At 65.2% G+C, this 57293-nt stretch carries 49 protein-coding genes and 1 tRNA gene (2 of these 50 running past the window's edge); 22 read left to right on the forward strand and 28 right to left on the reverse strand.

The features are described from left to right. The 3 genes in view from D619_RS0107295 to D619_RS0107305 are tightly spaced (at most 31 nt apart) and all read left to right on the forward strand, a layout consistent with a single transcriptional unit that may run on beyond the window. A protein-coding gene (locus D619_RS0107295) for a cytochrome b (protein WP_017667921.1) crosses the window boundary here: on the forward strand, positions 1-84 show its end. 450 nt of this gene lie to the left of the window's left edge; the window shows 84 of its 534 coding nt (coding positions 451-534); its start codon lies beyond the left edge, outside the window; its stop codon occupies positions 82-84. Positions 85-115: 31 nt separating this feature from the next. Further along, on the forward strand, positions 116-802 hold the full coding sequence (gene ung / locus D619_RS0107300) for a uracil-DNA glycosylase (RefSeq protein WP_017667922.1): 687 nt from the start codon (positions 116-118) through the stop codon (positions 800-802). A gap of 28 nt (positions 803-830) precedes the next feature. After that, positions 831-1682, forward strand: coding sequence for an alpha/beta fold hydrolase (locus D619_RS0107305; RefSeq protein WP_026090813.1), 852 nt, complete (start codon positions 831-833; stop codon positions 1680-1682). 18 nt (positions 1683-1700) lie between these two features. Here the strand turns inward: D619_RS0107305 and D619_RS0107310 are convergent. Then, positions 1701-1776: transfer RNA gene (locus D619_RS0107310), tRNA-Thr, on the reverse strand. A gap of 124 nt (positions 1777-1900) precedes the next feature. On the opposite strand from D619_RS0107310, the gene D619_RS0107315 reads away from it, so the two are divergent. From D619_RS0107315 to D619_RS16000, 6 genes are all read left to right on the forward strand, one after another. Next, complete coding sequence (locus tag D619_RS0107315) at positions 1901-2569, forward strand: hypothetical protein (protein WP_020480420.1); 669 nt, start codon at positions 1901-1903, stop codon at positions 2567-2569. Positions 2570-2643: 74 nt separating this feature from the next. Next, positions 2644-7404, forward strand: a complete 4761-nt coding sequence (locus tag D619_RS0107320; protein WP_017667925.1) for an NAD-glutamate dehydrogenase — start codon at positions 2644-2646, stop codon at positions 7402-7404. Positions 7405-7502: 98 nt separating this feature from the next. Further along, positions 7503-7790: an Asp-tRNA(Asn)/Glu-tRNA(Gln) amidotransferase subunit GatC gene (gatC, locus tag D619_RS0107325; protein ID WP_017667926.1), complete on the forward strand. Its 288-nt coding sequence runs from the start codon at positions 7503-7505 to the stop codon at positions 7788-7790. Next, the gene (gene gatA, locus D619_RS0107330) at positions 7790-9244 is read left to right on the forward strand and encodes an Asp-tRNA(Asn)/Glu-tRNA(Gln) amidotransferase subunit GatA (protein ID WP_017667927.1); all 1455 of its coding nucleotides are present in this window, start codon (positions 7790-7792) and stop codon (positions 9242-9244) included. The genes gatC and gatA overlap by 1 nt, the downstream gene beginning before the upstream one ends. Then, the gene (locus D619_RS15995; RefSeq protein WP_017667928.1) at positions 9244-9642 is read left to right on the forward strand and encodes a GtrA family protein; all 399 of its coding nucleotides are present in this window, start codon (positions 9244-9246) and stop codon (positions 9640-9642) included. The genes gatA and D619_RS15995 overlap by 1 nt, the downstream gene beginning before the upstream one ends. 17 nt (positions 9643-9659) lie before the next feature. Next, positions 9660-10721 carry a glycosyltransferase family 2 protein gene (locus tag D619_RS16000; RefSeq protein ID WP_081587085.1) on the forward strand — a complete coding sequence of 354 codons (1062 nt, stop codon included), beginning with the start codon at positions 9660-9662 and terminating at the stop codon, positions 10719-10721. Here D619_RS16000 and D619_RS17605 read toward each other — a convergent pair. After that, positions 10612-11358, reverse strand: coding sequence for a class I SAM-dependent methyltransferase (locus D619_RS17605; RefSeq protein ID WP_081587086.1), 747 nt, complete (start codon positions 11356-11358; stop codon positions 10612-10614). The genes D619_RS16000 and D619_RS17605 overlap by 110 nt on opposite strands. Positions 11359-11363: 5 nt before the next feature. After that, positions 11364-12890 (reverse strand): hypothetical protein, encoded by a 1527-nt coding sequence (locus D619_RS0107345; RefSeq protein WP_193743269.1) that lies wholly within the window; start codon positions 12888-12890, stop codon positions 11364-11366. A 291-nt stretch (positions 12891-13181) separates the two neighbouring features. On the opposite strand from D619_RS0107345, the gene gatB reads away from it, so the two are divergent. Together gatB and D619_RS16005 are read left to right on the forward strand one after the other, a co-directional pair. After that, a complete protein-coding gene (gatB, locus tag D619_RS0107350; RefSeq protein ID WP_017667931.1) occupies positions 13182-14678 on the forward strand; it encodes an Asp-tRNA(Asn)/Glu-tRNA(Gln) amidotransferase subunit GatB in 1497 nt (498 codons plus the stop codon). Positions 14679-14922: 244 nt separating this feature from the next. After that, entirely contained in the window at positions 14923-15465 is a 543-nt protein-coding gene (locus D619_RS16005; RefSeq protein WP_017667932.1) for a cell wall hydrolase, read from the forward strand. Here D619_RS16005 and D619_RS0107360 read toward each other — a convergent pair. The 9 genes from D619_RS0107360 to D619_RS0107400 form a co-directional block, all read right to left on the reverse strand. Next, positions 15456-15770, reverse strand: a complete 315-nt coding sequence (locus D619_RS0107360; protein WP_017667933.1) for a hypothetical protein — start codon at positions 15768-15770, stop codon at positions 15456-15458. The two genes, D619_RS16005 and D619_RS0107360, sit on opposite strands and share 10 nt — an antisense overlap. A 9-nt stretch (positions 15771-15779) precedes the next feature. Then, on the reverse strand, positions 15780-17192 hold the full coding sequence (locus D619_RS0107365) for an MBOAT family protein (RefSeq protein WP_017667934.1): 1413 nt from the start codon (positions 17190-17192) through the stop codon (positions 15780-15782). Then, on the reverse strand, positions 17192-18517 hold the full coding sequence (locus D619_RS0107370) for a GDSL-type esterase/lipase family protein (protein ID WP_017667935.1): 1326 nt from the start codon (positions 18515-18517) through the stop codon (positions 17192-17194). The genes D619_RS0107365 and D619_RS0107370 overlap by 1 nt, the downstream gene beginning before the upstream one ends. Further along, positions 18517-19656, reverse strand: a complete 1140-nt coding sequence (locus D619_RS16010; protein ID WP_081587088.1) for a GDSL-type esterase/lipase family protein — start codon at positions 19654-19656, stop codon at positions 18517-18519. The genes D619_RS0107370 and D619_RS16010 overlap by 1 nt, the downstream gene beginning before the upstream one ends. Positions 19657-19701: 45 nt before the next feature. Further along, complete coding sequence (locus D619_RS0107380; RefSeq protein WP_017667937.1) at positions 19702-20787, reverse strand: AI-2E family transporter; 1086 nt, start codon at positions 20785-20787, stop codon at positions 19702-19704. A 66-nt stretch (positions 20788-20853) separates the two neighbouring features. Beyond that, entirely contained in the window at positions 20854-22101 is a 1248-nt protein-coding gene (gene ccmI / locus D619_RS0107385; protein WP_017667938.1) for a c-type cytochrome biogenesis protein CcmI, read from the reverse strand. Between the two features lie 7 nt (positions 22102-22108). Beyond that, positions 22109-22552: a cytochrome c-type biogenesis protein gene (locus tag D619_RS0107390; RefSeq protein WP_243442616.1), complete on the reverse strand. Its 444-nt coding sequence runs from the start codon at positions 22550-22552 to the stop codon at positions 22109-22111. Positions 22553-22563: 11 nt separating this feature from the next. Further along, complete coding sequence (locus tag D619_RS0107395; protein ID WP_017667940.1) at positions 22564-23097, reverse strand: DsbE family thiol:disulfide interchange protein; 534 nt, start codon at positions 23095-23097, stop codon at positions 22564-22566. 9 nt (positions 23098-23106) lie between these two features. Next, positions 23107-25092, reverse strand: a complete 1986-nt coding sequence (locus D619_RS0107400) for a heme lyase CcmF/NrfE family subunit (protein ID WP_033373208.1) — start codon at positions 25090-25092, stop codon at positions 23107-23109. Positions 25093-25256: 164 nt separating this feature from the next. Here D619_RS0107400 and D619_RS0107405 point away from each other — a divergent pair, with 164 nt between their 5' ends. From D619_RS0107405 to D619_RS0107420, 4 genes are all read left to right on the forward strand, one after another. Beyond that, positions 25257-27788 carry a cyclic nucleotide-binding domain-containing protein gene (locus D619_RS0107405; protein WP_026090818.1) on the forward strand — a complete coding sequence of 844 codons (2532 nt, stop codon included), beginning with the start codon at positions 25257-25259 and terminating at the stop codon, positions 27786-27788. Continuing rightward, a complete protein-coding gene (locus D619_RS0107410; RefSeq protein ID WP_017667943.1) occupies positions 27788-28693 on the forward strand; it encodes a hypothetical protein in 906 nt (301 codons plus the stop codon). Before D619_RS0107405 ends, D619_RS0107410 begins: the two co-directional genes overlap by 1 nt. A 13-nt stretch (positions 28694-28706) precedes the next feature. Next, complete coding sequence (locus D619_RS0107415) at positions 28707-30638, forward strand: cytochrome c3 family protein (RefSeq protein WP_017667944.1); 1932 nt, start codon at positions 28707-28709, stop codon at positions 30636-30638. A gap of 124 nt (positions 30639-30762) precedes the next feature. Further along, the gene (locus D619_RS0107420) at positions 30763-31617 is read left to right on the forward strand and encodes a phosphodiesterase (protein WP_017667945.1); all 855 of its coding nucleotides are present in this window, start codon (positions 30763-30765) and stop codon (positions 31615-31617) included. Between the two features lie 24 nt (positions 31618-31641). Here D619_RS0107420 and D619_RS16015 read toward each other — a convergent pair whose 3' ends face one another. Next, positions 31642-32037, reverse strand: a complete 396-nt coding sequence (locus tag D619_RS16015; RefSeq protein ID WP_017667946.1) for a hypothetical protein — start codon at positions 32035-32037, stop codon at positions 31642-31644. Between the two features lie 84 nt (positions 32038-32121). Beyond that, positions 32122-33243, reverse strand: a complete 1122-nt coding sequence (gene dnaN, locus D619_RS0107430) for a DNA polymerase III subunit beta (RefSeq protein WP_017667947.1) — start codon at positions 33241-33243, stop codon at positions 32122-32124. 100 nt (positions 33244-33343) lie between these two features. Between dnaN and D619_RS0107435 the strand changes: the two genes are divergently transcribed. Continuing rightward, positions 33344-33970, forward strand: coding sequence for a histidine phosphatase family protein (locus tag D619_RS0107435; RefSeq protein ID WP_017667948.1), 627 nt, complete (start codon positions 33344-33346; stop codon positions 33968-33970). Positions 33971-34288: 318 nt separating this feature from the next. Beyond that, entirely contained in the window at positions 34289-35470 is a 1182-nt protein-coding gene (locus D619_RS0107440) for an acetyl-CoA C-acyltransferase (RefSeq protein ID WP_017667949.1), read from the forward strand. Between the two features lie 956 nt (positions 35471-36426). Here the strand turns inward: D619_RS0107440 and D619_RS0107445 are convergent. Then, complete coding sequence (locus D619_RS0107445; RefSeq protein ID WP_017667950.1) at positions 36427-37662, reverse strand: dipeptidase; 1236 nt, start codon at positions 37660-37662, stop codon at positions 36427-36429. Positions 37663-37767: 105 nt separating this feature from the next. On the opposite strand from D619_RS0107445, the gene D619_RS0107450 reads away from it, so the two are divergent. From D619_RS0107450 to D619_RS0107460, 3 genes are all read left to right on the forward strand, one after another. Beyond that, positions 37768-38910 carry an acyl-CoA dehydrogenase family protein gene (locus D619_RS0107450; protein WP_017667951.1) on the forward strand — a complete coding sequence of 381 codons (1143 nt, stop codon included), beginning with the start codon at positions 37768-37770 and terminating at the stop codon, positions 38908-38910. Between the two features lie 66 nt (positions 38911-38976). Continuing rightward, complete coding sequence (locus D619_RS0107455) at positions 38977-39303, forward strand: hypothetical protein (protein WP_017667952.1); 327 nt, start codon at positions 38977-38979, stop codon at positions 39301-39303. Positions 39304-39396: 93 nt separating this feature from the next. Beyond that, positions 39397-40494 carry a fatty acid desaturase gene (locus tag D619_RS0107460; RefSeq protein WP_017667953.1) on the forward strand — a complete coding sequence of 366 codons (1098 nt, stop codon included), beginning with the start codon at positions 39397-39399 and terminating at the stop codon, positions 40492-40494. A gap of 152 nt (positions 40495-40646) precedes the next feature. On the opposite strand, the gene D619_RS0107465 is transcribed toward D619_RS0107460, so the two are convergent. The 11 genes from D619_RS0107465 to D619_RS0107515 all read right to left on the reverse strand — a co-directional run bounded on the left by D619_RS0107465 (position 40647) and on the right by D619_RS0107515 (position 52460). Continuing rightward, positions 40647-42377: an NAD(P)/FAD-dependent oxidoreductase gene (locus D619_RS0107465; protein WP_017667954.1), complete on the reverse strand. Its 1731-nt coding sequence runs from the start codon at positions 42375-42377 to the stop codon at positions 40647-40649. Between the two features lie 185 nt (positions 42378-42562). Next, positions 42563-43684: a photosynthetic reaction center cytochrome PufC gene (pufC, locus tag D619_RS0107470; RefSeq protein ID WP_017667955.1), complete on the reverse strand. Its 1122-nt coding sequence runs from the start codon at positions 43682-43684 to the stop codon at positions 42563-42565. Next, positions 43681-44652: a photosynthetic reaction center subunit M gene (gene pufM, locus D619_RS0107475; protein ID WP_017667956.1), complete on the reverse strand. Its 972-nt coding sequence runs from the start codon at positions 44650-44652 to the stop codon at positions 43681-43683. The genes pufC and pufM overlap by 4 nt, the downstream gene beginning before the upstream one ends. A 15-nt stretch (positions 44653-44667) precedes the next feature. Then, positions 44668-45492, reverse strand: a complete 825-nt coding sequence (pufL, locus tag D619_RS0107480; RefSeq protein WP_017667957.1) for a photosynthetic reaction center subunit L — start codon at positions 45490-45492, stop codon at positions 44668-44670. A 137-nt stretch (positions 45493-45629) separates the two neighbouring features. Further along, the gene (gene pufA, locus D619_RS0107485) at positions 45630-45809 is read right to left on the reverse strand and encodes a light-harvesting antenna LH1, alpha subunit (protein WP_017667958.1); all 180 of its coding nucleotides are present in this window, start codon (positions 45807-45809) and stop codon (positions 45630-45632) included. Between the two features lie 12 nt (positions 45810-45821). Next, a complete protein-coding gene (gene pufB / locus D619_RS17610) occupies positions 45822-46052 on the reverse strand; it encodes a light-harvesting antenna LH1, beta subunit (RefSeq protein WP_017667959.1) in 231 nt (76 codons plus the stop codon). A gap of 187 nt (positions 46053-46239) precedes the next feature. Beyond that, positions 46240-47688 carry a chlorophyllide a reductase subunit Z gene (gene bchZ, locus D619_RS0107495; protein ID WP_017667960.1) on the reverse strand — a complete coding sequence of 483 codons (1449 nt, stop codon included), beginning with the start codon at positions 47686-47688 and terminating at the stop codon, positions 46240-46242. 4 nt (positions 47689-47692) lie between these two features. Next, a complete protein-coding gene (gene bchY, locus D619_RS0107500; protein ID WP_017667961.1) occupies positions 47693-49192 on the reverse strand; it encodes a chlorophyllide a reductase subunit Y in 1500 nt (499 codons plus the stop codon). Next, positions 49185-50180, reverse strand: a complete 996-nt coding sequence (locus tag D619_RS0107505; RefSeq protein ID WP_017667962.1) for a chlorophyllide a reductase iron protein subunit X — start codon at positions 50178-50180, stop codon at positions 49185-49187. The genes bchY and D619_RS0107505 overlap by 8 nt, the downstream gene beginning before the upstream one ends. Next, positions 50177-51109, reverse strand: coding sequence for a chlorophyll synthesis pathway protein BchC (gene bchC, locus D619_RS0107510; protein ID WP_017667963.1), 933 nt, complete (start codon positions 51107-51109; stop codon positions 50177-50179). Before bchC ends, D619_RS0107505 begins: the two co-directional genes overlap by 4 nt. Before the next feature lie 178 nt (positions 51110-51287). Continuing rightward, on the reverse strand, positions 51288-52460 hold the full coding sequence (locus tag D619_RS0107515) for a methyltransferase (protein WP_017667964.1): 1173 nt from the start codon (positions 52458-52460) through the stop codon (positions 51288-51290). Positions 52461-52558: 98 nt separating this feature from the next. Between D619_RS0107515 and crtD the strand changes: the two genes are divergently transcribed. Together crtD and D619_RS0107525 are read left to right on the forward strand one after the other, a co-directional pair. Further along, the gene (gene crtD / locus D619_RS0107520; RefSeq protein ID WP_017667965.1) at positions 52559-54133 is read left to right on the forward strand and encodes a 1-hydroxycarotenoid 3,4-desaturase CrtD; all 1575 of its coding nucleotides are present in this window, start codon (positions 52559-52561) and stop codon (positions 54131-54133) included. Between the two features lie 122 nt (positions 54134-54255). Next, entirely contained in the window at positions 54256-54966 is a 711-nt protein-coding gene (locus tag D619_RS0107525; RefSeq protein WP_017667966.1) for a hypothetical protein, read from the forward strand. A 1321-nt stretch (positions 54967-56287) separates the two neighbouring features. Here the strand turns inward: D619_RS0107525 and D619_RS17230 are convergent. Both D619_RS17230 and D619_RS18420 read right to left on the reverse strand, forming a co-directional pair. Then, on the reverse strand, positions 56288-56647 hold the full coding sequence (locus D619_RS17230; protein ID WP_017667967.1) for a helix-turn-helix transcriptional regulator: 360 nt from the start codon (positions 56645-56647) through the stop codon (positions 56288-56290). A gap of 559 nt (positions 56648-57206) precedes the next feature. Further along, positions 57207-57293, reverse strand: the 3' portion of a protein-coding gene (locus D619_RS18420) for a hypothetical protein (RefSeq protein ID WP_017667968.1). The gene runs 45 nt beyond the window's last position; 87 of the gene's 132 nt are visible here — the last part of the coding sequence; the start codon falls outside the window, past its right edge; it ends in the stop codon at positions 57207-57209.

The raw sequence follows: 57293 nt of genomic DNA on the forward strand, positions 1-57293 counted from the left end.
CATATTGTTGGCATCATCAAGCATCTGGTGATGGATCGCGACAATCTGATGCCGCGCATGGGTGTGGGCCGCCCGGACGCTTGACGCTGCCGGCCCGTCGCCGCCACACAGGCGCATGGCCGATACGATCAAGCTGCACGATAGCTGGCGCACACCCTTGGCTGGCGCCTTCGCCGCGCCGTCGATGGCGGCGCTGAAAAGCTTCCTGCTGGCCGAAAAGGCCGCCGGCAAGGCGATCTATCCCAGGGGCAGCGAGTGGTTTCGCGCGCTCGATCTGACGCCGCTCGATCGCGTGCGCGTGGTGATATTGGGGCAGGACCCGTATCATGGCCCCGGCCAGGCGCATGGCCTCGCATTTTCGGTGCGCCCCGGCGTGCGGGTGCCGCCCAGCCTGGTCAACATCTACAAGGAACTGCAATCCGATCTCGGCATCCCGCCGGCGCGGCACGGCTTCCTGGAACATTGGGCGCGTCAGGGCGTGTTGCTGCTCAACAACAGCCTCACCGTGGAACAGGGCCTCGCCGCCAGCCACAAGGGTCGCGGCTGGGAGCCGTTCACCGATGCCGTGATCCAGCTGGTCGCCAACCGTGATCGCCCCTGCGCTTTCCTGCTGTGGGGCAGCCACGCCCAGAAAAAGGCCGACTTTGTCGACAGCCGGCGCCATCTGGTGCTGAAAGCCCCGCACCCCTCACCGCTGTCGGCGCACAATGGCTTTTTCGGCTGCCGGCATTTTTCGCGCACCAATACGTGGCTGGAACAGCAGGGCCTGCCAGCCATCGACTGGGCGCTGCCGCCGGTCTAGGTTCAGGACGCCTTGAAGGGGAAAAACGATGCGAAACCTTGCTCTTGCCCTGCTGCTGATGGCGGCGCCCGTGGCGGCCAATCCGCTGTTCACCGATCCGCCCGCCACCGCCACACCGCGCGCCCGCATGGAGGTGCTGCACATCCCGTCGGGCGGGGTGGAGATCAACGGCGTTGCTTATCTCGCCGCTGGGCCGGGGCCTCACCCCACCATCGTCATCTGCCATGGTTGGCCGGGGAACGAGAAGAATCTCGATCTCGCCCAGGCGCTGCGCCGGGCCGGGTGGAACGCCATCACCTTCAATTATCGCGGCGCCTGGGGCAGCCCCGGCAATTTCCGTTTTGGCCAGAATCCCGAAGACGCCAAGGCCGTGCTGGCCCTGCTGCGCCGGCCGGACATGGCAGCCAGACTGGGCATCGACACCAGCCGCATCGTGCTGGCCGGGCACAGCATGGGCGGCTGGGTGACGGGGATGGTGGCATCCGAAGACCAGGGCCTGGCCGGCGCCATCCTGATCTCGGCAGCCAACATGGGCGCGCTTGCGCCGTTGCTGGGCGACAAGCTGGAAGCACAGGCCGCCGGCAACAGCGAGGCCCTGGCCGGCACGTCGCCCGCCATCCAGGCCAGCGAACTGCGGGCGCAGGCCAGCGCCTTTGATCTGCGGCCCCGCGCGGCAGGCCTGGCGCGGCAGCCGCTGCTGGTGCTGACATCCGACGACGGCCTGAAGCCCGCCACCGATCCGCTCGTGGCCGCCGCCCGTGCCGCCGGCGGCACGGTGACAGAAATCCATGCCGCTACCGATCACAGCTGGTCAGATGCGCGGCTGCAGTTGGCGTCCCATGTCCACGACTGGCTGAAATCGCTGCCCGCGCGGCGTTGAGCAATCGCAGGGGAGAGGTGGTGCCGCTTACGTGACTCGAACACGTGACCCCCGCATTACGAATGCGGTGCTCTACCGGCTGAGCTAAAGCGGCATCTCGGTGAGGCGGCGCATTTATCAGGGGGTGGGTTGGCTGGCAAGGGGCAAGGCAAGCCACGCCATCAGGCGCACCGGGGCCGACATGTTCAATGCGGCCGCAGCCGAGCCGTTATCGGGGCATGAGCCACGCAACCCCCGGCACTGTTCACCCGCTTCGCGGCGCCCGTTTGCGGGATGAAGGCGACAAGGCGCCGGCCGTCGGGCGCCCGGGGCCGCTGCGCGAAGACCAGGTGCCGCGCAGCGTCGTGGTGGAACGGCGGTTGACCAACCGGGCCCTGGTCGCCTGGCAGAACGCGCCCGACAACGGCATTGCGGCGGCCCTGTCGCCCTTTTTCGATCACAGCATCGTGGTGCGCGATCCCGCCGGCCGCGCCATCATCGAAAGCGTGGGCGGGCCGGTTTCGGCACGCTTTGGCCTGGTGGCAGGGCTGGAACTGCTGCGCGATCCCGGGCTTTCCGAAGAGCTGGTCGCCGCCGGCGAACTGGTGGCGCTGCAGCCGATGCCGATCCCCTTCGAAGCCAGCGTGAACGATCCGATGGGCGCCCAGATGCTGGTGCGCGGGCTGGCCCTACCGCTGCCGGAAGCCGGCGATCCCGCCGCGCTGGTGCAGATCGTGCTGAGCTGGCGCGAAGTCCTGTCGAAAAGCGCCGCGCGCCGCCTGCGTGCCGAACTGGCCAATGCCTTTGCCGATGTGCAGCGGCTGCCGCCGCTAGCCGAACCATTTCCGCGCCGATCCCGCGTGGGCGCTGCGCTTGATGTGTTCGATATCACAAAGAATAAAGAGTGAGCGTCGAATCACACTTTTCTTTCCGGACAGCGCGGCGCATAAGCTGCGGCAAAAATGTCGCGGGAGCGATCGACGTGTCTGATTTGACCAAGCTTGGCGCCAAGGCTGCGTCTGCAATTTCCGCTGAAACCCTGGCACAGGCACTGGCCGGTTGCCTGTTTGCCCGCGCCCTGCCCGGCGAAATCGAAGGGCTGGACGACGCGGCGCGCGCCGGCGTGGCCGGCTTCATGACCGAGGCGGCGTTCCAGCGCCAGGCCGATCAGCCGGTGGTCCATATCGATCCGCTGGCCGACGATGGCTCACGCCGCTTGCGCCTTGCCATCATCGGGGAAGATCGGCCGTTCCTGGTCGATTCAACTGCTGCAGCCGTCACCGCCGCCAATGTCGATATCCACCGCCTGCTGCACCCCATCATTGATGTGCGCCGCGATGCCGATGGGACATTGCTGGAAGTGATCGGCCTTGGCAGCAACGGTGCGCCACTGCCCGGCCATACCCGTGAATCCATGATCTACATGGAAATCGAGCAGGTCGGCCCCAAGACCCGCGCCGCGCTCGAAGCCAGCCTGACCCAGGTGCTGGCCGATGTGCGCGCTGCCGTGACCGATTGGAAGGCCATGCTGGCACTGCTGCGCGAACGCATCCGCGCCCTTTCTGACAATCCGCCGCCGCTGGCGCCGCATCGCACCGCTGAAGCCATGGCGTTCCTGGAATGGCTGGCGGCCGACAATTTCACCCTGCTGGGCGCCCGCCACTACCAGATTGACGGGGATCTGGATGATCCGGCGCTGGAGGTGACCAGCGACCACGGCCTCGGCCTGCTGGCCGATCCCGATTATCCGGTATGGAGCGGCACGCGTGGCCCGGCGGATACGCCGCGCGCCTTGAAGGCGCTGCTGGCCAGCCCGGAACCGCTGCTGATCACCCGCGCCGGTGCGGTGGTGACGGTGCATCGCCGCGTCAACGGCGATCTGATTGCGGTGAAGGGCTTTGACCGGCAGGGCCGGGTGGTTTCGGAAACCCGATTCCTCGGCATGTATACATCGGCGGCGCTCAACACCTCGCCGCGCCAGGTGCCGCTGCTGCGCCGCAAGGTGGGCGAGATCATCGATGCGCTCGGCTTTGGCGAAGGCGGCCATTCGGCCAAGGCGCTGGTGCATGTGCTGGAAAGCTTTCCGCGCATGGAATTGTTCGAGGCCAGCCCGGACCAATTGAAGACCATGGCGCTGGGCTTGTTGTCGCTGCTCGATCGGCCGCGGCCCAAGTTGTTTGCCCGGCCCGATCCGTTTGGCCGCTTCGTGTCGGCGCTCGTCTATGTGCCGCGCGATGTTTACACCAGCCGCCTGCGCGAAGCTGCCGGCCAGATGCTGGCCCAGGAACTGAAGGGCAGCATCGCCCGCTATGAAGTGGAACTGCGCGAAGAGGGCCTGGCCCGCGTGCATTATGTGGTGGATGTCGCCGACGCCGCCAGTTTTACCGCCGATCAGGCCGCCGCGCTCGATCGCCGCCTGCGCCAGCTGGTGCGCGGCTGGGAAGAGGATCTGGAGGCCGCGCTGGCCGAACTGACCACCCCCACCCGCGCCGCGCGGTTGGCCCGCAGCCATGGCCGCGCCTTCTCGGCCAGCTATCGTGCCCAGCACCAACCCGCCGAAGCCGCCGCCGATATCATGGCACTGGTCGATCTTTCGGACGAAAGCCAACGCAGCGTGCGCCTGCTTGCCAGCGATGTACCGGGGCAGGTGCGCCTGAAAATCTATCGCCTGGGCCGCATCATCCCGCTTTCGGAAGCGGTGCCGGTGCTGGAGAATTTCGGCCTGCGCGTGATCGAGGAATATCCGTTCGATCTGGCCGACGGCCAATTGGGCTGGGTGCATGATTTCCTGGCCGAAGTGCCCGATGCCACGCTGCTGGCCGATCTGCCCGGCCTGGCCAGCCGCGTCGCCCCGGCGCTGACCGATGTGCTCACCGGTGCGCAGGAAAATGATGGCTTCAACGCGCTGATCCTTGCCTGTGGGCTGGACGCTGGCGAAACGGCACTGCTGCGCGCCTGGTTCCGCTATCTGCGCCAGACCGGTGTCACCTATGGCGTGATGACGGTGGTGGATGCACTCAAGCGTTATCCGGAGATCACGCGCGATCTGGTGGCGCTGTTTGCGGCGCGTTTCGGCCCGGATACGACCGACCGCGCTGCAGCACAGGCCGCGGTGTTGGCACGCATCGAAGCTGGCCTTGCCGAAGTGGCCAGCATCGATGATGACCGCATCCTGCGCCTGATCCGTGCCGCCATGCTGGCCACGCTGCGCACCAATTTCTATGTGCCGGGTGGGCCGGAGGCGATGGCCTTCAAGATCGACAGCGCGAAGATGCCGGGCTTGCCGGCGCCGATCCCCTATCGCGAAATCTGGGTCTATTCCCCGCGCGTGGAGGGCATCCACCTGCGCGGCGGGCCGATTGCGCGTGGCGGCCTGCGCTGGTCTGACCGGCGCGACGATTTCCGCACCGAGGTTCTGGGGCTGGTGAAGGCGCAGAAGGTGAAGAACACGGTGATCGTGCCCACCGGCGCAAAAGGCGGCTTCTATCCCAAGCAATTGCCGCCGGCGTCCAACCGGGATGCCTGGCTGGCCGAAGGCACCGAGGCCTATCGCATCTATATCCGGGCGCTGCTGTCGATCACCGACAATCTGGATGTGGCCGGCACCGTGCTGCCGCCCGATGGCGTGGTGTGTCACGATGCGCCCGATCCCTACCTCGTGGTCGCGGCCGACAAGGGCACCGCCACCTTCTCTGACACCGCCAACGCCATTGCCGAAGATCATGGCTTCTGGCTGGGCGATGCCTTCGCGTCTGGCGGCGGCAATGGCTATGACCACAAGGCCATGGCCATCACCGCCAAGGGCGCGTGGATTTCGGTGCAGCGCCATTTCCGCGAGCTGGGCACCGACGTTCAGAGCGAGACGATCCGCGTGGCCGGCGTTGGCGACATGTCGGGCGACGTGTTCGGCAACGGGTTGCTGCTCTCACCGGCCGTCGCGCTGGTGGCGGCGTTTGACCATCGCCACATCTTCCTTGATCCCACCCCCAATATTCCGGCGGCCTTTGCCGAGCGCCAGCGCCTGTTCGCGCTGCCACGATCGAGCTGGGACGATTATGACAAGGCACTGATTTCCGAAGGCGGCGGTGTGTTCGCGCGCAGCCTGAAATCCATCCCGCTGAGCCCGCAGGTGCAGGCCATGCTGGGCGTCAGCGTCGACGCGATGGCGCCCGGTGAACTGCTCAGCGCCATCCTGAAGATGCAGGTCGATCTGATCTGGTTCGGTGGCATTGGCACCTATGTGAAGGCATCGAGTGAAAGCCATGCCGACGCCGGCGACCGCGCCAATGATGCCATCCGCATCGACGCGCGCGACCTGAAGGCGCGGGCCATCGGCGAGGGCGCCAACCTGGGCCTCACGCAAGCGGCGCGCATCGAATTCTCGCGGATCGGTGGCCGCATCAACACCGATTTCATCGACAACAGCGCCGGGGTCGATTGCTCCGACCACGAGGTCAACATCAAGATCGCGCTGAATGGGGAAGTCGCCGCCGGCACGCTCAGCCGGCCCGACCGTGACACGCTATTGAAGGCGATGACCGACGATGTCGCCGAACTGGTGCTGCGCGACAACCGCCTGCAAACCCAGGCCATCAGCCTGGCCGAAACCGGCGGTGCGGCGGCCGTGCCGGTGTTCCAGCGCCTCATCCAGACCCTGGAAGGCCGGGTTGGCCTTGATCGGCGCGTGGAAGGCCTGCCGGGCGACGATATTCTGGGCCAGCGCGCCATGGCCGGCGAAGGCCTCACCCGGCCGGAACTGGCCGTGGTGATGGCCTATGCCAAGATGGCCGCCTATGACGTGCTGGTGACCAGCGAGGTGGTCGATGATCCGCTGCTGGAAGCCGATCTGATCGCGGCCTTCCCCACGGCCATGCAGGTGAAGCACCGCGATGCCATCCTGCACCACCGCCTGCGCCGCGAACTGGTGGCGACCAAGCTGGCCAACGAGCTGATCAACCGCGCCGGCCTGTCGGCGCCGTTCGAACTGGCCGAGGAACTGGGGGCCGGGATCGCCGATATCGCCCGCGCCTTCATCGCCGCGCGCCAGCTGTTCGGCTTCGCCGGCCTGTGGCACACGATCGACACGGCAGCGGTGCCGGCCACCGCCGCCAATGCGCTGCACCGTGCCACACAGGGCGTGCTGCGCGCCCAGATGGCTGATCTGGTCCGGCTGGGCGGCGGCCGCAGCGCGACTGCCCTGGTGGCGGCGATCGCTCCCGGTCTGAAGGCGCTGGGCAACAACATCGAGAAACTGGTGAAGGCCGAAGTGCGCGGCCAGCTTGACCGTTCCGCAACCGAACTGGCGGCAGCCGGCGCGCCGGCTGATCTGGCGCGCACCATCGTCCATGTCGAAGCGCTGGACGGTGCTGTGGGGATTGCCCTGCTGGCGGCCGAACGCCGGCTGGACGTGGCGGCCACCGCCCGCGCCTACACGATGCTGGGCGAAACCGCCGGGCTCGACTGGGCGCGCGGTGCGGCCGCAGCAATGAACCCGTCCGACCCGTGGGAACGGCTGCTGACCGCGGCGCTGGTGCGCGATTTCGAACAGATCCGGCTCGATCTGCTGCGCCATGTCGTGCCGGAAGCCAGCAACCCGGTGCAGGTGCTCGCACTGTGGCTGGAAGCGCATGCCGCCCGGGTGGCGCGCATCGCCGCTTCCATCGCCCGCGCCCGCGACAGCGGCACGGTGAGTGCCGCGATGCTGGCGCATATTGCCGGGCAGGCGCGCGCGGCGTTGACTTGATGGTGTGGGCCAGCAGCAACGCGGCGTTGACGTGACAAGCAGTCCGCGCCGCGATCGCCCCCTTGTTGCAAACCGCCTCGCCTGCTAGCGGCAAGCCCATGTCTGTCGATAGCCAAACCGTACGCAAGATCGCGCGCCTGGCGCGGATCGCCGTGACCGATGATGAAGTGCCGGGGCTGGTCGAACAGCTCAACGGCATATTGGGCTGGGTGGAACAGCTGGGCGAGGTCGATACCAAGGGTGTCGAACCCATGGCCAGTGTCATGCCCGGGTCCTTGCGCTGGCGCGCTGACGAAGTGACCGATGGCGGTATCCAGGACAAGGTGCTGGCCAATGCGCCGGACGCCGCCAGCGGTTTCTTCGCCGTGCCCAAGGTGATCGAATGATGAGCGCGCTGACCGATCTTTCGCTGGCGCAGATGAAGGCCGGGCTGGCGGCGAAGCAGTTTTCCGCCGTCGAACTGGCGCAGGCGCATCTCGATGCGATGGCGGCCAACCGGCATTTGAACGCCTATATCGTCGAAACGCCGGAACTGGCGCTGCGCCAAGCCAAGGCCGTCGACGACGGCAGCCGCACCGGGCCGCTGGCCGGCATCCCGCTGGGCATCAAGGATCTGTTTGCCGTTGAAGGCGTGCAGACCACGGCTGGCTCCAACATCCTGAAGGGTTTCGTGCCGCGCTATGAATCCAGCGTGACGGCCAATCTGCTGCGCGATGGCGCGGTGTTCCTCGGCAAGCTCAACATGGACGAATTCGCCATGGGCTCGTCGAACGAGACCAGCGCCTATGGCCGGGTCATCAGCCCGTGGAAGGCCAAGGGCAGCGACGCCGAACTGGTGCCAGGCGGTTCGTCGGGTGGTTCGGCGGCGGCGGTTTCGGCGCGGCTGTGTGCTGGCGCCACCGGCACCGATACCGGTGGCTCGATCCGTCAGCCCGCCGCGTTCGTTGGCATCGCCGGCATCAAGCCGACCTATGGCAGAGCCAGCCGCTGGGGCACGATCGCCTTTGCGTCGTCACTGGATCAGGCCGGCCCGATGGCGCGAACCGTCACCGATTGTGCGCTGATGCTCACCTCCATGTGCGGCTTCGACCCCAAGGATTCGACCAGCCTTGATATCGCGGTGCCGGATTGGGCGGCTGGCCTCACTGGCTCCATGAAGGGCAAGCGCGTCGGCATTCCGGCCGAATATCGGCTTGACGGCATGGACGCGGAAATCGCGGCGCTGTGGGATCAGGGCATCGCATGGCTGAAAGCCGAAGGCGCGGAGATCGTCTCGGTCTCGCTGCCGCACACGAAATACGCCCTGCCCACCTACTATATCGTCGCCCCGGCCGAAGCCTCGTCCAACCTCGCCCGCTATGATGGTGTGCGTTACGGCAACCGCGTCACGCCGAAGGGCGGCAATGTGCACGACATGTATGCCGCCACCCGCGCCGCCGGCTTCGGCAAGGAAGTGAAGCGCCGCATCATGATCGGCACCTATGTGCTGTCGGCCGGCTTCTATGATGCCTATTACACCCAGGCCCAGAAGGTGCGGGCGCTGATCGCGCGCGATTTCGCGCAGGCCTTCGAACAATGCGACGTGCTGCTGACGCCAACGGCGCCCAGCCCGGCCTTTGCCTTTGGCGCCAAGGCCGATCCGCTCGCCATGTATCTGAACGACGTCTTCACCGTGCCCGCCAGCCTGGCTGGCCTGCCGGCGATGAGCGTGCCGGCCGGCCTGTCAGCCTCCGGGCTGCCGCTTGGCTTGCAGATCATCGGCCGCCCGCTTGACGAAATGGGCGTGCTCGATGCCGGGCTGGCCATCGAACGGGCGGCGGGCTTCACCGCGCGTCCCTGATGATGGAGCAGCTGGCCACCCGCGCGGGCTTGGCGCAGTTCCTGCGCTTTGGCCTGGTCGGCGTGGCCAATACCGCCACTTCCTACCTTGTCATCTGGCTGCTGCACCTGCCGTTGGGCGTGCCGGCGGCCAGTGCCATTGGCTATGCTGCCGGCGTGGTGCAGAGTTTCCTGCTCAACCGTTTCTGGACTTTCAGCAACACGCGGCCCCGCACTGATGGGCGGCTGGGCGGCGAGGCACTGCGCTTCATTGCCGTCAATCTGGCATGTGGCGGCCTGTTCACGCTGGTCAACAGCCTGGCCGAACCGCACATCGGCCTGTTTCCGGCGACATTGGTCGGGGTTGCAATGGTGACGCCCTTGGGCTTTATCCTCAACAGGTTCATCGTGTTTCGTTGACAGTGGGGGGTGGGGCTTTGGTCGGACTATCGGTAGTCATCCCGTGCTATAATGAGGAAGAATGCCTGCCCGAGCTGCATCGCCGGGTCGCGGCCATCGCCCACCAATGTTTTGGCGATAATCATGAAATCGTGCTGATCAACGATGGTTCGCGCGATCGCACCTGGACGATCATGCAGCAGCTTTCGGCCGGCGATCCCGAACTGGTCTGCCTCAATCTCGCCCGCAACCATGGCCACCAGCTGGCGCTCACCGCCGGGCTGGATCTGTGCCGCGGCGAAAAGATACTGGTGATCGATGCCGATCTTCAGGACCCGCCGGAATTGCTGCCCGACATGCTGGCGACAATGGAGCGCGAGGCAGCCGATGTCGTCTATGGCCTGCGCACCAGCCGCGAGGGGGAGAGCTTTGCCAAAAAGTTCACTGCCGGCCTGTTCTACCGCATCCTCGATCGGCTGACCGACATCAGTATCCCGCTCGACACCGGCGATTTCCGCCTGATGAGCCGGCGTGCCCTGGATGTGCTGATGGCAATGCCGGAACAGGCACGTTTCGTGCGCGGCATGGTGGCGTGGATCGGCTACCGGCAGGTGCCCTTCCCCTATGCCCGCGCCCAGCGCCTGGCTGGGGTGACGCATTATCCCTTCACCAAGATGCTCAGCCTGGCCTTTGATGCCATCACCGGCTTTTCCACCAAGCCACTGCGCTTTGCCTCCCACGCCGGGCTGTGGCTGGTGGGACTGCTGGTACTGGTCGCCATCTACATCCTGGCCAAGTGGTTGAGCGGCGGCACGGTCGAAGGCTGGACCTCGCTCAGCCTGCTGATCATCGGCATTGGCGCGGCACAGATGCTGGTGCTGGGCGTGATCGGCGAATATCTGGGGCGTGTGTATGTCGAGGCCAAGCGCCGGCCGCTGTATATCGTTGCCGATGTGGTGGGCCGCGATCGTCCTGCCGGCCGACTGGGGGTCAGCCCCGCAGCGGTTCTGGCAGCTTCGTCGCCAGTGCCAGCAGGCTCAACCCCGGCGGCAACGGCAGCCGACCAACCAGGTGACGTTCCCAGCCAAACACGGCCGTGAACAGGCCGTTCAACGGTCCGGGCAGGTCATCATCCTGCCGGCCTTCGCGGCCAGTCAGCCGCGACGCCAGCCGCTGCGCCACCGCCAGCGGGAATAACATGCTGTTGAAGCTGGTCAACATCCGCAGCTCAAGGCCTGATCCGGCAAAGGCCGCCCGCAGCGTGGACTTGCTGTATCGACGGATGTGGTGATTGGCGTCGTCGTGGCTGCTCCACATCCACTGGTGCTGCGGCACGGTGACCAGCAGGCTGCCGCCGGGCGTCAGCCGGCCGGCAATGGCGGCCAGCGTCGCGCGGTCTTCCGGCACATGTTCCAGCACGTCGAGCAGGGCAATCAGGTCATAACGTTCCGCCGGCAGGGGCGGCAGATCGGGCAGCCGCGCTGGCAGCACGGCGCGGCCCAACGTCTGGCTGGCCAGCGCGCGGGCATGATCGTCAAGCTCCACCGCGTCCACCGCGCCAAACTGGCCCAGCATGCCCAGATTGTGGCCGGTGCCGCAGCCGATTTCCAGCACATGGGCGGCCGGCGGCAATGGCACGTGGCGCGCAATCACGTCGGCCAATACGCGCCGCCGCGCCACATACCACCAGTGCGATCCGGCGTGTGCCGCCATATGATCATAGATACCGCGTTCCATGGCGCTTACTGCCCCGCTGCCAACTTCAGCAAGCGAAACCGGCCTGCCTGGGCAACCACGGGATAAGGCGTTTCCGGCAGCGGCCGATCCGCCGCCACCTGGCAGAGCAGCACATAGGGATAGCCGGCGCGGGCATAGGCCGCCACCACCAGTTCCGGCCGCTCACGTGATTGCAGACCAGGCGGGCGCAGCGCCAGTTCATCGCGGGCCACTGCCAGACGGCCGCGCAATTCCAGCGGCTGCGCGGTGCGGATGGCAAACAGCGGGGTGGCATGGCCGTGACGCACCAACAGCAGCGGCGGGTACATTTCACAGCGGTTTGGCATGTCTTCATGCGGAGTGGCGCGCACCGGCAGACCAGCAACGACCTGGCCTCGCGGCAAGGCCCGCACCACGGCATCAAAATCGGCCAGATCGGCCGCCGTGCCATGCCATTGCGCGGCCAGCATCAGCAGCCGCGCCGCAACAAGGGTCGCGAGCCCGGGCAGAAGCAGCCCCAGCCGGCCCGGCCCCGGCATGATCCCGGCGACCAGCACCAGCGCCAGGAACAGCGGCATGCGATCCGAAACATAGCCGCTGCCAAACAGCGCCGGTGGCATCAGCAGCACCAGCACGACACCGGCCAGCGCCGGCACGGCCACCAGCGGTGCCAGCTGCAACGCCCGCCGCCGAAAGGCCAGCCCCAGCAACACCAGCAGCAGCAGCGACCAGATGGCATCGGCCGGATAGGACCAGCCTTCGGCCACCCGCACGATGGTTTCCAGCCGCTGGCTTGCAAGTTCGGCCAGCCTGTCCAGCAGCCGCCCCTGCGCCCGCAACCGCGCCAGGCTTTCATCGGCATTGGTCACGCCGCCCGACGCGGTGGCGGTGCGCGACGCCAGGAACAGCAGCGCCGGCACCACCGCCAGCAGCGCGCATTGGCCGAGGCCACTCGCCAGCGTAGCAAGCCGGCGCGGCCGTTGCTGCCACCAATGGCCCAGTTCCAGGCTGGCAATCAGGATCCCGAACAGGCCGAACGCCAGCGCGTGGCAAAAGAAAATGGCCAACGCCAGCACCAGCGCAAAGCCCACCCGCCGCACCGGCCGGTCGCGCTGCGTTTGCCACCAGGCACCGCCCATCAGGCCCAGGCCCAGGCCCAGCAGGAAGCCGGCAAAACCCCAGTTGAAAATCCAGCTGTACAGCAGCGGCAGCGTCAGCAGCAGCGCCGGCCAGCGCGTGTGCCCGGTGATGGCGCGGTTGAGCATGGCGACGCCGGCGAACAACACGGACAGGATGAAGATCGCCAGCAGGTGCGGCAGCAGCCACAACGGCACGATGTGCAAGGCCGCCACCGCAATCACATCCAGCAGGACATTGGGCAGGATGTCCCAGGCCGGCGCATAATTGGCGGCAAACAGCGGATTATCTGTCAGCGTCGCCAGCACCTGGAACCGGCCAACATGATTGTAGAAATCGATCAGCGGCAGCACCGGGGTGACGATCAGCGGCAACAGCCCCACGGCCAGCAACAGCATGGCCGCCGGCCAGCGCACCGCGTCACCCAACCCTGCCGAGGCCGTCGGCAGGCTTGAGGCTGGCGCTGTGACTACTCCACTTTCTGTGCCAGTTTGCACGAAAACCCCTGATCGACTGCTCTGCCGCCCCCCTTCGGTCAGCAGCGCGGTGGTGTTCAGCCTGTTTGGCCCCGTCCGACCACGTGGCGCAAGCGCAATTCGGCTAAAGCCCGCAAGCCGCTTTGTCCATGCGGTTATCGCGCGAGCGGGCCGTGGATACGCCAAGCTGCGGGCTTGCAAAGCCAGACGACGCTGGCCATAGCGTGCACCATGTCTGACGCAGCGAAGTATATCGTCAAGGGCGCCACCGGCGATTGGGAAATCGTGGTCGGCCTGGAAGTCCATGCGCAGGTGACGGCCAGGGCCAAGCTGTTTTCCGGCGCCAGCACCGAATTCGGCGCCGAACCCAATGCACAGGTGAGCCTGGTCGATGCCGCGATGCCGGGCATGCTGCCGGTGATCAATGGCGAATGCGTGCGCCAGGCAGTGCGGACGGGCCTCGCCATCAATGCCCAGATCAACAAATGGTCGCGTTTCGACCGCAAGAATTATTTCTACCCGGATCTGCCGCAGGGTTACCAGATCAGCCAGCTCTATCACCCCATCGTGGGCGAAGGGCATCTCGATATCGCGCTGGATGACGGCACCCGAAAGCGCATCGGCATCGAGCGCATCCACCTGGAGCAGGACGCCGGCAAATCGGTGCACGATCTGCATCCGAGCATGAGCTATGTCGATCTCAATCGCTGTGGCTGCGCCCTGATGGAAATCGTGTCGCGCCCCGATATCCGCTCCCCGGCCGAAGCCGGGGCCTATGTCGCCGGGCTGCGCCAGCTGCTGCGTTATGTCGGCAGCTGCGATGGCAACATGGACGAAGGTTCGATGCGGGCCGATGTGAACGTGTCGGTGCGCAAGGCTGGAGAAGAATTCGGCACCCGCACCGAAACCAAGAACGTCAACAGCGTGCGCTTCATCATGCAGGCCGTGGAGCATGAAGCCCGCCGCCAGGTCGATCTGATCGAAAGCGGCGGCACGGTGATCCAGGAAACCCGGCTGTTCGATCCGGGCACCGGCACCACCCGTTCGATGCGCGGCAAGGAAGACGCGCACGATTATCGCTATTTCCCCGATCCCGATCTGCTGCCTTTGGTGTTCGACGATGCGTTCGTGGAAGACTGCCGCGCCTCCCTGCCCGAACTGCCCGCCGCCAAGCGGGCCCGCTATGAAGCCACACTCGGCCTGTCGCCCTATCTCGCCGCCGTGCTGTCGGCCGAGAAGGAAACCGCCGACTGGTTCGAAACCGCGCTGGCCGCCACGGCTGCGAAAGTCGGCAAGCCCGACACCGAGGTGGCTCTGCGCGTTGCCAATTTCATCTCGACCGATCTGTTCGGCGCCTTGAAGAAATTGGGCAAGGACATCGGCGAGAGCCCGGTGTCACCGGATGCGCTGGCCGAACTTCTGGCCCTGGCGGCCGATGGCACGCTGTCTGGCCCGCTGATGAAGCAGGTGTTCGAAGCCATGCTGGAAACCGGCGAAGGCGCGGCCAGCATCGTTGAATCGCGCGGGCTGAAGCAGGTGTCCGACACCGGCGCCATCGATGCCGCCATCCAGGCCGTGATCGACGCCAATCCCGACAAGGTAGCCGAATATCGCGGCGGCAAGGACAAATTGTTCGGCTTCTTCGTCGGCCAGGTCATGCGCGCCATGGCCGGCAAGGCCGCACCGGGCGTGGTCAATGATCGGCTGAAGGCGTTGCTGGACGGCTGATTCGAGGGCGTCACCGCGCTATTCGGAAACAGGGCCCAATCCGGTTGAGCCATTCAACTGGTCGCCTCCATGGCGCAGCTCGTCGCCGATTACTTGACGAAAGATGAACGGCGCGGTTAGACGCCGAATTCTGCTTCAGGGCAGGATCGCGCCGGCGTTTGCGGCACATCCTGCAGGTCGTGTCTGTCGCGTTGGTGGCCTTTCGTTTTTTGCCGCCAACTGCCGCAGGGGCGCACGTTCGGCAATGAATGTGAAATTCACTCCGCGTCTTCAGATGCAGGCTGCTGCTGCAGCCGTGTTGCTGGCCTCGGGCCTGGCTCTGGGCCATGTCGCCGCCCAGACCCCGGAATCACAGGCAGCGGCTCAGCCTGTTGCCCCCGCCCAGACGGCGCTGGTGGCCGCTGAACCGGAACAGCCCAAACTGAATGAGCGCCATGTCAATTGCATGGCCAAGATTGTCCACCACGAAGCCGGCAATCAACCCCGCGAAGGCAAGATTGCCGTCGCCCATGTGTTGCTGAACCGGGTGAAGAAGGGCTTTGGCGACAATGTCTGCGCCGTCGCAAAGCAGCCCGGCCAGTTTTTCCGCATCGATCGCTATCACCCGGATCGCAAGAGTGACGGCTGGGCCGAAGCGGTGGACGTGGCCCGCGACGTGCTGGCCGGCGAAGCGCGCGACTGGTCGAAAGGCGCGCTCTATTTCCACGCCAATTGGGCCAAGCCGGATCGCTTTTTCCGCAGCCGCACCAAGGTGGCGCGGCTTGATGATCACGATTTCTATCGTTGATCCTTGCGGCTGGCCTGATTGGGCCAGCGCGCTGCCTTCACCCGATCCCATTGCTGCTTGAGCGCCGCACGCGGTTTATCAAGGCCGCGCGCTTCAGTCTGGTCTGCAAGGCCATGGGCAACCGCACTGATGCGCGCCGTGCGGGCGCCGGGTTCCAGCCCATCGGCCCAGGCGGCAAGCGCGTGCGCGTTGATCATGGCCAGCGTGAAGACCGCGATCCCCACCGCCACCGCCATCTGGGCGAGGCCGGGCAAGCCCTGCTCGTCCGCTTCGACATCCACCGGTGAGTCAAACTGGTCAGCCATGCGCAGCCTTCAGAACTGATAGTAGATGAAGGCCGCGACGCCTTCGAAGCGCATCGCGTCGGTGAGGAGCACGGCCAGCCCCGCCGCCAGCCCCAGCGCCGGCGCCGGCCATGCCGCGACGCGCCGGGCCATTGCTGGCAGCAGCGTGGGCGGGGTGAAATGGATGGCCAGACCCAGCGCGATCAGGCCGCAGAGCAGCGGGCTGGCCAGCGCCAGGCCGGGGCGGAAAGCCCAAAGCTGGGTGAAATAGGCCAGCGCCCCTTCCAGCGTGTCGGCGCGGAAGAAGATCCAGCCGGCCACCACGATGTGAAAGATGATCAGGATGGCGATGGGCCTGGGCAGCGCCGGCAAGCCTTCCGGCCGCCATTCGCGCCACAGCCGCTCGATCGCCAGCACGCCGCCATGCAGCGCGCCCCAGATCAGGAAGGTCCATTTGGCGCCGTGCCAGAAACCGCCCAGCAGCATGGTGATCATCAGGTTTCGGCAGATGAACCACACACCACCCCGGTTGCCGCCGAGGCTGATGTAGAGATAGTCGCGCAGCCAGCTCGACAGCGAGATATGCCAACGCCGCCAGAATTCCTGCAAGGATGCCGCACGATAGGGCTGATCGAAATTGCGCGGGAAGCGATAGCCGAGCAGCGCCGCCAACCCCACCGCCATGTCGGAATAGGCCGAAAAATCGCAGTAGATCTGCACGGCATAGCCATAAGCCCCCAGCGCCAGATCAGGGCCGCTGTGGGCGGCGGGATCAAAGAAGGTCTTGTCCACCAGCCCCGTCGCCAGTTCGCTGGCGATCACTGCTTTCTTGAACAGGCCCCAGCAGATCAGGATCAGCGCGGTTGCCACCATGCCGCGCGTCAGCTTCGGCACGGATTGGAACTGCGGCACCAGATGGCTGGCGCGCACGATCGGCCCGGCGACGAGGTGGGGGAAAAAGCTCATCAGCAGCGTGAGGTCGAGGAAGCTTGCCGGCGCCGTCTGGCGGCGGGCGATGTCGATGAGGTAGCTCATGCCCTGGAAGGTGAAGAAACTGATGCCAACCGGCAGGATGATTTCCAACACCGGCAGATCGCGACCCCAGCCGGCGCGGGCAAGGATGGGTGCCAGTTGTTCGAGGAAGAAACCGAAATATTTGAAGGTGCCAAGAATGGCCAGGTTGGCGGCAACGCCGACGCCCAGCCATGGCTGTGCACTGCGATCATCGTCCAGCCGGGTCTGAATGGCGCGGGCACAGCCCCAGTTGATCGCGGCCGAGGCGATAAGCAACGCCACGAAGCGCCAATCCCAGAAGCCGTAGAACACCCAGCTGGCCAGCAGCAGGATGATCTTGCGCCATTCGTTTGACGCCAGCCCGACCGTCCAGACGAGGAGCAGGACGGGCAGGAAGAACAGGCCGAAATCCAGCGTGGGGAACAGCATCAGGGGGCGCTCGCCGCGCGCGCGGCATCCAGATCGGCGAGCAGCAGCCGTGCCACTTCGGCGCCGCCAGCGGCGGAATAATGGATGAAATCCGGGCCCATCAGGCCGGTCTGCATCCAGCGCACGGCGGCGCAGGCGCCGCCCTGCCGCGCCCGCCAATCCCAGAAGGCGATGCCCAGATCCTGCGCCACCCTACGCTGCACATCGCTGGCAGCAGCAAGCGCGGGCGGATTGAACAGCGGCAGCCCGCGCCGCACCGGCCGCGGCATCGGGCCCGACAATGTCACCGGATCAGACGCCAGCGTGCCGCCTTCATCAATCCACAGCGGGATCTCGATCCCGTCCACTGGCAGGCGGCTGGGGGCGGCAAGGATGCTGCGGTTGCAATCAGGCGCTGGCCCGGCCGCGCCGCCCACCACATTGTTGCGCAATTCGGTATTGCGGCTGGCCGCATCAGGCGGGCCGATCATCAGGATCGGCACCGGGCCGGCCATCCGGCGAATACGCGCCACCTGTTCGCGGATCTGGCTCTCCAGCCGCGCGGCATCGAAAAAGGGCGCAAAGCCTTCGTTGGTACCAAAGGCGAGGATGACGAGATCGGCCGGCAGCGCCTGGAACTGGGCCGCCATGGTGGCCTCGTCGGCGCGGCCCAGGAACTGCAATTGACTGCCCGGCACACCCAGATTGGAGACGATCACCCCCTGCGGCCGCTCCAGCCACCAGCCGGTGACGATGGCTTCGCCCGCCAGCAGTTCGAGCCGGGCGCTGCCCGTGGCAACCGGGACGGCGAAGCGCCGGCATTGCGGCCCGTCGGTTTCGGCGGTGAAGTCCACTTCCTGCGTGTCGGCGCCAAGGGTGAGCGACAGGCGCGGGCCGGCGGGGCCAGCGGCGACGCACAGGCCAAAGGCAGTGAAGGCCGAATCGGCGGCCAGCGACAGGGCGGCTCCGGGCGACTGGCTGCTGACCGTATAGCCGGTGATGCCGCGCGGTGGCCAGGCATCGGCCGCATTGCTGCCGAACAGGCCGCGCGCACGCCAGGCGCCAGAAACGGCCACGGCCACACCGCGGGTGCGCACGCCGGCATGCGGCCGGCCGGCCGGCATCAGGCCGCGCCCGCCATCGCCCAGCCGCGCCTGCAGCGTATCGCGCAGGGCGCTGGTGATGGCATCGCCGGCGGTGTGGGAATCGCCGATCTGGACAATGTGCACCGGGCGCGTTGTGGGCATTTGTGCGGCCGTCAGCGGCACGCCGGCCAGGAATTCGGCCCCGCACAAGGCGGCAAGGCAGGGCGCCGCCGCCAGCGTCAAGGCCGCCAGCGCTGCCATCAGAGCCGGGGTTCCGCCGGTTCGGCTTGCGGCGGTTGTGGCGGCGTCTGGGCTGCCGGCGGCAGCAACTGCGTGGGCGCTGAGGGCGTATCCGTTGCCGGCGCTGCCTCGGCCGGGACCGATGCCGGCGGCTCTGCCGGCGGTGGGGCTTCCGGCTCTGCGGCGAGCGCCGGCTCGACACTGGTCGCCTCAGCTGCCGGTTCGGCCTGCAGCGGCGCGGGCGGCGGCACCAGATCGGGCGTCACCGGCTTGCCAGCGCGCGCTGCCTGCCCCCAGGCCCGCAGTCGCGTCGCCAGCGCCGCCGTGAGCAGACGATAGCCCTTCATGCTCATGTGGATGCCATCGCCGGCCCGCACCAGATAGGGCACGCCGTCCGGCCCGGGCAGATGCGAGGCATAGCGGCCATTGCCATCGACGGCCGCACGGCTGGTATCGATGAAGGGCACGCCCAGTTCGGCCATCAGTTCGGCATAGAAGGCGTTCAGGCCCTGTACCTGCGCCTGATAGCGGGCGTCGCGCATCACCGGCAGGCCCACCCACACGACGCTGGCACCCTGGCCGCGCAGCAGATCGATATAGCGGGTGATGCGGGCGGCAATTTCGGTGCGCCAGCGCGACGAAAGCAGCGGCGCGACCTTGCCGCCGACATAAATGCCCTGGGTATCGTTGGCGCCAAAGCTGATCACCGCCACGTCCACCGGCCCTTCGGCCAGCGTGGCCGCCAGCCGCTCTTCCAGATTGGCCTGGGAATAGCGGGTGAAGCCGGTGGCCTGTTCGGAATAGCGCAGCACCTGAAAGGCTTCGCGGCGCGGCAACTGGCCATAGAGCGCTGCCCAGAGGCCATCGCCAAAACTGTCGCCAAACACGCCGATACGATAGGGGCGCTGTTCGGCTACGGCGCGGGCAAGGCCGGCCGGCACGTCGGCGGCGGCCGCCACGGCTTGCGGCAGACCATCGCTGTCCACCGCCTGCGCGGGAGCGGCGCCAGCAATCGCCATCGGCGCGCCATCGCCCAGCAGCGATTGCAGCTGCGGTGCAAAGGCGAGGCCAATGGCGATGCCCGCCGCCACGCCGCAGAACAGCACGGCGGCACGGTCAATCAACAGGAAGGCCGGCGAGGGAGAAGCAGGTTCTGACATGATGTGCGCCGGGCTGAACCACAGCCCGTGCCCAGGTGCAAGGCTTCAGCCGCCGGTGAGCGGCGAAGAACGGCCCAACCGCGCCAGCCGCACCTTGAGCAGCGCCATGCCGACCACGGTCAACGGCACAGCCAGGATGACGCCCAGCGGTCCCAGCAGCGTGCCGGCAGCAATCAGGCTGAAGATGGTGAGCACCGGTGGCAGATCGCCGAAGGTACTTTGCGCGATCGGCATTACCACATTGCCCTGCAGCTGCTGCACCACCACCAGCGCAATGATGGTGAAGATGCCGGTATCGGGCCCGACGCCGAAACCCAGGATCACGGTGGGAATCGCCACCAGAACGACACCCAGATAGGGCACGAATTCACACAGGCCCGCAACCAGCCCGATCGCCAGCGGCGACGGCAGCCCCACCAGCCACAGGCCCAGCGACGTGCCAACTGCCACGAACGCCATGCCGATGGCCTGCCCCTTCAGCCAGGCGGTGAGCGAACTGCGAACCGCCGCCACGGTTTCACTGGCCCGGGCGCGGCCTTCGGCTGGCAGCATGGCGATCAGCCCATCGACATAGAGCCGCGGCTGCGCTGCCAGATAGAGAGCCGCCACCAGCACCACGGCCAGCCCGGTGATGGCTGAACCGATGTTGGCCAGCGTCGCCTGCACCAGGCCTACCACCTGCTCCATCTTCGGCGCATAATTGTTGAGCTGGGAGATGAGGTCGTTGCCGATGGCATAGCTGCGCACCCAGGCCTCCACCTGCGCCAGTGCCGCCGGGAAGCGCTGCGACAGGATGATGAACTGTTCCACCATCATGGTGCCGAACAGGCCGAAGATCACGGCCAGCGCCGCCACCGGGATCAGCACGGCCGCCGCAATGGCCAGCGCAAACGGCAGCCGCAGCCAACGCTGCAACACGCCGGCAAAATCGCTGAGCATCAGCCCAACCAGCGCACTGGCGAACAGCACCAGCACCAATTGATGCAATTCCCAGACCACCACGGCCACCGCAATGCCGGCCATCACCGCCAGCGTGCGGCGGAACCAGCGGCCGCTGTCATCCGGCTTGTGATCGTGCGGCGGCACATGGTGCAGCCCATGCGGTTCGGGCGGAAGATCAGGCTTCGTCATGTCCCCCACCATGCAGCGCCGCGGCCGCGCTGCCAAGCGCTGCTGCATGCCGGAGCCGGAGTGGCTTCAGAGGCCCATTTCACCTGCCGCCGCCCGGATGCGGCCCTGCACAGCGGCATCGCCGGCAAAGGCGGCCAGCGCCTGATCGCGGGCCGTGCGGGCCGCTGCGGCATCGCCCAGCACCTGGCGGGCGCGCATCAGGCGCAGCCAGCCGGCTTCATCCCGGGGATTGGCCTTCAGCTTTTCGGCCAGGCCATCGACCATGCCGCGAATCATCTGCTGGCGATCCGCCGGGTTCATCGCCTGGGCGGCCTGCACCTGTTCGCGGCTGGGGCTGGGCATCACGCCAGCCGGTGCGGCGGCATTGGCGGCAGCGGCAGCGGCCACCGGCGGCGGCAGGCCGGGCACGGCGGCATTGCCCACCGGCTGGGTGGCGGCCAGCCGGGCGCTGATATCGATGCCGGCGGCCTGCGCGGTCTGCTGAATCACTTGCTTCAGCTGCGGGAGCCAGGGCGCATCGGCGGGCGAATCGGCCACCAGGCGCAGCATGTCCTCGATGGCGCCCTTGCGGTCACCCTGTTCGGCCTTGCGCACGGCCAGGAAATAGCGGGCGCGGGCATCGGCGCCGTCCTGTGCGGCGGCCTTTTCGAAGGCAGCCGCAGCCGCCGGCGTGATCTGGCCACCGGCTTCCTGCACCAGCGCCTCGCCATAGGCAGACTGAAAGCCTTCACCATCGGGTTTCAGCGCAATGGCGCGGGCATAGGCCTTGACGGCATCGGCATAGCGGCCGGTCTGGAAATAGCTCCAGCCCAGCATGCGCCAGCCTTCGGGGTCGCTGCCATTGGCCTGCACCTTCTGTTCGAGGCCGGCGATCAACTGGTTCACTTCACCTTGCGCGGCGGCTTCCTGCGCTGGCGCCGCAGCGGGCGCTGCAGCAGGCGCGGGCGCCGCACCAGCAGCCAGTTTTGGCTGTCCCATGCTGGCATAAAGTGCGGCAGCAGCAACCGCGACCATCGCGGCCAGGCCCAGCGCCAGCCCGGTCAGCGATTTCTGGCCCATGGTGCGGTCAAGCTCAGCCGGGATATGGCCGGCGGCGAGCAGGCGGCGGCGAAGTTCGTTGCGCAGGCCTTCGGCTTCGCCGGGCTGGATCGCACCGGCCGCCAGTTGCACATCGATATCGGCGAGCTGGTCCTTCAGCACGGCGATGGTGGCCGCGCGGGCGTCCACCCGGGCTTCATGGCGACGCACCAGCGGAATGGTGAGCCAGGCAGCGGCCAGCGCCGTGAGCGCAGTGAGGATGATCCAGAGCGTCATGGGGTTCTCAGTTGTCGGAGCCGGCAAGCCGGTCAAGTTCAGCGCGTTCTGCGGCGCTGAGCGGCGCAGCATCCTGGGTCGAGGTCGGCCGGCGGCGCTGCCAGAAGGCGATGCCGATGCCGCCCAGCAGCAGCACCGCAAACGGCCCCAACCACAGCAGCAGCGTGTCGCCTTCCACGGGCGGCTTCAGCAGCACGAAATTGCCATAGCGGGCAACGACATAATCCCGCACCTCGGCATCGGATTTGCCGGCGGCGATCTGTTCGCGCACCAGCACGCGCAGATCGCGGGCCAGCGGCGCATCGCTGTCGTCGATGGATTGATTCTGGCAAACAACGCAGCGCAGATCCTTGGAAATCGCCCGCGCGCGGCTTTCCTGGGCGGCATCGGGCAGCATTTCATCGGGCATGACAGCGGCCACCGGCGAGGCGGCCAGCAGCGCAAGAAGCATGGCAAGGCGCTTCATGCTTCGGCCCGCAGTTGCTGCATCAGCGGCTTGATCTGCTGTTCCCAGATTTCCGGGCTGATCGGGCCGATCTGCTTGAAGCGGACCCGGCCCTTCTTATCGACCACGAACGTCTCGGGCGCGCCGGTCACGCCCAGATCGATGGCGGTGCGGCCGGGGAAATCACTGCCCATGCCCGAATAGGGATCGCCATAGCGGGCGAGGAAGGCGCGGCTGTCTTCCGGCTTGTCCTTCCAGGCGATGCCATAGACGGGGAAGCCTTCCTTCGCGATGCGTTCCAGCACGGGGTGTTCCTGCGGGCAGGCGGCGCACCAGCTGGCCCACACGTTGAGCAGCCGCGGCTCGCCCCTGAAGCTGGCGCTGGCGAGGCCGGGCCCGCCTTCCACGATGCCGGGCAAGGCGAATTCGGGCAGCGGTCGGTCGATCAGTTGGCTCGGCAGTTCCTTCGGGTCCTGCGTCAGGCCAAAGCCCAGGAAGGCGGCCAGCCCGGCAAAGACGAGGATCGGCAGGATGAACAGCAGGCGTTTCATGGGCCGAACTTATTCCGCCGGAACCAGCGTGGGCGCAAGAGGTGAGCGCAGCTGCGGCGCTCCGATGCGGAAGCGGCGATCCGCGAGGCTGGCGCAACCGCCCATCGCCATCAGCAGGCCGCCAAACCAGATCCAGCCGACCAGCGGGTGCCAGTAGATGCGCACCACCAGGCCCTGCCCGCGCGCATCCTGCTGCACATCACCGATGGCAACATATTGATTGCCCAGCAGCGACACGCCGATACCGGCTTCCGTCGTCTGATTGCCCGACACGGTGTAAAGCCGGCGTTCGGAGATCAGCAGGCCTTCCCTGCCATTCTGGGCCACGGTGAAGCGGGCACGCAGGGCACGATAATTGGCGCCGTCCACTTCTTCGGCGCCCAGCATCTTCACGCTCACCGGCCCGGCCACGGCCGTCTCGCCGGGGCGCATGACCAGGATCTTCTCGGCAGCAAAGCTGGTCATCGACGCGATGCCGGCGGTGGTGAAGCCCAGGCCAGCATGGGCAAGCACCAGGCCAATGGTGGCGGCCGGCGTGGTCCGCACCAGCCGGAGCGAAAAGCCACCGGCGCCCCACCAGCGGCGCACCAATACCAGCACGGCTCCCAGCACCAGCCAGGCCCCCAACGCGAGGCCGAGCGCTGCCACCACCTGCTGCCAGCCGAAGGCCAGCACCAATGCCGCCAGCAGCGCGGCCACGATGGCGGTGGGCACCAGCAGTTTCCTGCCCAGCGTGGCCAGATCATCGCGCTTCCACGCCAGCATCGGCCCGATGGTGACCAGCAGCAGCAACGGCGTCGCCAGCGGCACGAAGACCAGGTTGTAATAAGGCGGGCCCACCGAAATCTTGTTGGCGGGCGACACGGCTTCCATGATTACCGGATAGAAAGTGCCCAGGAACACCACGGCAGTGAGCGCCATCAGCAGCAGATTGTTCATGGTCAGTCCCGATTCGCGGCTGACGCTGCCGAACAGGGCGCCGGATTTCAGCATCGGTGCGCGCGCCGCAAACATCGCCAGCGCGGTGCCGGTGGCGCCGATGATCATGGCCAGAATGAACACGCCGCGTTCCGGATCGACCGCGAAGGCATGGACCGAAGTGAGAATGCCGGAGCGGACGAGGAAGGTGCCGATCAGGCTGAGCGAGAAGGCCATGATGGCGAGCAGGATGGTCCAACCCGCCAGGCTGCCGCGCTTTTCGGTGACGATCGCCGAATGCAGCAGTGCCGTGCCGATCAGCCACGGCATGAAGCTGGCGTTTTCCACCGGATCCCAGAACCACCAGCCGCCCCAGCCCAATTCATAATAGGCCCAGAAACTGCCCAGGGTGATGCCGATGGTGAGCGGGATCCACGCCGCCAGCACCCATGGCCGCATCCAGCGCGCCCAGGCCGGATCGGCGCGGCCTTCCAGCAGCGCCGCCACGGCAAAGCTGAAGGTGACGGAAAAGCCGACATAGCCGAGGTAAAGCAGCGGCGGATGGAAGACGAGGCCGGGATCCTGCAGCAACGGGTTGAGTTCGGCGCCATCCAGCGGCACCGGGAACAGGCGCTCGAACGGGTTGGAGGTGAAGAGCGCGAAGGCCAGGAAGGCCACGCTGATCATCGCCTGAATGCTCAAGATTCGGGCCTGCAGCGTGGCCCGCAGATTATCGCCGAATTTCGCGATGCCGGCGCCATAGACGGACAATACCAGCACCCACAGCAGCATCGATCCTTCGTGATTGCCCCAGGTTGCGGCCAGCCGGTAGGGCAGGGGCTGCGAAAGGGCGCTGTGATTGGCGACCAGCTTGACCGAGAAATCGGCCTGGCCGAACAATGTCATCAGGCTGCCAAAGCTGATGGCGATCAGCAACGCCTGCAGGCTTGCCGCGCTGCGCCCAAACGCCATCAGCGCCGCATCACCGCGGATGGCGCCCAGCATCGGCAGCACAGATTGTGCAATCGCCACCAGCAGGGTGAGGATCAGGGCGAAATGGCCGATTTCGGCAAGCATTTGCAGGTCGTCTCCAGCAGTTGGCGGCGGCATAATGGCGAAATAACGCATCTGCCTGCATTCTTGCTCTAGCCGATGCGTATCAAGATGCTAGGATTTATCTGGAATCAAAGCACTGCTACAAGCTTTGTATCGAGGGGCTGACACCGGGGGGCAAGGCCGTTGTGACGACGTATCGCATCGCGATTGTGGGTTCAGGGCCGGGGGGCCTTTCAGCAGCGGCGCATGCCGCGAAGCTGGGGTTGAGCCACATCCTGCTCGAAAAGACTGACCATCTGTCGGACACGATCTACAAATATCAGAAGGGCAAGCATGTGATGGCGACGCCGTCACAGCTGGTGCTGCGCTCGCCGCTGGATTTCGAAGCCGGCAAGCGCGAGGTGGTGCTGGGCACCTGGAACGAACAGACGGCCGCTGCCGGCGTGAACGTCAAGCACGGCGCCGAAGTGAAAAGCATCGTCGGCACCGGCGCGCCCATCCCCGGCTCGGTGATGCAGCTGGCCACCCGCAACCGCGATGGCACCACCAGCACCACCGAACTGCAGCGCAACGCGCCGCCCTATCGGCTGACGCTGACCAACGGCGAAGAAATCATGGCCGAAGCCGTGATCATGGCGCTCGGCACCCAGGGCAATCCCAATCTGATGGGCTGCCCCGGCGGCAACCTGCCCCATGTCCAGTATCAGCTCGACGATCCCACCGAATATACCGACGAACATATCTTCGTGATCGGCGGCGGCGATGCCGGTATTGAAAACGCGCTCGGCCTGTGCGCCGATCCGGCCCAGAACAACACGGTCACGCTGATCAACCGTACGGCCGATTTCCCCACCGCCAAGGATGCCAACGTCAAGGCATTGCTGGCGGCGCGCGATGCCGGCCGCATCAGCATCATGGCCGAATCCAACACGACGATGGTGGAACCCGGCTTCATCACGGTGGAAACCCGCGATGGTGAAGTGCGCGCGCGCTGCGACCGGATCATCGCCCGCATCGGTTCGGCGCCGCCGCGCGGCTTTGTCGAAAGCTGCGGCATCGAATTTGCCAGTGCCGACCGGCTGGCCTTCCCCAAATTGTCGGCCACCTTCGAATCGACCGCGCCGGGCATCTATGTCGTCGGCGCCTTGGCCGGTTATCCGCTGATCAAGCATTGCATGAACCAGGGCCACGACGTGGTGGAGTTCATCAACGGCAATCTCGATCTGAAACCCGCCGACGAACCGATCCTGGAAGCCAAATTTGCCGGCCTGCCCGGCCGGCGCAGTGTCGCCGAGTGGCTGGAGTATCTGCGGGATCGCGTTTCGATCCTGAATGGCATGAGCAGCCTGCAGATGCGCGAGTTCATGCTCGATTCGGCGGTGAAACTGTATCGCGCCGGGGAAACCATCTTCGAACGCAGCGCGCCGGGTTCCTCACTGTTCGGCATCGCCGATGGCGAAGTCGCGGTGGAAGTGAACCCCAATGATCCATCGATCACCGTGCCGATCGGCACCGGCCAGATCTTCGGCGAAGTCGGCCTGATTTCCGGCCGCCGCCGCGGCGCCACCATCAAGGCGGCGCGCGACACGATCGTTGTCGAGATCAGCCGCAACGCCGCGCTGAAGCTGATGAGCCAGGTGCCGTCGGCATCGCGCGAAATCACCCGCATCAACACCGAACGCACCCTGCTGCAGATCTTCAAGTCCGGTCTCGCACCCGCCGATCTGGTGGACGTGATCGCTGGCGCCAAGGTGGAAACCATCCGCGCCGGCCAGGCCATCATCAAGGAAGGCGAGACCGGCGACGACATCTTCATCATCCGTTCGGGATCGATGGTGGTGGAAAAGTCGATCGGCGGCAAACCGGTGTTCCTCTCCTATGTGCCGGCCGGCAGCTATGTCGGCGAAATGGCGGTGATCGACGGCAGCGCGCGCTCCGCCACCGTGCGTGCCGCGGTGAAAAGCGACGTGATCCGCCTCGCCGGCGAGCCGTTCCGCGCACTGCTCGCCGCCAAGCCGCAATTGCTCGACAAGTTGCGCGGCGAAATGGCCAGCCGCACCAAGCTCAACAATTTCGTCGAATCCAAGAAGGACAGTTTCTCCGGCGTGGTCGACATGTATACGGGCGTCGCCAACTTCCTGGTTGAACAGGGGGTTGGCGAAGCCACCGACGTGCTGCTGATCGATGAGAAGCTCTGTGTGGGCTGCGACAATTGCGAAAAGGCCTGCGCCGATACCCACGACGGCCTGTCGCGGCTGGATCGCGAAGCCGGGCGCACCTACGCCCATCTGCACGTGCCGACCAGCTGTCGCCACTGCGAACATCCGCACTGCATGGCCGATTGCCCGCCCAACGCCATCCATCGCGGGCCCACCGGCGAAGTCTATATCGATGAAACCTGCATCGGTTGCGGCAACTGCCAGCGCAACTGCCCCTATGGCGTGATCCGGCTCGACAAGACGCCGCCGAAGAAACCCTGGCTGCTCAGCTGGTTCCTGTTCGGCAGCGGGCCCGGACCCGGCGAAGCCAGCCACAAATGGGCCAAGAAACATGATCCTGCCTATGCCGAAAAGGCCAAGAAGGCGATCAAGTGCGACATGTGTTCGGGCCAGGAAGGCGGCCCGGCCTGCGTGCGCGCCTGCCCCACCGGCGCTGCCATTCGCGTGTCGCCGGAACAGTTCCTGAGCGTTTCCCTGATGAACCGGGAGGATCGCTGATGGCCAGCACCGCACCTGTGCGCAAGGCGATGACCGGCAAGGCCGTCACCCGCGCCCCGCGTGATACCGCCCACGAAGGCTTCCTCACCCACAAGCGTGGCCGCTGGGCCAAGGTGGCGCTGACGTTGAGCATCGTGGCGATGGGCGCCTATCTGCTCACCGATCCGGTGCCGCGCCACAATGGCGGCACCTGGCTCGGCTATCTGCTCGGCAGCATCGGCGCCGGCATGATCGTCTGGCTTTCCTTGCTCGGCGTGCGCAAGCGCGTGATCGGCTCCAAGCCGTTCAGCCTCAAGGGCTGGACCAGCGCGCACGTTTATCTGGGCCTGTCACTGATCGTCATCGGTACGCTGCACACCGGTTTCCAGCTCGGCTGGAATGTCCACACGCTGGCCTGGGCGCTGATGATGATCGTGATCCTTTCCGGCCTGTGGGGCATCAGCCTTTATGCCAATCTGCCCGAACGCCTGTCGGCCAATCGCGGTGAGGTGACCCAGCTGCAGATGCTGGAAGCCATCCGTACGCTGGATCGCCAACTCGATACCGCCGCCCAGCCGCTGGGCGGCGAGGATGCCGAATTTGTGCGGATGAGCCTGGAACAATGCACGATCGCCGGATCGCTGCGCCAGCGGCTGTTCGGCAACTACGCCAGCGACGGCAACGCCCGCGCGCTGGCAGCGATCAGCGAAAAGGTGATGGCCGGCCTGCGATCCGGCCGGGCGGATGATCGGCTGCAGCAGATCCAGTTCCTGCTGGAACGCAAGGAAGCGGCCCTGGCCCAGGCCCGCCGCCATATCTCCTTGAAAACGCAACTGGAATTGTGGCTCTATGTGCATGTGCCGGTAACCATCGCGTTGCTGGCCGCGCTGCTGGCGCACATCATTTCCGTGTTCCTGTACTGGTAAGGGAGAGGCGGGCATGAGCTTCATCGTTCGCCAGGTCGCCAAGCGCGCCGATGGTGGGGACATCATTCGCACCCGCACGCTGGTGCAGGCCGAATTGACCGTTGGCCGCGGCACGGATTGCGATATCCAGCTGGCCGATCTGGCCGTGATGCTGCGCCACGCGCGGCTGGTGAAGATCACCGCCGACAAGGTGAGCGTGGAAACCACCGGCGGCGTGCCGGTGGAAGTGGGCGGCAAGTTCGTCACCCGCGCCGATCTGACCATTGCGGACAATCCCACCATCGATGTTGGCCCCTATCGCCTGTCGCTGTCGCCGGGCGAGGATGGCGCTGTTGCCATCACCGCGACACGCGTCGTGCCGCCGATCGAGGCGGCCGACGCGGCGCAGGAAACCAGCATCTTTTCGCTGTCGGGCGCGATGCCAACCCGGCGGCGCATGGCCTGGGTTGGTGCACTTGCCGTGCTGGTGCTGCTGTTCCTGGTGCCGCTGTTCCACTTCATCGGCGAGGATCAGGCCGATCTGCCCAAGGACATGGTGGCCGAAGCCGCCCGCCCGATCACGCCGGGCCAGGCCTTTGGCGATGGCAAGCTGAGCGTGCCGACGGCACGGCCGGCAGCGGCGGGCGGATTTGCCCCCGATGAAAGCTGGTCGAGCGGCACGCTCTCCAACGCGCACGCCAGCCTGTCGAACAATTGTGGCGCCTGCCACCAGAAGGCCTTTGTTTCCGTGACGGACGGCGCCTGCCAGGCGTGCCACACCAAGGCTGCCCTGCCCGATCACGCTGCACCGGCGCGCATGGCCAGGGGCCGGCTGCCCGAAACCGGCGTGATGGGCGCGGCGCACAGCGCCTTCAATCTGCCGCAGGGCCGCTGCACCAGCTGCCACAAGGAACATGAAGGCGAAGCCACCGTGATGACGGTCGCCGAATCCTTCTGCACCGATTGCCACAGCGGCCTGAACGGGCGGCTGCCCGATACGGCGGTGGCCAATGTGCCGGGTTGGGCCAAGCACCCAGATTTCCGCGCCACGCTGGTCTCGTCACCGTCGCTCGACAAGCCGGTGTTCACCCGCACCGCGCTGGCCGGCGCGCGCGAGAAATCCGGCCTGATCTACCCGCACGACATCCACCAATCCACCACCAACGCCGTGGCCAACATGGCGCAGAAACAGCGGCTGCCAGTGGGCGCCGATGGTGCCCTGCCCTGCAGCTATTGCCACAAGGCCGACAGCGACCAGGTGCGGTTCAAACCCATCGACATGGAAGCCAATTGCGGCGCCTGCCACGATCTGGCCTTCGCCCGCGATGGTGGCACCGTTCGCACGCTGCCACACGGCAAGCCGGCGCAGGTGGCCGGCATCATCCGCGATTTCACCCTTTCCGAAAGCTTTGCTCCCCGTGCTGGTGTGCAGCGCCTGAGCTTTGATCGCCGCCTGCCCGGCAAGGCACCGCCGCCGCTTTCCGGTGGCAATCCGGCGGCCCGCGCACAGGCTGCGGTGGTGAGCGTGTTCACTGGCAAGGGCCTGTGCACCGAATGCCACGTCATCACCGACACCGGCGCCGCCGATCTGACGCGGCGCTTCACCATCGCACCGGTCAGCATCAATGATCATTATCTGCCGCAAGGCCAGTTCCCGCACGGCAAGCACAAGAGCTATGACGCCAAGACCGGCCAGGCCGCCTGCGTCGCCTGCCACACCGGCGTGATGAAATCCAAGGCCTCCACCGACGTGAACATCCCCGGCGTTGCCAATTGCCGCGAATGCCACGGCGCCCCGGCCAAGACGCTGCTCAGCAACACGGCCAAGGCCGGCGCCAGCTGCGACACCTGCCACGGCTATCACGACGGGGTTGCACCCGGCGCCCCCCTTCCCGCCGGCCATGTCCAGCCCGCCCGGGTTGCCGGCCGACAGGCTGCCGGCCGCAACCGGCAGACCCCGGCCTGATGCGCGGGCCCTCTTGCAATCGTTGCGTCAGTGCATCAGTTTTCCAGCCCGTGCCGTATCTGTTGAGGCAACGGCCATTTGGGGGGCAGCCCGCGCGTTGTGAGTGGCCGCAGAGAGGCGCAAGATGCTGATTGCCCAGGTGACGGATATCCACCTCGGTTTCCAGCCGGATGATCCGGCGGAAATGAACCGCAAGCGTTTCGACGAGGTGGTGGAATCGCTGCTGGCGCTGACGCCGCAGCCCGATTTGTTGCTGGCCACCGGCGATCTCACCGAAAGCGGCAGCATCGCATCCTATCAGACCCTGAAGACCATCGCCGAACGTCTGCCCTTTCCGGTGCATTTCGCGCTGGGCAATCACGACGCCCGCGCCAATTTCCGCAGCGTGTTCCCCGAAGTTCCGGTGAGCAGCACTGGCCATGTGCAATATGCCTTCGTGCACGGCCCGATGCGCTTCGTGGTGCTCGACACGCTGGAGGAAGGCCATCACGGCGGCGCGCTGACCGCCGAGCAGGCGCAATGGCTGGACGAGACGCTGATGGAAGACAGCCGGCCGACCATCCTGGTGCTGCACCACCCGCCGATCGAGACTGGCAACGGCTGGATGACCGAGGATCTGGATGCCCCCTGGGTGCAGCGTCTCGCCGCCGTGGTGCGCCGTCACCCGCAGATCATCCGCATGATCACCGGGCATCTGCATCGCGCCATCGTGACGGGCTGGCACGGCACCACGCTGGCCGTATGCCCGTCAGCGGCGCCGCAAGTGGCGATCGATTTCCGCGAGATCGATGGCGACAATCCCGATGGCCGCGACATGATCGTGGCCGAACTGCCCGGCTTTGCCCTGCATTATTGGACGGGCCGCGACCTGATCACCCATTTCTGCGCCGGCGGTGAGCACCCGGTGCTGGCCCGCTACAACGCGCGCATGCAGCCGACGGTACAGCATATATTGGCGGAGCGCACCGGGGCGCATTGAGCGCGCCCCGGTACTGACCCGGGATCAGGGTTTGGGGAAACAGGCCAGCGTGTCGGACGTGACATCCGAAACAGAGCGATAAGCGGCCACAAAGGCTTCCCAGCCCGCATCGCGCTTGTCCCGCGGGACGCCAGGCGCGTTGACATGGACGGTCACCACTTGATCTGATGCAAAGCCCTGCGGCGTCATCACCCGGCCGACGCGCTGCACGTTGGTGGTGTAGCCATGGCTGCGATACCAGGCCATGTGCATCGCCACGGCCTTGTCGAAATCGGCGATCGATGCGCCAGGCTTCAGCTTCGATACGCGGATTACCTGCACTTCGCCATCACAGCGCGGCGGCGCGGCCGGTGCCTGTGCAAGCGCAGGCACCGAGACGGCCATGGCGAAGGCCATGGCCAGCAAGCTCGTTTTCATCATGATTCCCCCAGTCAATCGGCGCGAAATCGCACCGTATCGATTGTGGCACGATACAATGACTGACCACAAGTCAGCCGCCGCGCCTCACACACGCATCGGCATCAGCACATATAGCGCCTTCGCCTCATCATTCTCGCGGATCAGCGTCGGCGCCGAGGCATCCGCCAGGTGCACATCCACCAGATCGCTGCCGACCTGGCCGAGGATGTCGAGCAGATAGCGATAGTTGAAACCCACCTCGATATCGGCGGCCGCATAATCTGCCGGCAGTTCTTCCGACGCCGTGCCATTCTCCGGGCTGGTGACCGACAGCACCACCTTGTCACGGCCCAGCGCAATCTTCACGGCGCGGGTCTTTTCGGTGGTGGCAATCGCCGCCACACGATCAACGCCTTCAGCCAGGCTCTTGGTGTCGATCTTCAGCAGCTTGTCGTTCGCGGTCGGGATGACGCGGGTATAATCCGGGAAAGTGCCATCGATCAGCTTGCTGGTGAGCGTGGAATCCGCCGAGAAGCGGAACCGCACCTTCGCCGGCGACAGGCCGATTTCCACCGGCGCATCGGCGGCCATTTCATCCAGCAGCTTGCGCACTTCATTGACGCATTTGCGCGGCACGATCACGCCCGGCATGTCGGCAGCGCCAGCCGGCAGATCCAGCTCGATCCGGGCCAGGCGGTGGCCATCGGTGGCCACACCGCGCAGCTTGGGCGCCGGGCCGGTGGTGGCATGCAGATAGATGCCGTTCAGATAATAACGGGTTTCCTCGGTCGATATCGCGAACCGCACCGCGTCGATCAATTCCTTCAGCTCGCCCGCCGAAAGCGTGAAGCGCACCGGCAGATCGGTTTCGGCAATCACCGGGAAATCATCGCGCTTCAACGTCGCCAGGCTGAAGCGGCTGCGGCCGGCATTCACGCTCATCCGGTCACCCGAAACGGCGAGTTCCACCTGCGAGCCCTCGGGCAGCTTGCGCACGATATCGAACAGCGTGTGCGCCGAAACCGTGGTGGCGCCGTTCAGATCGATCGCGGCGGGGATATTTTCCACGACCTGCAGATCAAGATCGGTCGCCATCAACCGCAGGCCATCGGCGCGCGCCTCGATCAGCACGTTGGAAAGGATCGGGATGGTGTTGCGACGTTCCACCACCGACTGGATATGGCCCAGGCACTTCAGCAGGGTTGCGCGCTCAACGGTGGCCTTCATTCTGATCCCTGTTACCAAATGGTGAGATGGCGGCACTATAGCCATTAACGCGCGGGGTGGTAGTGGCGATGTGCGCGCAAAATCGGCATAGGCAATGCTTATGGACATGATTCTCGCCCGCCACGCCGAAACCGTCTTCAATGCGGCCGCCCGCATGCAGGGCCATATGGCACACACGCCGCTCACCCGCAGCGGCATCGCCCAGGCCGAAGCCATGGGGGCCGCCCTGCGCGGCGTGCTGGGCGAGGCCCCCGATCTCGATCTGTGGGTCTCCCCCTCGGGCCGCACCCAGCAGACCGCCGCCATCATCGGCGAGCATCTCGGGCTCAGCTTCTTCGATTGGAAGAAGGACGAACGCCTGCTCGAAATCGACGTCGGCGATTGGGAAGGCCGCTGGTATCAGGATATCGTCGCCGAACTCGGCCGCCCCATCGTCGACGCCGAGCGCGGCCTGTTCAGCGAAGCGCCACCAAACGGCGAATGGTTTCCGCAGATTGCCAATCGCCTGAACGACTGGCTGGCCGGCCTTGACCACAGCCGCCCGGCGCTGGTGATCAGCCACGGCATCACCGCCAGCGTGCTGAGGGGCCTGTTGGTGGGCGGCGAAGACTGGCACGGCGTTCCCGTCGCCCCGCGCGCACCGCAAGGCACGGTGTTCCGCATTCGTGACGGCGCAGAGGAAATGCTGCACATCGGCAGCGGGCCAACGGTGTCGCGGGCGGCCTGAGGGTTCAGAAGAAGTAGCGCCTCCGGCGGGCAGGGTCGCAGACCCTGCACCCGTTTGTTTTTGGGCGCGCATCATTTCCCCAATGACGTCATGCTGGCGAAGGCCAGCATCCACGGTTGTGCACAATCCCGTGCGGTCGCCAGTGATGCCACGCTGGATGCTGGCCTTCGCCAGCATGACAAGCCCGGGAATTCACGGACCTCCCCAAGACCAGCGGGCGCAGGGTCAGCGACCCTGCCCGCCGGAGGCATTCTTTCTCCCTTCCGCCCGCAACCTCACCCTCGTAAAAGGCGCGCAAAGCAACCGGAGTACGCCCCCATGTCCGATCCCGTCGTCATCGCCAGCTATGCCCGCACGCCGATGGGCGGTTTCCAGGGTGCGCTTTCGGGTTTGAAGGCGACCGAGTTGGGTGCGGCGGCCGTGCAGGCGGCGGTGGCGCGGGCCGCGGTATCGCCGCAGGCGGTGGATCAGATCGTGATGGGGTGCGTGTTGCCGGGCGGGTTGGGCCAGGCGCCGGCGCGGCAGGCGGCGTTGGGGGCCGGGTTGCCGCTGCATGTGGAAGCGGTGACCATCAACAAGATGTGTGGCAGCGGCATGCAGGCGATGATCATGGCCCATGATGCGCTGGCGGCGCGCAGCGCGGAGGTGATCGTGGCCGGCGGCATGGAGAGCATGACCAACGCACCCTATCTGCTGTTGAAGCATCGCGGCGGCGCGCGGATTGGCCATGATGCCATCAAGGATTCGATGTATCTGGATGGGCTGGAGGATGCCTATGACCCCGGCCGGTTGATGGGCAGTTTCGCCGAGGAGAGCGCCCGCGATTACCAGTTCACGCGGGCTTCGCAGGACGAATTTGCGATTGCCAGCCTGGGCCGCGCGCAGGCGGCGATTGCCAGCGGTGCCTTTGCGGGCGAGATCGTGCCGGTGGCGGTGCCCGGCAAGGGTGGAGAGACGCTGATCGACACCGACGAACAACCCGGCAAGGCGCGGCCGGACAAGATCCCGTCGTTGAAGCCGGCCTTTGCCAAGGATGGCACCATCACGGCGGCCAATGCCTCCTCGATCAGCGATGGCGCCGCTGCCTTGGTGCTGACGCGGGCGAGCGTGGCCGAGCGCCAAGGCTTGAGCGTGAAGGCGCGCATCGTTGCCCATGCCGCGCATGCGCATGAACCGGCCAAGTTCACCACCGCGCCAGTGCCGGCGATCCAGAAGGTGCTGGCCAAGGCCGGTTGGACGGTGGCGGATGTCGATCTGTTTGAAGTGAACGAGGCGTTTGCGGCCGTTGCCATGATCGCCATGCACGATCTGGCCATCCCGCATGAGAAGCTCAACATCCACGGCGGCGCCTGCGCGCTGGGCCACCCGATCGGCGCGTCAGGCGCGCGCATTGTGGCGACTCTGCTGGCGGCGCTGGAGCGCACCGGCGGCAAGCGCGGCGTGGCCGCCTTGTGCATCGGTGGCGGCGAAGCCACGGCGATTGCGGTGGAATTGCTGTAGGGGCGATTCCATCCCCGTTATCCCCGTTATCCACAGGGCAGATGGCGAATATTTCACTTTGACGACTCACCCAGAAGGTGAGAGCATTCACCTGTAGCCGGGAATTGACGGCGGCAGAAATGCCAACGGAATGAAGCGGTTACCGCCATTGAAGACCTATATTCCGCCCTTTGAGTGGGAATTGAAATCGGCAGATGGTGGGGCTGGAGGGCCCGTGAAGGTGAAACGGACGGACGGGTGAAAGCCAGGCCGAAACGACGCCGGAAACGACCACCAGCCTGGGCTGAAACGCCAGCCATGCGGGCAACGGGCGAGGGGAAACCCAAGGCCGGATGCGGACGGAATGGAGGTTCCGCAAAGCACCTCCTGACCTGAAACAACCGGTTGCACCGGGCTCGCACGGCAAGGGCAGCAACCAAGCGGCTGGAAGGCCAGTCCGCAGCCAGGACGGGTTCCGTGCAAGCGGGAACGCCGGGGCGAGGGGCAAGGATACCAGCTACGGGCCAATGCGCCCACCCAAAGGCCAGGCGGCAGGCGCAAGCCGACACGCAAGGCCGAACGGGTGGAGCGAAAAGGTCCAGCGCCGGCGACAAGCAGGCCCGGAAGGGCCGAGATGAAACCGGATGCGAAAGTGCCGTGGAAGTGCGCGAGGCCAGCCGCCGCAGCTCCAGCCGACGAGGTTGTGAGCGCAGGCGCCGACCGGACCGCCCATGTCCTCCGCAAGGAGGGGCACGACACAGTGGGGACTGGTGGCGACACCAGTCCCCATTTTGCGTAGTGCCGCGCGCCGACAGGCGCAAGCACGGCCAGCGAGCAAAAAGGGGCGGCCCCAACAGGCCGCCCCTTTTTTGACTCGTCTGACGGCGCGGCTCCGCCGCGCTCTTCCTTCTTCTCTTCCTTCGACACCTCAAGCGGACTCGGCGGCTCCGCCGCCGGCCGCGCCCGCCGGGCTTACCTCACGGCTTCACATCCGGCGGCACTTCGCCCGCCATGCTCGCCGCCACCTTTTCCGCTGCTTCCATCGCCCGCAGCAGATTGCCGCCGGCGATCTTCTCGCAATCGGCGTCGGAATAACCACGCCGCAGCAGTTCGGCAATCAGCGCCGGATAGGTTTCGACGCCCTCCAGGCCCGTCGGCGTTGAATCGATGCCATCCAGATCGCCGCCGATGCCGACATGATCGATGCCGGCCAGCTTCACCATCCGATCGATATGATCGGCGACATCGCCGATGCCCACCGGCGGGCGCGGGTTCCTTGCGTCCCATTCCGCCATCGCCGTGCCCTGGCGCGGCAGATCGGAAATATACAGCGCCAGCAGCCGCTGCCGCTCGCCGGCGCGGGCCGCTTCCCAGGCCTGGCGGGCGGCATTGATGAAGCCCGGCACATAGGTCGCCATCACCACGCCGCCATTGGCCTTCACCAGTGGCAGCACATCATCGGGCACGTTGCGCACATGATCGGCGATGCCGCGGGCGCTGCTGTGGCTGTAGATCACCGGCGCCCTGGTCACGCCGAGCACCGCCTTCATCGTGGCCGGCGACACGTGGGACAGATCGACGAGCATGCCGATGCGGTTCATCTCCTTGATGACGGCCTTGCCATAGTCGGAGAGCGGCTGCGGGCGCGGCGATTCATTGGCGCTGTCGGCCCAATCATTGTGCCTGGTGTGGGTCAGCGTCATGTAACGCACGCCCAGCGCGTGATACATGCGCAGCACGGGCAGCGAATTGTCGATCTGGCTGCCGCCTTCCACGCCCATCAGGCTGGCGACCTTGCCGGTTTTCTGGATACGGCGGATATCGGCGGCGGTACCGGCCAGTTCCAGATCCTGCGGATATTTCGCCACGAAACCACGCACGATGTCGATCTGCTCGATGGTGGCCTTCACCGCCGCCGGGCCGGTCACGGTGGCGGGCACATAGACGCTCCAGAACTGGCCGCCCACGCGGCCCTGGTGCAGGCGGGTGAGGTCGGTCATCAGCGGCTTCTTGAAGGTGCGGCTGTCGGCCTTCAGATCCTGGCTCCACCAGCCTTCGCCAAAACTGCCGCGCAGCGCGCCCGGATAGTCATTATGGCCATCGATAATCGGCTGGCGCTTCAGCACGGCCTCCGCGCGTTTCAGCATGGGATCATCCAGCGCGAGGGCGGGAGTGGCGGCCAGCAGGCCGAAAGCCAGGAGAGCATGTTTCATGAAAGCTAGTGTGGCACCGTGCCGCCCTCTCTTGCAAGACAGGTGACGCACGCATGGCACTCGCTTCATAAACAGGGCAGCAACGACGCAATCCCGGAGAAAACCATGCTCGAAACCGCCGATCGCCGCGTGTACGGCCCCGATGAAACCGCCTTTCGCGATACGGTGCGCAAGGTATTCGAAAAGGAACTGATCCCCAATCTCGACCGCTTCGAGGAAGAGGGGCTGGTGTCCCGCGATTTCTGGCGCGCCTGCGGTGATGCCGGGATGCTGTGCCCCGGCGTGCCCGAAGAATATGGCGGGCTGGGCCTCGATTTCCGTTACAACGCCATTATCGATGAAGAACTGGCCTATGCCGGTTCGTCGGCCGGCATCACCCTGCAATCCGATATTGTCGCCGATTATCTGGTCGCCTATGGCAGCCCGGAGCAGAAGGCCAAATATCTGCCGAAGATGATTTCGGGCGAAGTGATCACCGCCATCGCCATGACTGAACCCGGCGCCGGTTCCGACCTGCAGGGCATCAAGACCACCGCCCGCAAGGACGGCAATCACTATGTGATCAACGGCAGCAAAACCTATATCACCAACGGCCAGAACGCCGATCTGATCATCGTTGTCGCCAAGACCGATCCGGAAAAGGGCGCCAAGGGCACCAGCCTGATCCTGGTGGAGGCTGACCGTGAAGGCTTTGCCCGCGGCCGCAACCTCGACAAGATCGGTCAGAACAGCGCCGACACATCAGAACTGTTCTTCAACGATGTGCGCGTGCCAATGACCAACTGTCTTGGCGAGGAAAACAAGGGCTTCATCTACCTGATGAGCCAGCTGCCGCAGGAGCGTCTGTCCATCGCCATCTCCGCCCAGGCCGGTGCCCAACGCGCCTTTGATGAAGCGGTGAAGTTCGTGAAGGAACGCAAGGCGTTCGGCAAGACGGTGTGGGATTTCCAGAACACCCAGTTCACCCTGGCCGGCCTGAAGACCGAATTGCAGGTGGGCTGGGCCCATATCGATTGGGGCCTGCAGAAACTGATCGAAGGCAAGCTGACCGACGCCGAAGCCAGCGCTGCCAAGCTGTGGCACACCGAACTGCAGGGCCGCGTGTGCGATGAAGCGCTGCAGCTGCACGGCGGCGCCGGTTACATGAATGAATATCCCATCGCCCGCCTGTGGCGCGACGCGCGCGTGCAGCGGATTTACGGCGGGACGAGCGAGATCATGAAGCTGGTGGTGTCGCGGACGATTTGAATATCAGTTCCGAATGCGACAGCTGGCCACGGATACAAAGCCACAACCTGATGGGCAGGTTTGGGGATGATCAACAGTCTGCAATTCGCGATTCTGGCGTTTGGACTGGTGTGCATTTCTGTTTCATTGTCGGGAGTTTGGGCCGTCCGGCACGCACAGCATCTGCGCTTTAAACCGCTGTGGTATCTGGCATCGCTGTTCGGTTTTATCGGCATCGGCCTCAATTGGACGCAGCCGGAGGATCTTGTGCTGCTGTTTGGTATCAATGGCCCCGTCGTCAACGTGTATTCGCCAAACGGTAGCGGGGTTTGGCTGGTGAAGGTTCTGTTTCCGGTTGGGGCCGCGTTCGCTTTGTGGCGCGCGCGCCAGCCCTTGTCGCCACCAGACCCATAGGGGGCACTGCGCCAGCGACTGCGGCGTTTCCCAGACTGGCCCTGCCCGCTTTCTGCCCTTAACCGGTCGCAATCTTCTGCGATAAGCGATCCCATGATGACTGCAACTGCCGCCCGTTTTGCCGAAACCGCCCCCAGCCCGCGTGAAAGCGCCGGCTCGATGGCTGGTGAAGACGTGGCGATGATCAAGCTGGCTGCCACGCTGGGCCGCGAACTGGGCGCGTACAAGCCCGCCATCTATTGGGTGGATACGCTGGCTTCGGCCACGCTGGGCTGGGGCGCGCTGGCGGCGTTGATCTTCGCGCCCAGCCTGCCCGTGGCCGCCACGGCTGCGCTGGCGGTGGTGGCCGTGCTGGCGCTGTATCGACTGGGCAGCTTCATCCATGAAATCACCCACATGAAGGATGATTCGGTGCCGGGCTATCGCCTGGGCTGGAACCTTGTGGCCGGTATCCCGCTGATGATCCCCAGCTTCATGTATGAAGGCGTCCACAATCTGCACCACGCCCGCAACCGCTACGGCACGGTGCGTGATCCCGAATATATGGCCCTCGCCTTGAAGCCCAAGATCAGCGTGCCGCTGTTCGTGATGGTGGCGGCACTGGGGCCGATCGGCCTGATCATCCGCTGGGGCCTGCTGGCGCCGCTGTCGCTGCTGAAGCCGGTGCGCGATTTCGTGCGGGCGCGCTTTTCGGCGCTCTCCATCAATCCCGATTTCCGCCGTGATCCACCCGCCGGGCCGGCCGCCGCACGCTGGAACGTGATGGAGGTGGCGACCTCCGTCTTCGTCATTGCCGTGCTCGCCGCCGTCGCCGCCGGCCTTGTCCCGCTGCGCGCCTTTGGCATCTGGCTGGCCGTGCTGTCGGCGAGCATGGTGATCAACCAGATCCGCACGCTGGCCGCGCATCTGTGGGAGAATGACGGCAAGGTGATGAGCATCACCGATCAGTATCTCGACAGCGTGAACGTACCGCCGCCGGCGCTGCTGCCCGAACTGTGGGCACCGGTGGGCCTGCGCTATCACGCGCTGCACCATCTGCTGCCCAGCGTGCCCTATCACGCCCTGCCCGCCGCACACCGCCGGCTGGTGGCGGAACTGCCGGCGAACAGCAGCTATCACGGCGGCAACCACCCGACGCTGGCCGGCGTCATCGCCCGGCTGTGGGCGAGCGCGGGCACGGCGCGGGCCTGATTGGAAGGACCAAGGAGAAGGGCCTCCGGCGGGCAGGCCTGAGGCCTGCACCCGTTTGATTCATTGGCTCACATGCGTCGCCAGGCGCGCGCCAAACGAAAGTGGGTCCAGGGCCTCAGGCCCTGGCCGCCGGAGGCCTCTTTACCTTGCTCTCAAACCCGGCCGTGGTCCTGCATCCACTTCATCACGCGGCCCATCGCCATTTCCATCAGGTGCGGCGCCATGTTTTCGGGCGGCGGCGGCAGGCTTTCGAAGGCCCGGCTTTCGTGCAGCACCTGGTCACCGCGGGCGATCACAAAGCCTTCCCAGCCCTTGTCGGCTACCGTGTTGCAGATGCCGGTATAGACATCGAGCCCGCCGGTATAGGCCATGAAACGGCGCGGTTTGCCCGGCACGTTGGCGCCCATGTACCAGCTGTTGGTCTGGGTGAAGAGCGTCATCGCGGCCATCTGGTCGCAATGGTCGGTCCAGGTCTGTTCGGCTTCGCGGCTGGCTTCGATGCGGCCGGCCTGGCTGGCGTTCAGGTGGGCGATGATGCGGGCGACATAATCCACATGCTGTTCGATGCTGTTGATCATGTTGGTCAGCACGGAAGGGCTGCCCGGGCCGGTGATCAGGAACAGATTGGGGAAGCCGGCGACCATCAGGCCGAGATAAGTTTCCGGGCCGGCGGCCCAATGCTCCTTGATCGTTTCGCCGTTTACCCCGCGGATATCGACCCGTTCGATGGCGCCGGTCATCGCGTCGAAACCAGTGGCCAGCACGACGGCATCGAAATCGAAGCTGTGATCCCTGGTCCTGATGCCGGTGGCCGTGAACGTCTCCAGCGGATCGGCGCGCAGATCGATCAGCTCGACATTGTCGCGGTTGTAGGTGGCGTAATAATTGGTGTCCACGCACGGCCGCTTGGTGCCGAACGGGTGATCCTTGGGCGTCAGCATGTCGGCGACCCTGGGATCCTTCACCTGCTCGCGGATCTTGCCGGCGATGAAATCGGCAATGATCTTGTTGGCGGCCGGATCGATGGCTTGATCGACATAGCCGCTCAGGATGCGAAACCCGCCCCAGGCCCAGCGCCGTTCCAGTTCGGCCTTGATGTCTTCGGGCGCGGTCTGGGTGGCCAGCGCATCCTCGCTGGCGTCGTTCCAGAAGCCGCCGGCGGTGGCGCGGGACCGGGCCCGGAAGGCGCGCGGATCGGCCAGCCATTCCTGGAAATCCGCTTCGGGGATCGGGCCGTTGTGCGCCGGCGTCGAATAATTGGGCGTGCGCTGGAACACGGTGAGATGCGCGGCGGATTCGGCGATGATCGGGATGGACTGGATCGCCGACGATCCGGTGCCGATGATGCCCACCCGCTGGCCGCTGAAATCCACGCCCTCGTGCGGCCATTTCGACGTGCGGTAGATGGTGCCCTGATAATCCGCGATGCCGGGGAAGGTGACATCGGTGGGCACCGAGAGGCAGCCGGTGGCCATCACCACGAAGCGGGTCGGGATCACCTCGCCATTGTCGAGCGTAACGTTCCAGCCATCGGCCTTGGCGTCCCAGTGCGCGGCGGTCACGCGTGTCTTGAAGCTGATGTCCTTCTTCAGGTCAAAGCGGTCGGCGACGTGGTTGGCATAGGCCAGCAGTTCCGGCTGCGGCGCATAGCGTTCCGACCAGCGCCATTCCTTCTCCAGCCCTTCATCAAAGCCATAGCTGTAATCCAGGCTCTGGATATCGACGCGCGCGCCGGGATAGCGGTTCCAGTACCAGGTGCCGCCAACGCCGCTGCCGGCCTCGATCACACGGGTTTTAAGGCCCTGCTCCCGGCATTTCAGCAGCATGTACATGCCGGAAAAACCGGCGCCGACAATCAGCACATCCAGACGGTCCGCCATCATCTTCTCCCCAATGCTGCGGCCCCTCCCCAGGGGCATGACCACTTCACGCTAGCACGACCCGACCGCCGGCAAAGCTGGGAATATTGGGTGCGACAGCTGCGGGCTGCAAACGAAACAGGCCCCGGCGTCGTTGGACGCCGGGGCCTGCCCCCTGCTTGATGCAGACACACCTGCTGCGGGTCAACTCAAGCGGCGGGCTTCACAGCCTCCGCCGCCGCAGCGGTATCGGTCGGCGCCGGAGCGGCGGCCACGACCGGGGCCGGAGCGGCCACGGGCGCAGCGCCCTTCAGCGCCGGATAATCCTTCAACATCTTCGCACCACCCAGCGGCTTGTTCAAGCCCTGGTGGCAGGTGGCGCAGTTCACCTTCAGCGGATCGCCATGCGGGCCACGGCGGTTGGCCGGCCACACGTCACCCAATGCGGTGATGTAGTTGTTGTTGATGTCGCGCACCATGCGGATGCCGTACCAGGCATTCACACGCTGCGGCCGGCTGTCTTCCCACTTCGCGAAGTTGTTCGAGTTGTGGCAGAAGGTGCAGTTCACGCCCAGGCCCTGGCTCATGTGCATCATGAGGCCATAGGTCTTTTCGGTGGACTGGATGGCAGCCTTGCTGGCGGCGGTCGGGAACTCCTTGCCGCCCACGCGGATATTGTCCTTGCCGGCCAGATAGCCGGTGAACGGATCAAAGTTCAGCGAGGCATAGGCCACGGATTGCGCCGGCGTGTTGCCGCCATATTTCTTGCCGGTGATCTTGCCCGGTTCCGGCAGCGCGGTGGACCAGTTGTTCACCGGCACCGGATTGCCACGGTGGCAGGTCCAGCAGGTGACGCCGGCATTGTCCTGCCCATCACCTTGACCTGCGAAGTGCGGCTTCCAGTTGGCGTTGATGTTCTGCGTCATCTGCAACATCTTGCGGGCCACGACCTTGGTGTATTTCTCGTCCGAGGCCATGTTTTCCGGATTGTGGCAATAGGTGCAGCCGGCATCCTTGATGTTCGAACCATCCGGGGCAACCCAGGTGGTCATCGCCTGCATCAGATAGTTGAACTCGTCCACCGAGACATTGCCCAGCACGGGCACATTCTCGTAGGCCGTGCTCGCCCGATCTCCTGCCAGCATTTCCGTCGTCAGTTCATAGGGCGGTGCAGGAATGTCACCCACCTTGGCCTTGCTGTCCGGATCATTGATCTGGACCATGGCGGTGCCGCGGAAGCCAACTTGCTCCTGCTCCTTCGAGCCGAGCTCGCAACCCGCCAGCAGCAGGGCCGGCAGAGCGATGGCGACAAGCTTGTTCAGCGTCTTCATTGCGGTGCTCCCGGAAGGGTGGCGGGATCAACGACACCGGTGGCCGGATATTCGCGGGCAAAGCCGTGATCGACCGCCCACAGGAACCAGTTGTCGACAACCGTGCCGGTGAGCAGGATGCCGATGCCGCCGGTCAGCGTCGTCAGCACCGCAAACCACCAGGCCCAGCGGTGGATCGACTCCATCGTGGCGTTCCAGCCCATGGTCCAGCGCCAGAACAGCGCTGCACGTTCGGACGCGGTGCCGCGATCGGTGATCTGTTCGATTTCACGTTCACCGCCGTAACGGCCCACCGCCAGGATGGTCGCGCCGTGCATGGCGAACAGCAGCGTCGAACCATAAAGGAAGGCGATGCTGAGCGCGTGGAACGGGTTGTAGAACAGATTGCCGTAGCGGATCGAGAAGGCTGCCGTCCAATCGAGGTGCGGGAAGATGCCGAACGGCACCGCTTCGGCCCAGCTGCCCATCATCATCGGGCGGATGAAGCCGAGCACCAGGTAGAGCCAGATCGCCGAGGCAAAGGCCCAGGCCACGTGGGTGCCCATGCCCAGTTCCTTGGCGCGCACGTAGGTGCGGGCCCACCACAGCAGGATGGCGGCGGTGAGGAAGCCCCCGGCCGCGATCCACCAGCCGCCTTCTGCCAGCGGCACGTTGAAGGTGAAGCCATATTTGGCGGGCGGCGGTTCAAGCGCGAGCCAGAAGAACTGGCGCACGAACTGGATGGGATCCCAGTTCACCGAAGCCGCCATGTTGAGACCCATGATCTCGATGGCGATGAAGCCGCAAAGCAGCGAGGCCAGGCCGAGCTTGCCGAGGTAGACGGGACCAATCTGGGCACCGCCCAGCTTGCCCATCAGCCACGACGTGCCGAACGGACCGAAGCGGGCGTCGTTGTCCGGGCCCAGCGGCACGCCTGCTTCCAGCTCACCGCGGAGCTGAACCTGCGTGAAGATGTTCTGATAAGCCATGGTGCGTGTCCGTCCTCAACGCCAGATCGGCAGGTTGAGCCACCAGGTCCACCATTCCGGCCAACCACGTGACCAGAAGGGACCCGAAATGATGATGCACACCGCGCTCCAGAAGCCGGCATTCATCGCCAGCAGCAGGCCCACACGGTGAATGCCCAGCGTGCCGACCGAATAACCGATCAGATCGCGGAAGAACGTATCTTCATATTCCGGCGACTTCACCGTTTCACCGGGCGCCGGGTTGACCGCCGACAGCACCAGCGCGCCATGCAAGCCAAGCGCCAGGGTGGTGGTGAAGAAGAAGCTCACCGCCAGCATGTGGGCCGGGTTATAATGGAAATGCAGATACTGATAGCCGGTGTTCGACACCCAATCGAGGTGGGGGAAGATGCCGTAAGGGAAACCATAGCCCCAGGCGCCCATCAGCAGCGGGCGGAATACCACCAGCGTGACATAGGCAAAGATCGCCATGCCGAAGGCGGCGGGCACGTGATAGCCGATGCCGAGCTTGCGGCAGATCTCGACCTCGCGCAGGGCCCAGCTGACGAAGGCACCGATCGCGCAGATCGTGACGATCTGCCAGAGACCGCCTTCCTTCAGCGGCGCCAGCTTCAGCCCATAGCTGATATCCGGCGGCGCAATGTTGATCAGCCAGGGATTCCAGGTGTCGCCGATGGCCGCACCATAGATGATGAGTGCCGTTCCCAGGGCAGCGAAGAAGGCCGTCGTGACTCCGAAGAAGCCGACGTAAAAGGGTCCAACCCAGAAATCGAAGAGGTCACCGCCGATCAGCGTGCCCCCGCGAACGCGATATTTTCGTTCAAAACTCAACACTGCCATGGCGCACCTCCCTCAATATGCCGCATGCCATCAACTGCCGGCGGAACGGGCCAAGTGGTGGGTGCGGATGGGCGGGCGGCGGAACCTGCCCGCCCATCGCGCGCTTGACCGGATCAGCCCGGGCAGCCTGACTGATGTCAGGCGGCCTGAGTCGATTCCGCGATCGCCGCTGCAGCCTTGGGCTCGGCGCCGTCCAACCAGTTGTACCGGTCGGTGCTGAGCAGGATGAAGTGGATCAGGATGGCCAGCGTGAAGAGGAAGACCGCCAGGGCGGTCAGGATGCGCTGCGGGTTGAACGTTTGCCAGATCTTCCACATTGTCGTCGCTCCTTAAGCGTGGGGCGCAGCGACGCTGGAAGCGTCAGCCTGCTGGATCTGGTGGATTTCCACGGCCGCATACGGACGCTTCGAGCCGAACCAGGGGCGCCAGACCCAAACCAGCCAGTGGGCGATCACAGCCACGATCACGAAGAACGCCATCGACACGACGAAGCCCTTGTGGAACTCCCGTGCTTCGGCGTCGGTCAGGTAGGTACCCGGACCAATCTTGTTGTCACTCATGCCTTTTCCTCCGATGGTTCCGCCGCACACGACCAATAGGGCCGTGTCCGACCGGCGGCTTCGCGGCGTAGGATGATTCCACCGCAAAGAGATTGAGACTGTGTCAGATTGTCTCTGCGACAGTCTATGCCTGACCTTGCCAGCAAGGCAAGTGAATTGCAGCTTGAATTGAGGGCGATAGCGCCGATCATGCCGCCTGAGCCTCATAAAGGCGCACGGCAGAGCGCAAGCGGTCCACAGTTACCAACTTTTCCCCCGCATCCCGCGCCGCGCGCTCTGCGGCATCCCGCAAGCGCTTGGCCGCAGAGATGCGTACCAGCACGGGTTCCTTGTCAACAATCCGATCCAGTTCCGAACGGGCATCGTCTTCCCAGGCCACGGCTTCCAGCAGGCGCGACGGAGTCGCGTCGGCCTTATCCATCATGGTGGACAGCGGCAGAATGAAGAACAATGCGTCGAACAGCGCGTTGCACACTTCCTGCATGATCCACGTGCAACCGGCATAACCCATGAACGGCGTACCGGTGTGACGGCGGATGGCGGCGCCGGGGAAGCTGGCGTTGATGTAGATGGAGCGGCTGTTCGATTCCGCCATGTACATGCGTTCGTTGTAGCTGCCGAACACGATCAGCGGGCTCGACGTGGCAATCGCCTGTTTCACCGCTTCATTGTCGGGCTTCACGCCGGCGTTGCGCTGGAAGGAAAACACGCAGGGCATGCCCATATCGTCTTCCAGGAACACCTTCATGCCGCGGGCATAGGTTTCCGTCGCCACGATGCCGAAGCTGGCGGTGGCAAAGAAATCCTGGGTGACCGAGCGCCACAGATCCCACAGCGGCTTGATGGTGGTGTGCTTTTCCTTCTCGATGAAGGGTTCCGGGTCCACCCCGGTCAGCTCACCCAGCTTGCGCAGGAAGGCGGTGGTGCTGTTCAGGCCGATGGGTGCCTGCAGATAGGGCCGCTCCAGCGTCTCGCACAGGTTGCGGCCCCATTCGCGGTACATGCACACGTTCACCGAGGCATCGGCGAGGCGGCGGATATCGGCGAGGTGGGTGCCCAGCGGGAACACCATGTTCACCTCGCAGCCCACGCCTTCGATCAGGCGGCGGATTTCCGCCAGGTCCGATGGCATGTTGAAGGTGCCATATTGCGGCCCGATGATGTTGACGAGCGGCTTCTCGCCCTCCTTGCGCACCTTGGGCGCCGGCATCTTCTTCGGCCCGAATTCCTTCCACAGCCAGGTCAAGGCGCGGTCGGCAGACTGCCACTGATCTTCATCGATGGTGCGCGGCAGGAAGCGGACGATGCTGGTGCCTTCCGGCGTCACGCCGCCGCCGATCATTTCGGCGATGGAGCCGGTGACGACCACCGAGGGCAGCGCCGGATCGAGCGTCTTCCACGCCCGCTTCATGGCGCCTTCGGTGCCGGTCTTGCCCAGCTCTTCCTCGGCCAGGCCGGTGACGACGATGGGCAGTTCGTGCGGCGGCAGGCCATCGGTATAATGCAGCACCGAGGTAACCGGCAGGTTCTCGCAACCCACCGGGCCGTCGATGACCACCTGCAGACCCTTCACCGAGGTGAAGCTGTAGACAGCGCCCCAATAACCGCCCGCGCGATCGTGATCCAACACCAACATCGCGTCAGTTCCCGATCGCTTCGCTCGCCTTGGCGGCGGCGATCATCTTGCCTGCGAACTTCTTCTTGAACTCCGGGCGGTCCTGCGGAACGTCTTCCCAGATGCCAGCGGCATGGCCTTCGCCAACGCCCTGGAAGAAGTCCTTCATCATGTCGAAACGGCCCTTGTTGCCAAGCGCGCCGTTGATCACCTGGGCCAGGCTGCCTGCGCCCGCCGGGCCCATCAGCGGCCGCGCCGAGATGAGGTTGGTGAAATACAGGCCGGGGATGGCGCGCGTCTTGGCGTGCTGCACCACCGGCGTGGTGCCGATCGACAGGTCGGGGTGGAATTCCTCCACCGCCGCAATGTCCTGTTCCAGGCTGGCGCGATACTGGATGCGGGTGCCGCGGGCTTCCAGCCATTCGCGATCCGGATCCGACCATTTGGTGCGCGGGCAGGCGGTGCCGACATAGGGCACTTCGGCCCCCGATTCGATCAGCAGGCGCGCCACCAGCAGTTCGGAACCTTCATAGCCCGAAACCGTGATGCGGCCCTTGATCGGCTTGGCCGAAAGCGCGCCGGTGATCGCCGGCAGCCACTTGTTCTGCGCGGCGGCGACCTTGTCGGCAGAGAGGCCGAAGGCATCGCCGATGGCGGCAAGCCAGGCGGCGGTGCCATCACGGCCGACCGGCGCCGAACCGACGATGGTGCGGCCTGCCGCTTCGAATTCGCGCACGGCGGCGGTGTAGAAGGGATGGATGGCCGCCACCACCGGCGAGGCCAGCGCCGCATAAAGCTCACGCCATTCGCGGGTGGGCACGACGGGGCCAGCGGTGAGGCCCATCGGTTCCAGCAACATCGAAATGCCCACGGGGTCTGCCGGGAACATCTCACCGAGCAGCGTCACAGTCGGCTTGTCGGGCATCACGGCAGGCGCCGCCACCGGGCCGGCCATGATTTCCTCGCGGGCATATTTCAGCATCGCGCCGGCCAGCACGTCCTTGGCCTCGGCATGGGTCGGCACGCCGAAACCCGGCACGTCGATGCCGATGATGCGAACGCCGTTGATCGAATCCGGCAGCAACTGCAGCGGCACGCCCGAAGCGGTCGGCACGCACAAATTGGTCACCACGATCGTGTCGTATTTCTCCGGATCAGCCTGCAAGTGCACGGCTTCGCGGATATCCTCGAACAATTTGCCGGTAACCAGCGTTTCCGAATTGAACGGCACATAGCCCACCGTGCGCCGCGCCCCATAGAAGTGCGACGTGAAGGTGAGACCATAGACGCAGCAGGCCGAGCCGGACAGGATGGTCGCGGTGCGACGCATGCGCAGTCCGACGCGCAACGACCCGAAGGCCGGGCACATGGATTGCGGCTGGTCGTGCGGGCCCTTCGGATAATCGGCCGCGTAACGCTCCAGCACTTCCGATTTGCCGGCCTTGGCGGCGGCATCGCGCATGGTGTCGGCGCCGGCGTGGCAGCCGGCCCCTTCCTCGGGAGGAACCGCCAGTTCCTCAGACATTGTCGTACACCACTTCCAGGCTCGGCTTCGTCTCATAGACGCCGCCGCGCATGTCGGCCTGGGTGGCCGGCTTCAGGGTGAAGTTGCCGCCGGTATCTTCCGGCTTGAACAGGCCGAGCAGGCCGTCCTGATCGAGCGGGGTCGGCCGCACCGGCGGCGCGGTTTCGACCGCCGTCGCCAGTTCGGCAAACAGCGGGCCCCACTGGCTCTCGTGGGTGCCGATGATCTGATAATTGGCGCTCTTCTTGCGGATATCCTCGTGCGCCGGGATGCTCACCAGCACCGGAATGCCCACGGCCTTGGCAAAGGCCTGAGCTTCGCCCGAACCATCATCCTTGTTGATCAATATGCCAGCGACGCCAACGTTGCCGCCCATCTTGCGGAAATATTCCACCGCCTTGCAGACATTGTTGGCGACATAGAGCGACTGCAGATCGTTCGAGCCGACGACGATCACCTTCTGGCACATGTCACGGGCGATCGGCAGACCGAAGCCGCCGCACACCACGTCGCCGAGGAAATCGAGCAGCACATAATCGAAGCCCCAATCGTGGAAGCCCAGCTTCTCGATGGTTTCAAAGCCGTGGATGATGCCGCGACCGCCGCAGCCACGACCCACTTCCGGGCCGCCCAGTTCCATGGCGAACACGCCGTCGCGCTGGAAGCAGACATCCTCGATGCTCAGCTCCTCGCCCGAAAGCTTCTTCCTGGAGCTGGTTTCGATGATCGTCGGGGTGGCCTTGCCGCCAAACAGCAGACTGGTGGTGTCGCTCTTGGGGTCGCAGCCGATCAGCAGCACGCGCTTGCCCTGCTGCGCCATCATGTAGGACAGGTTGGCGAGCGCGAAGCTCTTGCCCGAACCACCCTTGCCATAGATGGCGATGATCTGGGTTTCCTTGGTGATCTCACCGGTGTGAACGGGGTCAGGTTCGATCGCGGCTTCCTCCCGGAGAGCGGCGACCTGATCGAGAAGGCTGTTGATGCTCATGCGATATCTCTCCAGTCGAAGACCATCTTGAGACAATTGGGGTCCGAAAAGGCCTGACCATAAGCGGTCGGGGCCTCCGTTGCCGGCACCTTGTGCGTCACAAGGCCCTCGAGTGACAGCCTACCGCTGCCCACCAGCGCGAGCGAAGTCGCGAGGTCGTCAGGCTGGAACTCAGTGGCAATGCGTATGCGAAGCTCACGCCGGAACGCTGGCGCGAAGTTGAACGACAGCGGATCGCTGTAGAAGCCGGCCAGCACGATCTCGCCCCCACGCGCCATATGCATGACGGTCTGGTCGATCACGCGGTGGTCACCGCTGGCGTCGTAGACCGAGCGGTAATCCCGCCGCTCGTCGGTCTCGGGCCTGACCACCCGATATCCCTCTGCGCCCGCCATGCGGGCATCATTGATTTCCCACACCGTCGGCTCCACGCCGGCCGCCAGCGCGATGCGCGCCAGCAGGCGGCCGAGCACGCCGTGGCCGATGATCAGATCCGGCATCTCGCCGCCCGCCACCGCATGCTGGGCAGTGGCCGCCAGGCTCATCAGCACGGCCTTTTCGTGGAGATCGGCCGGCAGCGGAATCACCCGCGCCGCGCCAGTGATCAGCATCTTGGCCTGGCCGCCGAACAGCCCGCGCGCGCCTTCGAATTTCGAGGAACCGGGCACGAAGACCGTCTTGCCGATCATCGCGGCGGCATTTTCACCGGCGTCCACCACCGTGCCGACCGCTTCATATCCGGGAACCAACGGATATCCCATGCCGGGGAACATCGGCATGCTGCCGTTGTACATCAGCTTTTCCGTGCCCATGGAAATGCCTGAAAAGTCGATCGACACCACCACGTCATCGGCTTGGCAAGGCGTGAGCGCGAGCGAGCGCAGCGCAACGCGCTCCGGCTCCTCCACCACCACGGCCAATGTTTCCATTCAACCAACCCCTCGTGGAACTCGGTCAGCCTTGCCCCGCTGATCCGTCCCAAATTCGCCGGCATTTATCCAAAGCGTCATGCGGCTGTAAAGCGCACATGACAGTTCGGAAAGCAAAAAATTGGACGGGCTTGGTCGTCTTTAAGCTTGACGCAACAGGCAAACGCCGTTCTGCCGCTCAGCGCTGGGCGACAAGCAGCCGGGTGACCATCGGCAGCGCCGTGGCCACCTCGCGGGCGTTGCCGAATCCGGCTTCGGCCAGCAGCGCCAGATAGGCCGCCACGTCACGCGGTCGGCCCGACCCCATCGCCCACAGATAGAGGCCGAAATAGGCATCGCCCATCACTTCGGCGCCCATCGTGCCGGCCATCGGTTCGGCCAGCAGCAGGCGGCCGCCCAGCGGCAGCGCGGCATGGGCCTTGCGCAGCAGCGCGCGCACCACATCATCATCATGATCGTGGCAGATGCGCACCAGGCTGATCACATCAGCCCCCTGTGGCAGCGGATCATCGCGGAAACTGCCGCCGTGCAGCGACACGTGGGAAAGCCCCCGCGCCGCCAGCTTGGCCTTCGCGCCTTCGACGACAGCCGGAAGATCGAACAATTTCAAGCTCAGCCGCGGGTGACGCTGCGCCACTTCGGCCAGAAAGGCGCCGTGGCCACCGCCCACATCCATCAGGCAGGTGTGCCGGCTGAAATCATAGGCATCCAGCACCTGTTCGGCCACCATCGGCTGGCTGGCCGCCATCAATGCCGAGTAAGGCGCGACTGACCCCCCATCGCCCTCGCTGCCGCCGCCTTGCCAGCTTGCCGCATCGGCCGCCGCCGGCAGCCCCTTCCCGGCTGCCGGGGCATAGGTCCAGAACGCCGCCAGCTTGCCCTGCCCGCGCCCGCCTTTCAGCATGGCGATGGGATCGGCCAGATCATCATAGAAGATCTTGTGATGTTCGATCATCGCCAGCGCGCCCTGGTTGGTCGAAAGTGCCGCGCCGCGCTGGCCCAGCACCCACAGATCGGGGGCCGCCAGCTCCACCAGGTCAATCGCTTTCGCCGCGCCCAGCAGCCGCTGCATGGCCTCCTGCGACAGCCCGGCGCCCTGCGCCAGCGCGGCAGTGCTGGCCGGACCATCACTCAGGCGGCGAATCACCCCGGCATCAACGGTCGCGGTGAGCGCCTTGGTCTGCACGAAACCGGTGATCACCGCGAACATGGCATTGGCGTGATAGCGCGCCGTGCGCCGCATCAACGGGTTGCGCATGGCAAAACGCTGAAAGCCCGGATTGGCCAGCATCCGGTTGCGGGCATTGAGCCAGCGCAGCTTCCATCCCGGAGAGGCAGTGTTTTCAGCCATGTGCCCCACAAGCTCGTGTCAAACGGTCTGGACAGTCGCTGCCCAAAGGTCAATCATGACCCCTATGGTCAGGTTTAGCTGCCAGACCTTAACGACTGATGATTCGGAAGATCGATTTGGCAGGCCCTGACAGCGTTGTCATCATCGGAGCCGGCATGGCGGGCCTGTCGGCCGCCGTGCTGCTGGCCGCGCGTGGGGTGCCTGTCACCGTGGTGGAGCGCATGGGCACCCCCGGCGGCAAGCTGCGCACCGTTGATGTCGGCGGCATGCCCGTCGATGCCGGCCCCACTGTTTTCACACACCGCCCGGTGTTTGAACGCATCTTCGCCGATGCCGGCACCACGCTCGACGCGCATCTGACGCTGCACAAATCCGATCGCCTTGCGCGCCACGCCTGGCAGGATGGCAGCAGCCTTGATCTGTGGGCCGATCACGCCCGCAGCCGCGACGCCGTCGCCCAGTTCGCCGGCGCGGCGGAGGCGGAGGGCTGGACGCGCTTTCAAGCCGAATCCGCTCGCATCTGGAACGCGCTGGAAACCCGCTTCATGGAAAGCCCGGCGATGGGCCCCATCGGGCTTTCCTTGAAATACGCCCCCTTCCACCTGCACGAGATGTTCGCGATCAACCCGTTCGCAACGCTGTGGAAGACGCTGGGCAAATATTTCCGCGATCCGCGCCTGCACCAGCTTTATGGCCGCTATGCCACCTACACCGGCGCTGATCCCTTCCAGGCCACCGCCACGCTGATGCTGATCGCCCATCTGGAGGCGCGCGGCGTCTGGCTGGTGGAAGGCGGCATGCACGAAGTCGCCCGCCAGATGGCGCTGCTCGCCGAGCGGCTGGGCGCCAAGTTCCATTACAACGCCCACGTGGCGGAAATTCTCGTCCGCAATGGCCGCGCCGCCGGGGTAAAGCTCGCCAGCGGCGAGGAAATCCCCGCCCGCGATGTCCTCTCCAACAGCGACATTTCCGCCCTCGCCGATGGCCGGTTCGGTGCCGCCGCCTCGGGGGCCGTCACCGGCGTCAAACCCCACGAACGCTCGCTCTCCGCCCTCGTCACCATGATGACGGCAGACTGCTCCGGCTTCGAGATGGACCGGCACAACGTCTTCTTCTCCACCGATTATGCCGCCGAATTCCGGGACATTTTCGCACGATCCCGCCTGCCCACGGAACCCAGCATCTATATCTGCGCGCAGGATCGTGGCATCGGCAAACCGCCCGATGGCCCCGAACGCCTGCAACTCATCGTCAACGCCCCGCCCACCGGCGACGGCAGCCCACCAACGCCAGAGGAGATGGAACAATGTCAGACAGCAACGCTGGCGGTCCTCGCCCGGTGCGGGCTGACACTGAAACCCAAGGCAATGGTGCCAGTGGGCCCAGCGATGTTCGAGGCGCTTTTCCCTTCGAGCGGTGGGGCCCTTTATGGTCGGGCCTCGCACGGGTGGCAGGCCAGCTTCCGCCGGCCTGGCAGCAAGACGAAGCTGCCCGGGCTCTGGGTCGCCAGTGGTTCGGCGCACCCGGGAGCGGGCGTGCCGATGGCGGCCTTGTCCGGCCGCTTGGCGAGCGCAGCGATCCTTCAGGCCCGCGCTTCGATCAGGACGTTGCACCCGGTGGCTACCGCTGGTGGTATGTCGACGCCGAAAGCGACTGCGGGCAGTATGGGCTGACGATCATCGCCTTCATCGGCTCGGTCTTCTCCCCCTATTACAAGGCCGCCGGCCGCGACGCTCCGGAGGATCATGTCTCCCTGAACGTCGCGCTCTACGGCAAGGGCTGCCGCCGCTGGGCGATGACCGAGCGCGGCACCGGCGCCCTGTTCCGTGATCGCGCCACGCTGCGCATCGGCCCCAGCCAGCTACGCTGGGATGGCGCCACGCTGGTCATCGATATCGAGGAAGAATGCGCCGTGCTGCCCATGAAGGTGCGCGGGCAGGTGCGGGTGACGCCGCAAGTCTATGGCCAGCGCCGGTTCCGGCTTGATCCCGGCGGCAAGCATGTGTGGGAACCGATTGGCCCGTGCGCGCAGGTGGAAGCCACCTTCACCAACCCCGATATCAAATGGGCCGGCACCGGCTATCTGGATGCCAATCACGGCAGCGAATCACTGGAAGACGGCTTTGCCGATTGGCAGTGGAGCCGGGCCCATCTGAAGGATGGCTCCACCGCGGTGATGTACGAAGGCCAGCTGAAAGACGGCGCCGATTTCGGCATGGCCCTGCGCATCACGCCCGATGGCCAGGCCGAAGTGATGGAAATGCCCGCCCCCGTGGTGCTGCCCAAAACCGCCTGGCGCCTTGACCGCATGACCCGCGCCGACGCCGGCTACACCGCCCGCATCCGCGCCACCTGGGAAGACACGCCCTTCTACAGCCGCACCGCCCTCGCCACCCGCCTGTGGGGGGAGGATGTGGTGGCCGTGCACGAATCGCTCAACATGCGGCGGTTCGATACGGGGGCGGTGCAGTGGATGCTGCCATGGCGGATGCCGCGGAAGGTGTGAGGGGGGGGCATTTTCTAAGCCATAGTCTCTGGCGCTTGCATCTTGAGTAATCTGCATAGCCTTCAGGAAGCAGCCTTCAATCGCTTAGCTAACCTGCCCGGCGCGTCGGTTGGTTGGCGCCGGCGCCACGTCTGAGAAGACATTATCCAGACCAGATCGTTTGGTTCTGCGGAAGTGAGCAGTTTGAATTCGTCCAACACATCCGGCCTAATGCCCCAGTTGCCGTTTTTGTTTTTTTGAACGAACTCCAACCCGAACTGCCTTCGGATCAATGCGCTAGCACGGTTTTGGGAAAGCCTACCGTGACCGGTTGGGATCAAGGTTACCATAAACTGAGCAACCTCGTAGGCAGACACCTCTGGGCCGATACCAGCGGGACCGAATCCCATGGGTTGATCGCGTCCAATTTGCATAATTTGTCTCCGAGTTGTGGAGACCTCCAAGCGCCGAACCGAGGGGCCCGGTCGCAGCCGAAACTGCGACCGGGAGTAGGGGTCACTCGTCGTCAACGAGCCAGCAGAACGCGCGCTTGCCATACTGGCGAGCATAGATGCGCGTTCCGTCCGGCAGCGTCTTCCACGGGCGACACACCCACCGTTTACCACGGGGAGGTGGCGACATGGACGCCTCCGTACTTTGGCGACCCGATGATCTTTGCGTCCAGAAACTTGTCGTGTTATTACACGTGCTGCCAAGCGAAGCTTCAGGTCGCGCACCTGCACAGGGGTCGCGGTTCTGGGCAAGGTTTAAGGGGTGCTGGCCATTGGTCAGCCCCCCTTATTCGTTTTGGATACCGGCAAGAGCGGCAGCGCCAGCCTCAATACCCGTAGCCTGACGTCAGCAGCATCTCGGGACAACCCCGACCGCTGCATCAGTTCGTGAATGCTTGTGCACGCTCGGACCATCTCCCTAGGAGCGAGAAACGCGCCAGCGAAGTTATCTGCTTGCCATTCAGGGTCGACAAATGCCTTCACTTCACCCCGCGCCAGCGAAGCTGGCTTGCCAGTATGCAGCATTAAGTGACCAAATTCATGGGCCAAAGTAAATGGATACCTTGCATGTCCGGCCCTCGCAGCGTCTTAACAAGATTGGCTAATTCTAATCAAACGTTCGGTTGTGGAAGTCGTCGCTTCAGCGTCGCCCAATTCACGATCCGGAACGACTTCGTACCGAAATCCGTCCATGTGTTTCGGGAGCACGAATTCAATGAGCTTTAGCACATCGACTCTGTCGTAAAGGCTTATGCCGAGAAACGTTCGTACGGCATTGGCAAACACCTCGATGTTCTCTCGACTGAGCGGAGCGACAACCACGCGGGAATTCATTTGGCTACCCCGCGCAACAGCCTCGCGATGTTGTCTTTTGCCTCGGGAGTTAGCCGGGCAAACTCATGAGCAAGCTCCCCTGCCAAGATGCGATCTGATGCAGGTGCATTGTCCGCAACATGAATCTTGAACTCAGCCATGGAAAGCGCCGCCTGTTGACGCAATTCGACCGTGGCCTTCGCGTCCAACCCAATCAGCTGGGCTACTCGGTCGGCAAACCCCTGAGGTATCGGTTTTTTGCCGGACTCGATTTGGCTGAGATAGCTGGAACTGACATCGAGCGCGTCGGCCATAGTTCCCAAAAGCATTTCGTGCTCGATTCTGAGATGCCGAACCGCTTTGCCAAACGGGGTCATCGCGCCGATCCTTCATATCCTTGAAGCCTCCCGTAAGTCATTGGTGTCTGGTGCATAGGTATCGCCCTTTCCTATTCGTTCACTTCTTTACCACTTGGTGAAATAGTTGGCAAGGGGGTTCTTCTGCAGCGAGATCGGCGGGGGCGTGGCCGTTCATGGCCATGGCGGCTTCGATGGCCTGCACCGGATCGAGCGGGGCGATGGGCCCGGCTCTTGCCGGGGTAACGGCGAGGGGGGGCGAGTGGGTAGTGCGGCCTGTCCTACAGGGGGCAACCAGGGTTAAGGTGGCACAGCTCTTTCCACCGTCAACAGCCGCCCGGAAATCGCTGGCCCGCGTGCGCCCGCGCATGCGGAAGAATTTGTAACCTTTGTAACCTACACGGCCGAAATGGGCGGTCGGTGCCGATGCAATTTTGGCGCAAATACCCGCCCAACACACACGTCACCCCGGACTTGATCCGGGGTTAGGCTTTCTTTCTTGCGTGCCGGTTTCGATGGCCCGCGAAGGAAGCGGGGCCCCGGATCAAGTCCGGGGCAACGTGGAAAAGAAGGGGTGGGGTTAGTCGTCGGGTTTGTCCTTGTCCCCCGGCTTGTCCCGCAGCGTCCACAGCTGCCAGCCGGCGAAGGCGAGGACAGCCACCAGGCT

It is taken from the genome of Sandarakinorhabdus sp. AAP62 (genome assembly GCF_000331225.1).
GTDB lineage: Bacteria > Pseudomonadota > Alphaproteobacteria > Sphingomonadales > Sphingomonadaceae > Sandarakinorhabdus.

Excerpts from the sequence above, each read along its gene's own strand:
- D619_RS17230 (WP_017667967.1), bottom strand. The coding sequence starts at position 56,647 with ATGACCCCGTTTGGCAAAGCGGTTCGGCATCTCAGAATCGAGCACGAA.
- D619_RS16015 (WP_017667946.1), bottom strand. The coding sequence starts at position 32,037 with ATGATGAAAACGAGCTTGCTGGCCATGGCCTTCGCCATGGCCGTCTCG.
- D619_RS16005 (WP_017667932.1), top strand. The coding sequence starts at position 14,923 with ATGAATGTGAAATTCACTCCGCGTCTTCAGATGCAGGCTGCTGCTGCA.
- bchC (WP_017667963.1), bottom strand. The coding sequence starts at position 51,109 with ATGGAAACATTGGCCGTGGTGGTGGAGGAGCCGGAGCGCGTTGCGCTG.
- D619_RS15995 (WP_017667928.1), top strand. The coding sequence starts at position 9,244 with ATGATGGAGCAGCTGGCCACCCGCGCGGGCTTGGCGCAGTTCCTGCGC.
- D619_RS0107380 (WP_017667937.1), bottom strand. The coding sequence starts at position 20,787 with ATGACGAAGCCTGATCTTCCGCCCGAACCGCATGGGCTGCACCATGTG.
- D619_RS0107390 (WP_243442616.1), bottom strand. The coding sequence starts at position 22,552 with ATGCTTCTTGCGCTGCTGGCCGCCTCGCCGGTGGCCGCTGTCATGCCC.
- D619_RS0107435 (WP_017667948.1), top strand. The coding sequence starts at position 33,344 with ATGGACATGATTCTCGCCCGCCACGCCGAAACCGTCTTCAATGCGGCC.
- pufB (WP_017667959.1), bottom strand. The coding sequence starts at position 46,052 with ATGAGTGACAACAAGATTGGTCCGGGTACCTACCTGACCGACGCCGAA.
- D619_RS0107445 (WP_017667950.1), bottom strand. The coding sequence starts at position 37,662 with ATGAAACATGCTCTCCTGGCTTTCGGCCTGCTGGCCGCCACTCCCGCC.
- D619_RS0107415 (WP_017667944.1), top strand. The coding sequence starts at position 28,707 with ATGAGCTTCATCGTTCGCCAGGTCGCCAAGCGCGCCGATGGTGGGGAC.
- D619_RS0107505 (WP_017667962.1), bottom strand. The coding sequence starts at position 50,180 with ATGAGCATCAACAGCCTTCTCGATCAGGTCGCCGCTCTCCGGGAGGAA.
- D619_RS0107395 (WP_017667940.1), bottom strand. The coding sequence starts at position 23,097 with ATGAAACGCCTGCTGTTCATCCTGCCGATCCTCGTCTTTGCCGGGCTG.
- pufC (WP_017667955.1), bottom strand. The coding sequence starts at position 43,684 with ATGAAGACGCTGAACAAGCTTGTCGCCATCGCTCTGCCGGCCCTGCTG.
- D619_RS0107440 (WP_017667949.1), top strand. The coding sequence starts at position 34,289 with ATGTCCGATCCCGTCGTCATCGCCAGCTATGCCCGCACGCCGATGGGC.
- D619_RS0107465 (WP_017667954.1), bottom strand. The coding sequence starts at position 42,377 with ATGATGGCGGACCGTCTGGATGTGCTGATTGTCGGCGCCGGTTTTTCC.
- pufA (WP_017667958.1), bottom strand. The coding sequence starts at position 45,809 with ATGTGGAAGATCTGGCAAACGTTCAACCCGCAGCGCATCCTGACCGCC.
- D619_RS0107410 (WP_017667943.1), top strand. The coding sequence starts at position 27,788 with ATGGCCAGCACCGCACCTGTGCGCAAGGCGATGACCGGCAAGGCCGTC.
- D619_RS0107305 (WP_026090813.1), top strand. The coding sequence starts at position 831 with ATGCGAAACCTTGCTCTTGCCCTGCTGCTGATGGCGGCGCCCGTGGCG.
- D619_RS0107365 (WP_017667934.1), bottom strand. The coding sequence starts at position 17,192 with ATGCTGTTCCCCACGCTGGATTTCGGCCTGTTCTTCCTGCCCGTCCTG.
- D619_RS0107400 (WP_033373208.1), bottom strand. The coding sequence starts at position 25,092 with ATGCTTGCCGAAATCGGCCATTTCGCCCTGATCCTCACCCTGCTGGTG.
- D619_RS0107455 (WP_017667952.1), top strand. The coding sequence starts at position 38,977 with ATGATCAACAGTCTGCAATTCGCGATTCTGGCGTTTGGACTGGTGTGC.
- D619_RS0107525 (WP_017667966.1), top strand. The coding sequence starts at position 54,256 with ATGACCGAGCGCGGCACCGGCGCCCTGTTCCGTGATCGCGCCACGCTG.
- gatC (WP_017667926.1), top strand. The coding sequence starts at position 7,503 with ATGTCTGTCGATAGCCAAACCGTACGCAAGATCGCGCGCCTGGCGCGG.
- D619_RS17605 (WP_081587086.1), bottom strand. The coding sequence starts at position 11,358 with ATGGAACGCGGTATCTATGATCATATGGCGGCACACGCCGGATCGCAC.
- D619_RS0107420 (WP_017667945.1), top strand. The coding sequence starts at position 30,763 with ATGCTGATTGCCCAGGTGACGGATATCCACCTCGGTTTCCAGCCGGAT.
- bchZ (WP_017667960.1), bottom strand. The coding sequence starts at position 47,688 with ATGTTGGTGTTGGATCACGATCGCGCGGGCGGTTATTGGGGCGCTGTC.
- D619_RS0107315 (WP_020480420.1), top strand. The coding sequence starts at position 1,901 with ATGAGCCACGCAACCCCCGGCACTGTTCACCCGCTTCGCGGCGCCCGT.
- bchY (WP_017667961.1), bottom strand. The coding sequence starts at position 49,192 with ATGTCTGAGGAACTGGCGGTTCCTCCCGAGGAAGGGGCCGGCTGCCAC.
- gatA (WP_017667927.1), top strand. The coding sequence starts at position 7,790 with ATGAGCGCGCTGACCGATCTTTCGCTGGCGCAGATGAAGGCCGGGCTG.
- ccmI (WP_017667938.1), bottom strand. The coding sequence starts at position 22,101 with ATGACGCTCTGGATCATCCTCACTGCGCTCACGGCGCTGGCCGCTGCC.
- D619_RS16010 (WP_081587088.1), bottom strand. The coding sequence starts at position 19,656 with ATGTCAGAACCTGCTTCTCCCTCGCCGGCCTTCCTGTTGATTGACCGT.
- D619_RS0107370 (WP_017667935.1), bottom strand. The coding sequence starts at position 18,517 with ATGGCAGCGCTGGCGGCCTTGACGCTGGCGGCGGCGCCCTGCCTTGCC.
- D619_RS0107460 (WP_017667953.1), top strand. The coding sequence starts at position 39,397 with ATGATGACTGCAACTGCCGCCCGTTTTGCCGAAACCGCCCCCAGCCCG.
- crtD (WP_017667965.1), top strand. The coding sequence starts at position 52,559 with ATGATTCGGAAGATCGATTTGGCAGGCCCTGACAGCGTTGTCATCATC.
- ung (WP_017667922.1), top strand. The coding sequence starts at position 116 with ATGGCCGATACGATCAAGCTGCACGATAGCTGGCGCACACCCTTGGCT.
- gatB (WP_017667931.1), top strand. The coding sequence starts at position 13,182 with ATGTCTGACGCAGCGAAGTATATCGTCAAGGGCGCCACCGGCGATTGG.
- dnaN (WP_017667947.1), bottom strand. The coding sequence starts at position 33,243 with ATGAAGGCCACCGTTGAGCGCGCAACCCTGCTGAAGTGCCTGGGCCAT.
- D619_RS0107515 (WP_017667964.1), bottom strand. The coding sequence starts at position 52,460 with ATGGCTGAAAACACTGCCTCTCCGGGATGGAAGCTGCGCTGGCTCAAT.
- pufL (WP_017667957.1), bottom strand. The coding sequence starts at position 45,492 with ATGGCAGTGTTGAGTTTTGAACGAAAATATCGCGTTCGCGGGGGCACG.
- pufM (WP_017667956.1), bottom strand. The coding sequence starts at position 44,652 with ATGGCTTATCAGAACATCTTCACGCAGGTTCAGCTCCGCGGTGAGCTG.
- D619_RS0107360 (WP_017667933.1), bottom strand. The coding sequence starts at position 15,770 with ATGGCTGACCAGTTTGACTCACCGGTGGATGTCGAAGCGGACGAGCAG.
- D619_RS0107450 (WP_017667951.1), top strand. The coding sequence starts at position 37,768 with ATGCTCGAAACCGCCGATCGCCGCGTGTACGGCCCCGATGAAACCGCC.